Annotated in this window: 60 protein-coding genes and 2 pseudogenes (2 of these 62 cut by a window edge); 32 read left to right on the plus strand and 30 right to left on the minus strand. The window is 65.7% G+C overall.

What is annotated here, in order from left to right:
* On the plus strand, positions 1-667 hold the final stretch of the coding sequence (locus ACWEQQ_RS06350) for an FGGY family carbohydrate kinase (RefSeq protein ID WP_452347447.1). It extends 776 nt beyond the left edge of the window; the window shows 667 of its 1,443 coding nt (coding positions 777-1,443); its start codon lies off the left edge, out of view; the stop codon is at positions 665-667.
* A 41-nt stretch (positions 668-708) separates the two neighbouring features.
* Here the strand turns inward: ACWEQQ_RS06350 and ACWEQQ_RS06355 are convergent, their stop codons facing one another.
* Positions 709-1,455 (minus strand): thioesterase II family protein, encoded by a 747-nt coding sequence (locus ACWEQQ_RS06355; protein WP_452347448.1) that lies wholly within the window; start codon positions 1,453-1,455, stop codon positions 709-711.
* Positions 1,456-1,531: 76 nt separating this feature from the next.
* Entirely contained in the window at positions 1,532-2,209 is a 678-nt protein-coding gene (locus tag ACWEQQ_RS06360) for a TetR family transcriptional regulator (protein WP_452347449.1), read from the minus strand.
* 73 nt (positions 2,210-2,282) lie between these two features.
* Here ACWEQQ_RS06360 and ACWEQQ_RS06365 point away from each other — a divergent pair, with 73 nt between their 5' ends.
* From ACWEQQ_RS06365 to ACWEQQ_RS06375, 3 genes are all read left to right on the plus strand, one after another.
* Entirely contained in the window at positions 2,283-3,872 is a 1,590-nt protein-coding gene (locus ACWEQQ_RS06365) for a GMC oxidoreductase (protein ID WP_452347450.1), read from the plus strand.
* Positions 3,873-4,080: 208 nt separating this feature from the next.
* The gene (locus ACWEQQ_RS06370; protein ID WP_452347688.1) at positions 4,081-4,785 is read left to right on the plus strand and encodes a response regulator transcription factor; all 705 of its coding nucleotides are present in this window, start codon (positions 4,081-4,083) and stop codon (positions 4,783-4,785) included.
* A 61-nt stretch (positions 4,786-4,846) separates the two neighbouring features.
* Positions 4,847-6,403 (plus strand): sensor histidine kinase, encoded by a 1,557-nt coding sequence (locus tag ACWEQQ_RS06375; RefSeq protein ID WP_452347451.1) that lies wholly within the window; start codon positions 4,847-4,849, stop codon positions 6,401-6,403.
* Between the two features lie 34 nt (positions 6,404-6,437).
* Here the strand turns inward: ACWEQQ_RS06375 and ACWEQQ_RS06380 are convergent, their stop codons facing one another.
* Complete coding sequence (locus tag ACWEQQ_RS06380; protein ID WP_354843797.1) at positions 6,438-6,764, minus strand: hypothetical protein; 327 nt, start codon at positions 6,762-6,764, stop codon at positions 6,438-6,440.
* A 146-nt stretch (positions 6,765-6,910) separates the two neighbouring features.
* Between ACWEQQ_RS06380 and ACWEQQ_RS06385 the strand changes: the two genes are divergently transcribed.
* Positions 6,911-7,930 carry an asparagine synthase-related protein gene (locus ACWEQQ_RS06385; RefSeq protein WP_452347452.1) on the plus strand — a complete coding sequence of 340 codons (1,020 nt, stop codon included), beginning with the start codon at positions 6,911-6,913 and terminating at the stop codon, positions 7,928-7,930.
* Positions 7,931-8,151: 221 nt separating this feature from the next.
* Positions 8,152-9,423, plus strand: a complete 1,272-nt coding sequence (locus ACWEQQ_RS06390; protein WP_452347453.1) for a DUF418 domain-containing protein — start codon at positions 8,152-8,154, stop codon at positions 9,421-9,423.
* A 131-nt stretch (positions 9,424-9,554) separates the two neighbouring features.
* Here ACWEQQ_RS06390 and ACWEQQ_RS06395 read toward each other — a convergent pair whose 3' ends face one another.
* The 3 genes from ACWEQQ_RS06395 to ACWEQQ_RS06405 all read right to left on the minus strand — a co-directional run bounded on the left by ACWEQQ_RS06395 (position 9,555) and on the right by ACWEQQ_RS06405 (position 11,251).
* The gene (locus ACWEQQ_RS06395) at positions 9,555-10,040 is read right to left on the minus strand and encodes a hypothetical protein (RefSeq protein ID WP_452347454.1); all 486 of its coding nucleotides are present in this window, start codon (positions 10,038-10,040) and stop codon (positions 9,555-9,557) included.
* Positions 10,041-10,169: 129 nt separating this feature from the next.
* The gene (locus tag ACWEQQ_RS06400) at positions 10,170-10,376 is read right to left on the minus strand and encodes a DUF397 domain-containing protein (RefSeq protein ID WP_379428123.1); all 207 of its coding nucleotides are present in this window, start codon (positions 10,374-10,376) and stop codon (positions 10,170-10,172) included.
* Positions 10,373-11,251 (minus strand): helix-turn-helix domain-containing protein, encoded by an 879-nt coding sequence (locus ACWEQQ_RS06405; RefSeq protein ID WP_452347455.1) that lies wholly within the window; start codon positions 11,249-11,251, stop codon positions 10,373-10,375. The genes ACWEQQ_RS06400 and ACWEQQ_RS06405 overlap by 4 nt, the downstream gene beginning before the upstream one ends.
* A gap of 441 nt (positions 11,252-11,692) precedes the next feature.
* Here ACWEQQ_RS06405 and ACWEQQ_RS06410 point away from each other — a divergent pair, with 441 nt between their 5' ends.
* Positions 11,693-11,884, plus strand: a complete 192-nt coding sequence (locus ACWEQQ_RS06410; protein WP_452343799.1) for a hypothetical protein — start codon at positions 11,693-11,695, stop codon at positions 11,882-11,884.
* 542 nt (positions 11,885-12,426) lie between these two features.
* Positions 12,427-12,876, plus strand: a complete 450-nt coding sequence (locus tag ACWEQQ_RS06415; RefSeq protein WP_452347456.1) for a hypothetical protein — start codon at positions 12,427-12,429, stop codon at positions 12,874-12,876.
* Positions 12,877-13,128: 252 nt separating this feature from the next.
* Here the strand turns inward: ACWEQQ_RS06415 and ACWEQQ_RS06420 are convergent, their stop codons facing one another.
* The gene (locus ACWEQQ_RS06420) at positions 13,129-13,983 is read right to left on the minus strand and encodes an SDR family oxidoreductase (RefSeq protein WP_452347457.1); all 855 of its coding nucleotides are present in this window, start codon (positions 13,981-13,983) and stop codon (positions 13,129-13,131) included.
* Positions 13,984-14,063: 80 nt separating this feature from the next.
* On the opposite strand from ACWEQQ_RS06420, the gene ACWEQQ_RS06425 reads away from it, so the two are divergent.
* Positions 14,064-14,489, plus strand: coding sequence for a MarR family winged helix-turn-helix transcriptional regulator (locus ACWEQQ_RS06425; protein ID WP_452343802.1), 426 nt, complete (start codon positions 14,064-14,066; stop codon positions 14,487-14,489).
* 1,069 nt (positions 14,490-15,558) lie between these two features.
* Positions 15,559-16,215, plus strand: coding sequence for a hypothetical protein (locus ACWEQQ_RS06430; RefSeq protein WP_452343804.1), 657 nt, complete (start codon positions 15,559-15,561; stop codon positions 16,213-16,215).
* Between the two features lie 401 nt (positions 16,216-16,616).
* On the opposite strand, the gene ACWEQQ_RS06435 is transcribed toward ACWEQQ_RS06430, so the two are convergent.
* Both ACWEQQ_RS06435 and ACWEQQ_RS06440 read right to left on the minus strand, forming a co-directional pair.
* Positions 16,617-17,444: a YncE family protein gene (locus tag ACWEQQ_RS06435; RefSeq protein ID WP_452347458.1), complete on the minus strand. Its 828-nt coding sequence runs from the start codon at positions 17,442-17,444 to the stop codon at positions 16,617-16,619.
* 691 nt (positions 17,445-18,135) lie between these two features.
* The gene (locus tag ACWEQQ_RS06440; protein ID WP_452347459.1) at positions 18,136-18,552 is read right to left on the minus strand and encodes a hypothetical protein; all 417 of its coding nucleotides are present in this window, start codon (positions 18,550-18,552) and stop codon (positions 18,136-18,138) included.
* 394 nt (positions 18,553-18,946) lie between these two features.
* On the opposite strand from ACWEQQ_RS06440, the gene ACWEQQ_RS06445 reads away from it, so the two are divergent.
* Positions 18,947-19,615, plus strand: a complete 669-nt coding sequence (locus ACWEQQ_RS06445; protein ID WP_452347460.1) for a TY-Chap domain-containing protein — start codon at positions 18,947-18,949, stop codon at positions 19,613-19,615.
* Positions 19,616-19,988: 373 nt separating this feature from the next.
* Positions 19,989-20,324 (plus strand): VOC family protein, encoded by a 336-nt coding sequence (locus ACWEQQ_RS06450; RefSeq protein ID WP_452347461.1) that lies wholly within the window; start codon positions 19,989-19,991, stop codon positions 20,322-20,324.
* Between the two features lie 8 nt (positions 20,325-20,332).
* Here ACWEQQ_RS06450 and ACWEQQ_RS06455 read toward each other — a convergent pair whose 3' ends face one another.
* Together ACWEQQ_RS06455 and ACWEQQ_RS06460 are read right to left on the minus strand one after the other, a co-directional pair.
* Positions 20,333-20,491, minus strand: a complete 159-nt coding sequence (locus ACWEQQ_RS06455) for a hypothetical protein (protein ID WP_452347462.1) — start codon at positions 20,489-20,491, stop codon at positions 20,333-20,335.
* Between the two features lie 386 nt (positions 20,492-20,877).
* Positions 20,878-21,960 (minus strand): SDR family oxidoreductase, encoded by a 1,083-nt coding sequence (locus ACWEQQ_RS06460; RefSeq protein WP_452347463.1) that lies wholly within the window; start codon positions 21,958-21,960, stop codon positions 20,878-20,880.
* Here ACWEQQ_RS06460 and ACWEQQ_RS06465 point away from each other — a divergent pair.
* Together ACWEQQ_RS06465 and ACWEQQ_RS06470 are read left to right on the plus strand one after the other, a co-directional pair.
* Positions 21,863-22,180 (plus strand): winged helix-turn-helix transcriptional regulator, encoded by a 318-nt coding sequence (locus tag ACWEQQ_RS06465; protein ID WP_452347464.1) that lies wholly within the window; start codon positions 21,863-21,865, stop codon positions 22,178-22,180. The two genes, ACWEQQ_RS06460 and ACWEQQ_RS06465, sit on opposite strands and share 98 nt — an antisense overlap.
* 215 nt (positions 22,181-22,395) lie before the next feature.
* Positions 22,396-23,109, plus strand: coding sequence for a cutinase family protein (locus ACWEQQ_RS06470; protein WP_452347465.1), 714 nt, complete (start codon positions 22,396-22,398; stop codon positions 23,107-23,109).
* Between the two features lie 746 nt (positions 23,110-23,855).
* On the opposite strand, the gene ACWEQQ_RS06475 is transcribed toward ACWEQQ_RS06470, so the two are convergent.
* The 5 genes from ACWEQQ_RS06475 to ACWEQQ_RS06495 all read right to left on the minus strand — a co-directional run bounded on the left by ACWEQQ_RS06475 (position 23,856) and on the right by ACWEQQ_RS06495 (position 26,987).
* Positions 23,856-24,671: a class I SAM-dependent methyltransferase gene (locus ACWEQQ_RS06475; RefSeq protein ID WP_452347466.1), complete on the minus strand. Its 816-nt coding sequence runs from the start codon at positions 24,669-24,671 to the stop codon at positions 23,856-23,858.
* 595 nt (positions 24,672-25,266) lie between these two features.
* Positions 25,267-25,737, minus strand: a complete 471-nt coding sequence (locus tag ACWEQQ_RS06480) for a hypothetical protein (protein ID WP_452347467.1) — start codon at positions 25,735-25,737, stop codon at positions 25,267-25,269.
* Positions 25,738-25,865: 128 nt separating this feature from the next.
* Positions 25,866-26,012 carry a hypothetical protein gene (locus tag ACWEQQ_RS06485; RefSeq protein ID WP_452347468.1) on the minus strand — a complete coding sequence of 49 codons (147 nt, stop codon included), beginning with the start codon at positions 26,010-26,012 and terminating at the stop codon, positions 25,866-25,868.
* A gap of 159 nt (positions 26,013-26,171) precedes the next feature.
* The gene (locus tag ACWEQQ_RS06490) at positions 26,172-26,351 is read right to left on the minus strand and encodes a hypothetical protein (RefSeq protein ID WP_452347469.1); all 180 of its coding nucleotides are present in this window, start codon (positions 26,349-26,351) and stop codon (positions 26,172-26,174) included.
* A gap of 9 nt (positions 26,352-26,360) precedes the next feature.
* Positions 26,361-26,987 carry a LysE family translocator gene (locus tag ACWEQQ_RS06495; protein WP_452347470.1) on the minus strand — a complete coding sequence of 209 codons (627 nt, stop codon included), beginning with the start codon at positions 26,985-26,987 and terminating at the stop codon, positions 26,361-26,363.
* Positions 26,988-27,331: 344 nt separating this feature from the next.
* On the opposite strand from ACWEQQ_RS06495, the gene ACWEQQ_RS06500 reads away from it, so the two are divergent.
* Both ACWEQQ_RS06500 and ACWEQQ_RS06505 read left to right on the plus strand, forming a co-directional pair.
* Entirely contained in the window at positions 27,332-27,949 is a 618-nt protein-coding gene (locus ACWEQQ_RS06500) for a GNAT family N-acetyltransferase (protein WP_452347471.1), read from the plus strand.
* Between the two features lie 508 nt (positions 27,950-28,457).
* Positions 28,458-29,027: a TetR/AcrR family transcriptional regulator gene (locus tag ACWEQQ_RS06505; RefSeq protein WP_452347472.1), complete on the plus strand. Its 570-nt coding sequence runs from the start codon at positions 28,458-28,460 to the stop codon at positions 29,025-29,027.
* A 6-nt stretch (positions 29,028-29,033) separates the two neighbouring features.
* Here the strand turns inward: ACWEQQ_RS06505 and ACWEQQ_RS06510 are convergent, their stop codons facing one another.
* Positions 29,034-29,828, minus strand: a complete 795-nt coding sequence (locus ACWEQQ_RS06510; RefSeq protein ID WP_452347473.1) for an alpha/beta fold hydrolase — start codon at positions 29,826-29,828, stop codon at positions 29,034-29,036.
* 200 nt (positions 29,829-30,028) lie between these two features.
* On the opposite strand from ACWEQQ_RS06510, the pseudogene ACWEQQ_RS06515 reads away from it, so the two are divergent.
* A pseudogene (locus tag ACWEQQ_RS06515) lies at positions 30,029-30,151 on the plus strand (IS21 family transposase); the annotation flags it as partial.
* Positions 30,152-30,176: 25 nt separating this feature from the next.
* Here ACWEQQ_RS06515 and ACWEQQ_RS06520 read toward each other — a convergent pair.
* From ACWEQQ_RS06520 to ACWEQQ_RS06545, 6 genes are all read right to left on the minus strand, one after another.
* Positions 30,177-30,821, minus strand: coding sequence for a TetR/AcrR family transcriptional regulator (locus ACWEQQ_RS06520; RefSeq protein ID WP_452347474.1), 645 nt, complete (start codon positions 30,819-30,821; stop codon positions 30,177-30,179).
* 18 nt (positions 30,822-30,839) lie between these two features.
* Positions 30,840-31,271 (minus strand): hypothetical protein, encoded by a 432-nt coding sequence (locus ACWEQQ_RS06525; protein ID WP_452347475.1) that lies wholly within the window; start codon positions 31,269-31,271, stop codon positions 30,840-30,842.
* A gap of 122 nt (positions 31,272-31,393) precedes the next feature.
* Positions 31,394-31,630, minus strand: a complete 237-nt coding sequence (locus tag ACWEQQ_RS06530) for a sulfurtransferase TusA family protein (protein WP_452347476.1) — start codon at positions 31,628-31,630, stop codon at positions 31,394-31,396.
* A 49-nt stretch (positions 31,631-31,679) separates the two neighbouring features.
* Positions 31,680-32,939, minus strand: a complete 1,260-nt coding sequence (locus tag ACWEQQ_RS06535; RefSeq protein ID WP_452347477.1) for an MFS transporter — start codon at positions 32,937-32,939, stop codon at positions 31,680-31,682.
* 46 nt (positions 32,940-32,985) lie between these two features.
* Positions 32,986-33,294 (minus strand): PLP-dependent transferase, encoded by a 309-nt coding sequence (locus tag ACWEQQ_RS06540; protein ID WP_452347478.1) that lies wholly within the window; start codon positions 33,292-33,294, stop codon positions 32,986-32,988.
* A 60-nt stretch (positions 33,295-33,354) separates the two neighbouring features.
* Entirely contained in the window at positions 33,355-34,125 is a 771-nt protein-coding gene (locus ACWEQQ_RS06545) for an aspartate/glutamate racemase family protein (protein WP_452347479.1), read from the minus strand.
* Positions 34,126-34,221: 96 nt separating this feature from the next.
* Here ACWEQQ_RS06545 and ACWEQQ_RS06550 point away from each other — a divergent pair, with 96 nt between their 5' ends.
* From ACWEQQ_RS06550 to istB, 3 genes are all read left to right on the plus strand, one after another.
* Positions 34,222-35,127, plus strand: coding sequence for a LysR family transcriptional regulator (locus ACWEQQ_RS06550; protein WP_452347480.1), 906 nt, complete (start codon positions 34,222-34,224; stop codon positions 35,125-35,127).
* A 792-nt stretch (positions 35,128-35,919) separates the two neighbouring features.
* Positions 35,920-37,539, plus strand: coding sequence for an IS21 family transposase (gene istA, locus ACWEQQ_RS06555; RefSeq protein ID WP_452347481.1), 1,620 nt, complete (start codon positions 35,920-35,922; stop codon positions 37,537-37,539).
* Positions 37,536-38,330, plus strand: a complete 795-nt coding sequence (gene istB / locus ACWEQQ_RS06560) for an IS21-like element helper ATPase IstB (protein ID WP_452347482.1) — start codon at positions 37,536-37,538, stop codon at positions 38,328-38,330. Before istA ends, istB begins: the two co-directional genes overlap by 4 nt.
* Before the next feature lie 56 nt (positions 38,331-38,386).
* On the opposite strand, the gene ACWEQQ_RS06565 is transcribed toward istB, so the two are convergent.
* The 4 genes from ACWEQQ_RS06565 to ACWEQQ_RS06580 form a co-directional block, all read right to left on the minus strand.
* A complete protein-coding gene (locus tag ACWEQQ_RS06565) occupies positions 38,387-38,947 on the minus strand; it encodes a DUF4279 domain-containing protein (RefSeq protein ID WP_452347483.1) in 561 nt (186 codons plus the stop codon).
* A gap of 257 nt (positions 38,948-39,204) precedes the next feature.
* Entirely contained in the window at positions 39,205-39,447 is a 243-nt protein-coding gene (locus tag ACWEQQ_RS06570) for a nitroreductase/quinone reductase family protein (protein ID WP_452347484.1), read from the minus strand.
* Between the two features lie 1,168 nt (positions 39,448-40,615).
* Entirely contained in the window at positions 40,616-41,326 is a 711-nt protein-coding gene (locus ACWEQQ_RS06575; protein WP_452347485.1) for a hypothetical protein, read from the minus strand.
* Between the two features lie 410 nt (positions 41,327-41,736).
* On the minus strand, positions 41,737-42,300 hold the full coding sequence (locus ACWEQQ_RS06580) for a TetR/AcrR family transcriptional regulator (RefSeq protein WP_452347486.1): 564 nt from the start codon (positions 42,298-42,300) through the stop codon (positions 41,737-41,739).
* A gap of 50 nt (positions 42,301-42,350) precedes the next feature.
* Here ACWEQQ_RS06580 and ACWEQQ_RS06585 point away from each other — a divergent pair, with 50 nt between their 5' ends.
* Positions 42,351-43,004, plus strand: coding sequence for a hypothetical protein (locus ACWEQQ_RS06585; RefSeq protein WP_452347487.1), 654 nt, complete (start codon positions 42,351-42,353; stop codon positions 43,002-43,004).
* Positions 43,005-43,736: 732 nt separating this feature from the next.
* On the opposite strand, the pseudogene ACWEQQ_RS06590 reads toward ACWEQQ_RS06585, so the two are convergent.
* Positions 43,737-43,868, minus strand: a pseudogene (locus ACWEQQ_RS06590) (23S rRNA (adenine(2503)-C(2))-methyltransferase RlmN); the annotation flags it as partial.
* The gene (locus ACWEQQ_RS06595) at positions 43,862-44,905 is read right to left on the minus strand and encodes a hypothetical protein (RefSeq protein WP_452347488.1); all 1,044 of its coding nucleotides are present in this window, start codon (positions 44,903-44,905) and stop codon (positions 43,862-43,864) included. The pseudogene ACWEQQ_RS06590 and the gene ACWEQQ_RS06595, both read right to left, overlap by 7 nt.
* Before the next feature lie 459 nt (positions 44,906-45,364).
* On the opposite strand from ACWEQQ_RS06595, the gene ACWEQQ_RS06600 reads away from it, so the two are divergent.
* Together ACWEQQ_RS06600 and ACWEQQ_RS06605 are read left to right on the plus strand one after the other, a co-directional pair.
* On the plus strand, positions 45,365-46,312 hold the full coding sequence (locus tag ACWEQQ_RS06600; RefSeq protein ID WP_452347489.1) for a decaprenyl-phosphate phosphoribosyltransferase: 948 nt from the start codon (positions 45,365-45,367) through the stop codon (positions 46,310-46,312).
* A gap of 191 nt (positions 46,313-46,503) precedes the next feature.
* Entirely contained in the window at positions 46,504-48,036 is a 1,533-nt protein-coding gene (locus ACWEQQ_RS06605; protein ID WP_452347689.1) for an ISL3 family transposase, read from the plus strand.
* A gap of 131 nt (positions 48,037-48,167) precedes the next feature.
* On the opposite strand, the gene ACWEQQ_RS06610 is transcribed toward ACWEQQ_RS06605, so the two are convergent.
* Positions 48,168-48,755: a TetR/AcrR family transcriptional regulator gene (locus tag ACWEQQ_RS06610; protein ID WP_452347490.1), complete on the minus strand. Its 588-nt coding sequence runs from the start codon at positions 48,753-48,755 to the stop codon at positions 48,168-48,170.
* An 84-nt stretch (positions 48,756-48,839) separates the two neighbouring features.
* On the opposite strand from ACWEQQ_RS06610, the gene ACWEQQ_RS06615 reads away from it, so the two are divergent.
* The 9 genes from ACWEQQ_RS06615 to ACWEQQ_RS06655 all read left to right on the plus strand — a co-directional run.
* Positions 48,840-49,394, plus strand: coding sequence for a hypothetical protein (locus tag ACWEQQ_RS06615; protein ID WP_452347491.1), 555 nt, complete (start codon positions 48,840-48,842; stop codon positions 49,392-49,394).
* A 146-nt stretch (positions 49,395-49,540) separates the two neighbouring features.
* Positions 49,541-50,428, plus strand: a complete 888-nt coding sequence (locus ACWEQQ_RS06620; RefSeq protein WP_452347492.1) for an LLM class flavin-dependent oxidoreductase — start codon at positions 49,541-49,543, stop codon at positions 50,426-50,428.
* A gap of 33 nt (positions 50,429-50,461) precedes the next feature.
* Positions 50,462-51,517 (plus strand): NAD(P)H-dependent amine dehydrogenase family protein, encoded by a 1,056-nt coding sequence (locus ACWEQQ_RS06625; protein WP_452347493.1) that lies wholly within the window; start codon positions 50,462-50,464, stop codon positions 51,515-51,517.
* 151 nt (positions 51,518-51,668) lie between these two features.
* A complete protein-coding gene (locus ACWEQQ_RS06630; RefSeq protein WP_452347494.1) occupies positions 51,669-51,863 on the plus strand; it encodes a hypothetical protein in 195 nt (64 codons plus the stop codon).
* A gap of 114 nt (positions 51,864-51,977) precedes the next feature.
* Positions 51,978-52,373, plus strand: a complete 396-nt coding sequence (locus ACWEQQ_RS06635) for a hypothetical protein (protein ID WP_452347495.1) — start codon at positions 51,978-51,980, stop codon at positions 52,371-52,373.
* A 129-nt stretch (positions 52,374-52,502) separates the two neighbouring features.
* Positions 52,503-53,096 carry a hypothetical protein gene (locus ACWEQQ_RS06640; RefSeq protein WP_452347496.1) on the plus strand — a complete coding sequence of 198 codons (594 nt, stop codon included), beginning with the start codon at positions 52,503-52,505 and terminating at the stop codon, positions 53,094-53,096.
* 411 nt (positions 53,097-53,507) lie between these two features.
* The gene (locus ACWEQQ_RS06645) at positions 53,508-53,942 is read left to right on the plus strand and encodes a hypothetical protein (protein ID WP_452347497.1); all 435 of its coding nucleotides are present in this window, start codon (positions 53,508-53,510) and stop codon (positions 53,940-53,942) included.
* A 623-nt stretch (positions 53,943-54,565) separates the two neighbouring features.
* The gene (locus ACWEQQ_RS06650) at positions 54,566-54,943 is read left to right on the plus strand and encodes a PaaI family thioesterase (protein ID WP_452347498.1); all 378 of its coding nucleotides are present in this window, start codon (positions 54,566-54,568) and stop codon (positions 54,941-54,943) included.
* Positions 54,944-55,306: 363 nt separating this feature from the next.
* Positions 55,307-55,319: the 5' portion of a hypothetical protein gene (locus ACWEQQ_RS06655; protein WP_452347499.1), read on the plus strand. 299 nt of this gene lie beyond the right edge of the window; only the first 13 of its 312 coding nucleotides appear in the window; the start codon lies at positions 55,307-55,309; its stop codon lies beyond the right edge, outside the window.

The raw sequence follows: 55,319 nt of genomic DNA on the forward strand, positions 1-55,319 counted from the left end.
GCTCTCGCTGGGTACCTCGGGCGTGATCGCCGCCGTCACGACCACGCCGGTCCGGGACCCGTCCGGCACGGTGGCGGGCTTCGCCGACGCTACCGGTCGTTTTCTTCCACTGGTGTGCACGCTCAACGCCGCCAGGATCCTCGAGGCGACCGCCACCGTCCTCGGCGTGGATCTCGACGAGCTCTCGGCGTTGGCACTGGCGGCGGCACCCGGCGCGGGCGGGCTGGTGCAGGTGCCCTACTTGGAAGGCGAACGGACGCCGAATCTTCCCCATGCCACCGGCTCCTTGTACGGCATGACGATGGAGTCGATGACCCGGGAGAATATCGCCCGGGCGGCGGTGGAGTCGCTGTTGTGCCTGACCGCCGCTGCTGCCGACGTGTTCCGTCGTGGTTCGGTGCCGGTCGACCGGGTCACGCTGACCGGTGGCGGTGCACGCTCGGCAGCCGTGTGCGCCATCGCGCCGGCGGTGTTCGGGGTGCCCGTCGATGTTCCCGTTCCCGGTGAATACGTCGCGGCGGGAGCCGCTCGCCAAGCCGCGTGGGTGCTGTCGTCGGCCCCGCAGCCCCCTGTCTGGCCATTGGCCACAACCCGCACCTTTGCTGCAGACCCGTCGCCGGAATTGCTGGCCCGATACCGGGAGGCAGCAGCACGCTCACACCTGTGATCCGCTGTGTCGGCGCGTCACCCAGTGACGCGCACGTCAGTTCACGCTGCCGAGGTGTGCTCGCGGATCAGCTGCCCGACCGCTCGGGAATTCGCATCGACGAAGAAATGACCGCCCGGAAACGATTGTGCGGCAAAGCTTCCGGAGGTGTGTGCGCTCCACTCCTGGATGTCCGCGAAACTCGCATCGGGGTCGCGGTCGCCGACCAGTGCGACGATGGGGGACTTGACCATGGCGTCCGTCGTGCACGCGTAGGTCTCGATGGCCCGGTAGTCGTTCCTGACGATCGACAGGATCAATTCCCGAAAGTCGGGATCCTCGAGCAATACCGCGGGCGTACCGCCGATCTGAAGCAATTGTTCACACAGTTCTCGATCGCCCAGCAGATGCACGCGCCCGGTTTGCGTCGCCGACGGAGCACAGCGGCCGGAAGCGAACAGCACTGTCGCCGTTGCCCCGACCTCGTCCTCGAGCCGCCTGCACGCCTCGAAGGCCACGACGGATCCCATGCTGTGGCCGAACACGGAAAAATTCCCGGCATCCCGTACAGCTTCGATCACCTCGGGAAGCAGGCCGTCGACCAGCCCTGAAATATCGCCCACGAGCCGTTCGTGCCTTCTGTCCTGCCGTCCCGGATATTGAACGGCGACAACGTCGAACTCCGAACCGACGGACTCGGCCAATGGTCCGAAGGAGAGGGCGGATCCGCCGGCGTGGGGAAAGCAGACCAACTTGTGGGAGCCATTCCTCGGTGAAGGGGTCAGGTGACGCAGCCAGCTATTGCCCATCGGGTGGAGAGCCTTTCCTCGGATTCAACATCCGAACGGTACCGTGCAATGGGCTCGAGCCGGGTGCGGGGGAGCGTCAGGGCTGTTGTGGCGCAGGGGAATCCGTAGGGGCACGGCGGAACGGGGCGGCCACGTCGGGGCGCAGGGGGAGCACGGTGGCCGATTCGCGGCGACGGCGGGCCTCGGTGGCCTCGGGCTCGTTGTTGGCCGTCAAACGGTAGACGGCGCGTTCGAGGATCGGAAGGACTTCGGAGACCTGGAGGGTGCCGTCGGCGCATTGACCGAGCAGGGAGAAGGTCATGTTGGAGAGGACGACGGCGATGTCCTCGAGATAGCGGGGCTCGGCGCCGGCGAGCACGGCGGCGGCGATGGGGAGGACGGCGTCCAGGCCGTGATTGTCGAGGCGTTGGTTGGCCGGACCGATGCGGGCCCGATGGTAGGCCTCGAGCATGATCGGGTGGCGTTCCCAGGGATCGAAGACGTGGCGGATGACGCGGAGCAGGCCGTCGCGGATGGATTCGCCGGGGGGCGGGGATTCCATCGGGATGTAGGTGTTGTCCTCCATCCAGGCTTCGATGGCGGAGACGAGCAACTCGTCGCGCGTGGGGAAGAGCTTGTAGATGGTGGTGAGCGAGACGCGGGCGCGGCGCGCGACTTCGCGCAGCTGGACGGCGTCGTAGCCGTCGGATTCGAGCAGGGCGCGGACCTCGAGCAGGATCCGTGCCCGTAATGCCTCTTCCGTCTCCTTGGCCATGCAGTTACAGTAACGCCGTTACTTGAGTAACCGGGTTACTCGTCGAGTCCGCACGAACCTTCCAAGGTGTCCAATGCCAGATATCTCGCGTCGCTCCCTGCTGTCCGGGGCAGCCGCCACCGCTGCTCTGCTCGCGACCGCGCCGGTCGCCCGCGCCGGAATCGCCGCCCGGGTCCAGCGGGTGGAACTCACCCGTGAAGACCATCGGGTCATCGTCATCGGCTCGGGTTTCGGCGGCGGCGTCACCGCCCTGCGCCTGGCCGAAGCCGGCGTCCAGGTGCTGCTGCTCGAGCGCGGACTGCGCTGGCCCACCGGACCGAACGCGCAGACCTTCCCGCATGCCACCGCACCGGACAAGCGCATGCTGTGGCATCGCTCGAGTCCCGAATTGTTCGGCAAGCCGGTGGCTTTCGACAAGTACACCGGTCTCGTCGAGGCGGTGCCGGGGCAGAACATGACCGCCCTGTGCGCGGCGGGTCTGGGCGGTGGATCGCTTGTCTACCAGGGCATGTCGCTGCAGCCCACGGAGGCGGTCTTCAGCGCTCATTTTCCGGATGGACTCGACTGGGCATCCCTGAATTCCGTCTACTACCCCCGCGTCGCCCGCATGCTCGGTCTGGCCGTGGCCCCCGACGAACTGATCAACACGCCGAACTACACCGCCGCAAGGGTTTTCGCCGATCACGTCCGCCGCGCCGGTCTGCCGCTGTCGAAGATTCCCATGCCCATCGACTGGAACTTCGCACTCGCCGAACTCCGCGGCGAGATGGCCCCCTCCTACACCAATGGTGACGGGGCCATGGGCGTCAACAATGGCGGCAAGCACTCGGTCGACGTCACCTATATCGCCGCCGCCGAGGCCACCGGCCGCGTCACCGTCGAGACCCTGCACGAGGTCACCGACATCGAGCGCGCGCCGGACGGCCGCTGGGTCGTGCACGTGAACCGCACCGATACCGCGGGCACGGTGCTGGAGAACAAGATCCTCACCACCAATGCCCTGGTCATGGCCGCGGGCAGCCTCAATACCACCCGTCTGCTGGTGCGCGCGGGGGCCAGGGGCCAGATCCCCGACCTCCCTGACGATCTCGGCCGCGGGTGGGGCACCAATGCCGACCGCATCTACGTCTGGTCCGCTCCCACCGAGGAATTCGGCCCCGCCCAGGGCGGTCCGGTCGTCTACGGCAGCCTGAACTGGGATGACCCGGACAACGCGCACACCGTTATCCAGGCGTCCATTCCGCCGCTGTCGATGGACGCGCACAGCACCATGATGGTCGGCTACGGGCTCAGCACCGGCCGCGGCGAGTTCCGCTACGACTCGGCGACCGATGCCGCGACCCTGTTCTGGCCCGCCGACGGCGATGCCGCCATCCAGGACAACCACATCGGCCCCGCGGTGCAACGCATCGCCGGACCGTCGAGCGTGCTGCTCGACACCAATCTCGCATTCCCCTCCACCTGGCATCCGCTGGGCGGCGCGAGCATGGGCACGGTGTGCGACGTGGACGGCCGCGTCCACGGCCAGCCCGGCCTGTACGTCCTCGACGGCGCGCTCATGCCCGGCAACACCGCCGCCTGCAATCCGTCGATGACCATCGCGGCCCTGGCCGAACGCGCCCTGGACCACTTGGTGGCCACCGATGTGGGGCAAGCGATTTGACCTCGCCTACGGACGCGCCGTACCGACCTCGGCTCGATTTCCTGCGGTCCGCACGCAGATTGCCACCACGCTGACCCGGCGCGCACAGCCGGCGCACAGGTCTCACAGCTGACCCATAGCTTCGGTACAGCTTCGGCCCAGTGATCTCCCCGACGCTGTAACAATGTCAGTTCTGACCTCGGGAAACACCCCGATCGAGCGCTCCGCCATGCGTCGTGCCGACGGCAGTCCCGTCAGCGTGCTCGTGGTGGACGACGAACCGGCGCTGGCCGAATTGCTCGCCCTGGCCTTGCGTTACGAGGGCTGGACCGTCGGCACCGCCGGGGATGGGCGCACGGCCGTCGCCAGGGCGCGCGAACTGCGGCCCGATGTGGTCGTGCTCGATGTGATGCTGCCCGATATGACCGGTCTCGAGGTGCTCGACCGGCTGCGCCACCTGCTCCCGGATCTGCCGGTCCTGCTGCTGACCGCCAAGGATTCGGTCGAGGACCGGATCGCCGGCTTCACCGCGGGCGGCGACGACTACGTCACCAAGCCCTTCAGCATCGACGAGGTGGTGCTGCGGCTGCGGGCGCTGCTGCGGCGCGCGGGCATCGCGAGCGAGGACAGTGGCTCGCGGCTGGTGGTCGGCGATCTGACGCTCGACGAGGACAGCCACGAGGTCACCCGCGACGGCGTCGACATCGCGTTGACCTCAACGGAATTCGAGCTGCTACGGCTGTTCATGCGCAATCCCCGCCGGGTACTGAGCAAGGCGCAGATCCTGGACCGGGTCTGGAGCTACGACTTCGGCGGCCGCTCCAACATCGTCGAACTGTATGTCTCCTATCTGCGTAAGAAGATCGACAGCGGCCGCCCGCCGATGATCCACACACTGCGAGGTGCGGGCTATGTCCTCAAGCCGGCTCAGTGAGTCCACACAGGAGCTCGGCGAATCCGGGCTCGGTCCCTCCACGAAAGAGCGGGGTGAGTCCATGAATCGACGGGAAGAGCCCGTGAACGAGCTCCCCGCACCCTCTGGCCGGCCCGCCGAGCCGAGGCCCCGCCGCCGCTGGTCGCTGCGCAGGCGGCTGTTGGTCGGACAGGTGGTGCTGCTGGTGGCCGTGGTGGTGGGCATCGGCATCGCGACCGAGCTTGCGCTGCAACAGTTCCTGGTGCACCAGGTGGACGTCGACCTCACCGCGACGACAGAGCATGCCCTCGGCGACGTGGGCGGCGGTCCCAGCCTCGGCCCGCCGCCGGACCAGCACAATGCCCCCGGCCCGCCGCCCTCGACCGGCGAGTCGTCCGGTCCGGGGCCGGAATTCCTGAATCGCCGCAGCATCCAACCGGATACGGTCGGCGTGCTCGTGGACCGCGACCACTCGGTGAGCGCGGGCCGCGTCGGCAACGACGGCGTGCAGTCCGCCCTGTCGGAGTCGGCCCGCAAGCAGCTGGCCGCCGCCACTCCCGGTAAGCCCGTCTCGATGGATATCGAGGGCCAGGGCCACTATCGTGTGCTCGCCGAGACCACCTGGTCGGGCAAGACGGTGATCATCGGTCTGCCGCTGGACTCGGTCGACGCCACCCTCATGCGGGTGCTCCTGATCCTGCTGATCGCCACCGCCGTGGTCCTGGTGGTGGCGACCTCGGCGGGCATCTGGCTCATCCGGCGCGCCCTGACCCCTCTGGATCGGGTCGCCGCCACTGCCGCGCGGGTCGCGGACCTGCGGCTGGATCGCGGGGAAGTGACGCTGCCCGTGCGGGTTCCGGTCGCCGACGCCGACGCCGGTACCGAGGTCGGTCAGCTGGGCATGGCCATCAACCGCATGCTCGACCACATCGCGGGCGCGCTGGAGGCCCGGCACGCCAGCGAGACCCGGATCCGGCGGTTCCTGGCCGACGCCAGCCACGAACTGCGCACCCCGCTGTCCTCCATCCGCGGTTACGCGGAACTGGCGCTGCGGGAACGGGATACGCTGCCGCCGGTGGTCGCGCATGCCATGAGCCGTGTCGACTCCGAGTCGCGGCGCATGACCACCCTGGTGGAGGACATGCTGCTGCTGGCCCGCCTGGACGCCGGGCGCGGGATCGAGCACGCGCCGGTGGATCTGACCCGCCTCACCGTGGATGCGGTCAGCGACGCCCACATCGCCGGCCCGGATCTGCAGTGGGCGTTGGAATTACCGCCCGAGCCGATCGTGGTGACCGGCGACACGGCCCGCCTGCACCAGGTGCTGGCCAACCTGCTCGCCAATGCGCGCGTGCACACCGGACCCGGTACCCGGGTCACCACCGCCCTGGCCGAGGACGGCCGGGGCGGGGCGATCTGGCGGGTCACCGACGATGGACCGGGCATCCCCACGGAACTGCAGCCGGAGGTCTTCGAACGCTTCGCGCGCGGTGATTCGTCGCGCTCGCGACGCGCCGGCAGCACCGGGCTCGGCCTGTCCATCGTGGCGGCGGTGGTGAAGGCGCACGGCGGCGCCATCGACGTCGAAAGCCGTCCTGGCCGTACCGAATTCACCGTGCGCCTGCCCGCCGCGGGCTGAGCGCACGGTGGCGGTCAGCCCGCGGCGGTGACGGTCAGCCGAACGAGCCGGTCGGCGGCTGCGGCTGGGCCTGCGGCTCGGGCTGGGGCTGCGGCTGATCCGGGCCGCGATCCTGGTCGCCCGGCCGGTCGTGCCGATCCTGGTCGCCGGGACGGTCGTGGCGGTCCTGGTTGTCGCCGCCGCGATCGTGATTCCAATCCGGGTCGGCGATCTGGCTGACCACCGGAATCCCGGAGTCGGTGGTGGCGGCCGAGGCGGGGATGGCCAGCGCGGCCACCGGCACCGCGGCGAGGGCACCGGCCACGGCGATGCGGGCGGTCACGCGGCGCAGGCGGGACGGGGTCACAGACGAGGATTTCAACGCGCAGAACCTTTCTCGGAGGGACGGCGGGCCGAGCGGCCTGCCGTGACTCCTATCCAAAAGCCCCTATGTGGGCGGGCCATGGGTCCGACCTATGTGCCAGCTGGGAATCCGAGCCGGTGTCGCGCCCCAGTAGGCTGAGCCGCGTGGGACGACCGGACGCAGCACACACCGCCCCCGCCGCCCAGAGCGGCGCACCCAGGCAATTCGTCGCGGATCTGCGCGATATCGCCACCCCCGACCCGGATTCACGCCGTCTCACCGATCCCGGGCACGCCGCCGAACTGGTGGCGGCCGAGACCCGGGACCGGCTGCGCGCGGTATTCGAGGCCATGCCCGCCGACCCGGTCATCCTGCTGTCCGGCGGCGTCGACTCGATCTTCCTGGCCGCCACCGCCGTCGCCCTGGGCCGTCGCCCGCACGCTCTCACCGTGCTGACCGCCGACGGCACCGACCGCGCCAACGCCACGGCCGCCGCCACCGCCCTCGGCCTGCCGCACGACATCGTCGAACTGGACGGCCCCGCCGTGGCGGCATTGGCGCGGGAATCGCTGGAACGCCTGAAAGTGCCCGAGCTGTGGGAGGTTTCGTACGCCGTCCCGATGCTCGCCATCCAGCCGGTCCTGGACCGCCTCGGCATCACCGGCCCGATCCTGACCGGCAGCGGCGCGGACGCCATCTTCGCGGGCGGCAAAACCCTTGCGCACCCGATCGATTCACCCGAGGCTACCGCGGAACTCGATCGCATCACCCGCACGGAATCCGCTCACAACTTCACCGTCGATCGGCTCGTCCCGGACTTCTATCCCCGCATCCTGGGCGACCGCGCCGACCATATCGTGCACATCTTCCAGACCGTCCGCTTCTGGGAACTCGCCCAAACCCTCTCGCCCCCGGCACTGTTCGGCCTGCACAATGGAGCGCCCGCCGACAAGCTGTGCGTCCGCATCGCCTGCGAACGGCTGCTGCCCGAATCGGCCCGCTCCCTGGCGTGGGCCGAGAAGTCCGCCATCCAGCGGTCGGCAGGCATCATGGGTGCGCTGGCCGAGGCTGCCCGTGCGTACGCCGCCGACATCCCCGGCGCACGCACCTACTCCGATCCCGCCGCCGAACAATTCGACGCCGTGGCCACCCGCCTCTACCTCGCGCTGCTCCTGCGCGACTAGGTTCTGTCTCACTGCCGGAGCCATTGGCTGATCGACCCCATCGAGCTGGATGCCACCCTCGAGGCGTAGCTCGCGAGTTCCCGGCTAACCCTTCTGGTTAGCCGGGAACTAACTCTTTCGGCTATTTCTTCCGCGAATCGGGCATCGGGCTCGAATTTCTCGTATGTGCCGAATTAGCCTCGCTGTCGCTAACAGTCGAAATCCTGGAGGTGGGCAAGGTTATGGGATCGCCGGCATCGGTCACCGTGCCGCAAGAATCGGATGCTTCGAATTCGCTGCCGCGCGTCCTCGCGCTCGACGCGGCGCGGGGCATCGCGGTGCTGGGCATGTTCGCGGTGCATGTCGGGCCGCCGCGGGGCCAGCCGGGCGCGTCCTGGCTGACGGTCTTCGAGGGCCGGTCGGCCGCACTGTTCGCGGTATTGGCGGGCGTGTCGCTGGCGCTCATGTCCGGCGGGGCGCACCCTGCCACCGGGATCGCGGCCCGCCGCAGCCTGATTCGCATCGGCTCCCGAGCCGTGCTGGTCGCGCTGCTGGGTCTGGCGCTGGCGCAACTACATTCCGGCATCGGAATCTTGATCATCCTGACCTACTACGGCCTGTTCTTCCTGCTGGCCCTGCCCGCCCTGCGGCTGGAGGCCCGGGCGCTCGCGATACTCGCGGCGGTGTGGGCGATCGCCGGGCCGATCCTGTCCTTCGTCATCCGAAGCCACATGCACCAGAACGCTTCCGGCGGCGACCCCCTCTTCGAGATGTTCACCTCGTGGTCGGGTCTGCGGCAGGCGGGCCAGATGCTGATGCTCACCGGCGGGTACCCGGCGCTCACCTGGATGCCATTCCTCTTCGCCGGTATGGCCCTGGGCCGCTGGGGGATTCGCGCACTCCGGCCGCTGCCGGTGATCGGTGTCGGTGCACTGCTGGCCCTGCTCGGATACGGCGGTTCGTGGCTGGTACAGCACCTGTTGGGCGGACGTGCGCACCTGGTCGACCTGCTCACCGAGGGCATGAGACAGGCCGGGGTCACCGATTTCGATCCGGGTCAGATCATCGATATGACCGGTCTCGGCGCGGTGGCGACAACGAGCTGGTGGTGGCTGACCGTCGCCACCCCGCACAGCGGCACCCCATTCGAGGTGTTCGGCGCGACCGGTGCCGCCTGCCTGGTGATCGGTGTGCTGATGGCACTGGTCCCGCGTGCCGGTATCGCCTTGCGCCCCTTGATCGCCGCGGGCTCCTGCGCGTTGAGCCTCTACATCCTGCAGGTGGTGGCGGTCAGCGTCCTGGTGCCGATACCCGACGAGAACGCGACCGCACCGCCGGCCGGCATCCACGGCCCGGGCTGGGAACTACTGGCACTACTCGCCATCGGTTCCCTGGTGGTGGCGACTCTGTGGCGCAGCCGGTTCCGTCGCGGTCCGGCGGAACGGCTGCTCCACACCATCACTCAGGGCGTGACGAACGCTCTGGTCAGGCGTTCTTCCTCGCCCCATCCCTGAATATGCCAACGTGGGCAACAGCTTTCACCAAAGATGCTGATGGGGTGGCACCGCACCCGCGATGCCACCCCATCACCCACTTCGAGACACTTCCCAGCGGCGAGGCGGGCGACCGATCCGATTGTCCTGGTTCAGTCTCCGTACGCCTGCGACCCCGCGACGCGGAATTCGTGACTCATCCCCGAGCACACCACGTCGTTGCGGACCGAAACCGTGCACGTGGCCCCGGCGTAGTAGACCGACGTCGTGTACTGATCGACCCCCGGCACGATCGCGGGATTGCCGCCCTGCTGGGTGTGGCTGCCATTGGAACTCCACTGCGGGTGCGAGGGAAAGTAGGCCGTGTCGATGGCGACGGCCGGCACGTAGGGCACCGGGATCGTCATACCCGCGATCGTCATCGACATGATCGATGCCGGAGTCGGAAGATCGCACCCCACAACACCATTCGGCGTAATCGAACAGTTGTTTCCCGCCATGTTGAACCACGCCACCCCATTGGCGTCCACGTAGGGCGCCGGATCGACGAAATCGGCGTGGGCCACACCCGGAACGAAGCTTGCGAACAACCCGGCGACCATTGCGCCGCCGGTGACCACTGCTGACCTAACCTGCATCGCACATCTCCTTTGATGAGTGTTCAACGGATCAGTCGTATACGTGTCGAGGCTGGTGGGAGATCTTGTCACGCACGAAGAAGGGGAGCCCGGACACCACGCCCAGACTCCCACAGTCGTCATGGTCGGTCAGGACCGGTCGAACTTTCCGTCCTTCACGGCCGCGTTGAAGGCGTCCCAATCGCCCGGAGCGAAGACCAGAGCCGGGCCGGCTACGTCCTTCGAGTCCCGTACGCCCACGGTGCCCCCGTCCAGATGTGCAACCTCGACGCAGTCCTGGTTCGGGCCGCTTCGGCTGCTCTTGTACCAATCCGCCTTGGACAGGTCGGCGTTCACTCGCACTCCTTTGCAATGTTCAGTACCAGTTCCCTGGTGTCCTGCTCGCTTTTCGCTACCGTGCGGAGGGTTCTCACCGCCGCCTTGTAGAGGTCCAGCTCTCCAGGCTTGTCCAGGTACAGCGCGCCCGTGAAGCCCTCCACGTATACCAATGGTGGTTCCGTCAGGCGGGAGTCCGCGTACGCGGGGAACTCCATCAGTGTGAACGTACCAACGATCAGCGGCAATGGAGTTGCCACGCCGAGCGGCACCACCCGGATCGACACCGTAGGCAGCTTCGACACGCTCACGATGTGCCGAAGCTGCTCGGCCATGACGGCCGGACTGCCGACCGACCAGCGCAGGGCGGATTCACAGATGTACATGGCGACGCTGAAGTCGGCCGGGGGCTCGTTCAACCGCTGCTGGCGTTTCGCCGAAATCTCGATGCGCTGTTCGACTTCCGCTGTCGGCATACCTGGGTAGGCGGCCCAGATCACGGCGCGCCGATAGCTTGGTGTCTGGAGCAGTCCGGGCAGGAGATTCAGGTGGAGCGTGGTGAGCTTCCGGGCGGATTCCTCCATGCCCAGGAACAAATCGAAATACGATGGCACCGCGGACCCGTAGTCGTGCCACCACCCAGGACTCTTCGTTTCGGCAATCAGACCGATGAGGGCGGCAGTAGTGTCTTCGTCAGCGCCATAGAGGCGGCAGAGGGCGTGCACGTCTACTTCTCGGATCTTCGTGCCCGGTTGTCCCGTTTCGAGTCTCCAGAGTGTTTGGGGCGAAACATCTATCAGCCTGTACGCCTTCACCGCCGGGACGCCTGACTGCTCGCGCAGCTGCTTCAGTGTCCGCCCGATCAGGCGGCGTGGAACGGTGGAGCCAACAGCCATACGCTTAGCCTCTCTACCGGTCTCATGCAATTTTGGAATGATTCTCCCGCCAACTTTGGATGGCGGAAACCTTTTCAAGCACATTGCCCTCTGGAACGTTCCACGCAGTGACCGAACGGCGTAGACCAGTAGTTACCCCCTGCCGCCGGGAACCTGAACAGCGAGGCCGGTCAACAAGTTCCGATCGTGTGCCCTTCGAGAGCGGGTCGCACGTCCAGGTCGTACCGGCGGCCGGGGCCACCAAACATCAACGCCGACAACCGGAGCGCCAGCCATGTACGGCATACCCATCGAAAACCACGAGGCGATCAGCGCGATGTCGATCGGTTACGCGCGCGATGTCCTCCGAGTCCACGAGTCCTGCCCGATGTCCGTGTGCGGCAAGAAGCGTCAGGCCATCGCCGTGATCCGTGCGGGCGACCGGACGACAGGGAGCAGGTCATGACCATCATCTCGCACGACGCACCCGACTATCCGGTCATGAATCTGCAAGTGGCACAACATGGTCTGAAACAGCATCAGCACTGCGACGACAACTGTGACGCCCGCCGATACTTCACTGATCTGGTTCCGAATCTGGAGCGCGCAGACCGGGAGGTCAAGCCGCTCAGGGGCACCTGGAACATCTGGTGATCACCCGGTGTGGCCGGGAAGTTCTTCACACCGCAATACCATTCGCACCACCACGGCATCGCTCAACCCGGATTCCCGCGATTGCCTTCATCATCCCGCGCGGCAGGCCCCGTCGCGCCTCCGCACTCGATGGCGGCCCGATGAATTCGGACCGCCACGGGTGGTGAGCGTCGTCAGTGAGTCAGTCGATTCACCGGGGTTGCGGTAGCGTCGACGACTTCCTCGAGGCAATCAGCAGAATTGCCTATCGCCACGCCTCCGACTATTCCGAACCGCGGCCAATCTCTGCAGCGTCCGCCGCTCAATCGACTGGACGCAGCATGGCGCGATTCGTACGAGCGCTGTCAGGATGACGACCCTCTTACCCCGATACCGGTACCTTTGCTGTTCTCGTCGCAATGCCGGCCAAACATCTGGTCAGTCAAGCATGACCAGATACATCGAGGTCGGCGTTTCGATCGACACGGTGGTACACGACCGGGCATATGATCTGGGCGATACTTTTGCCGCGATATTGATGGGGTGGCCGAGGAGACGGAAGCATGCCCGCTTTGGTTGACCTTGCCGTGGGGATCGCGCCCATCGCTGGTGGATTGGCTCTCGGTGCAGCGGCGGGATATCTGAAGGGCCCGGACGTCCGCAAGACGATCAAGCAGGATATGGAACTGCTGGAACGCCTACCTCCGCAGGAGGTGGAGCGGCGAGCCGAACTCCAACGGACCATCGACAGTCGCATCGACGACCTGGTCGCGACCGTCAACCGATACCAGCTGCTACGCAGAGCGGCCGCCTCCTATCGCGGCAGCTTGCGCGACATCCTGCTGTTTATTTGCGCGATTCTGTTTACGGTGGTCTGGTGGAGCGTTGATCATCATAAGAGCAGCTGGCTACCGATGTTCGTTGTCCTCATTCTGATTTCAGTGTGGGCGGCCGCCTACGCGTTCAGCGGTCTGCGCAGATCCCTACTCAGTTACCGGCAGAGGAAGGACTGATCTACAAATCTCCCGCCTGGCCGCGACAGCTGTGCGCCGCCGGCGGGCGCATGACACTCGGCGCGTGATCCTCCGAGGATCCGCGCTGGCCGGTTCGGGCAGCGCGGTATGTGTCAGATGAGTGCGTTCAACAGAGGTCTGTTCGAAACGGGTGACCAGCGCGAGGAAGGTGCGTAGGTGTGGGCGGCGCGATGAATTGATGATTCGCTCGCCCGCATCCGGGTACGACGTGCCTGGTTGTGGCCGGGTGGTTCACCCGATCCAAGCGCCGGTCACGTCCTGCACTTTCACGCCGTCGAGGTCGGCGAGTTTGACGGCGACGAAGTTTCGGGCGGTGTCGGAGGTCTGGACTCGGAACGGGAGGTCGGTGGAGTCGAGTGCTTCGACGATGGCCTGGGCGGCGGACTCGGCGGATTGGGCGTTGGCGAAGGCGCCCTCGGTGCGCTTGCGGTAGGCGGCCAGCGCTGAAGCGTACGGTCCGGCCGCGTTCGTGGCCAGCATCTCGCGTCCGCCGACGTTGGCGACGAATTCGCTTGCGACGGCACCGGGTTCGATGACGCTGACCGCGACCCCGGTCTGCGCGGCTACCGGGGCCAACGCTTCCATGAAGCCCTCGACGGCGAACTTCGCGGCGCAGTATGCCTCGTTGAACGGCTGTCCGATGACCCCGCCGACGCTGCTGACGGTGAGTACTCGTCCGTGTGTGGCGCGCAGTTGCGGGAGCGCGGCGCGGGTGACTTCGAGGACGCCGAAGAAGTTGACCTCCATGACGGCGCGGATCTCGCCGATGTCCTCCAGTTCGAGGGTGCCCAGGTGGCCGGCGCCCGCGTTGTTGATCAGTGCGTCGAGGTGGCCGTGGTCGTCGACGACGCCGGAGACGCAGCGGTGGACGGAGTCCGGATCGGTGACGTCGAGCTGTCGGACCTCGATGTGGTCGGCGACGCCGTTGTCCCGGGCGAGCTCGACGAGTGCGGTCGAGCGGCCGGTGTCGCGCATGGTGGCGATGACTTGCCAGCCGGAGCGGGCGGCGTGGATGGCCGTGTGCAGTCCGATGCCGGTCGAGGTGCCGGTGATCAGGACGGTTTTCCGGTCGATGGACGGGCTCATGGGGTTCCTCCTGGCTATTGGTTATGAACCATAATCATAATACATCATAATTATGATGAGGTATCGCTATAGTGGAGGGCATGTCGAGCGAGCAGGAGCAGCGGGAACTGACGGCCGAGGTGGTAGGGCTGTTCGCGGCAATCAATCGCCGCTACGCCACCGAGGCGGAGGCAGCGGCCGGCGCCCATGGGTTGACGCCCATGCAGGCCAAAGCGCTGCTGGCAGCACAGGAGCCGGTCGTGACCCGGCGGATCGCCGAACACCTCCACGCCGAGCCGTCGAATGTCACCGCCCTCGTCGACAAATTGCAGACCCGCGGCTTGATCGAGCGCCAGGAGAATCCGAACGACCGACGAGTGCGTCTGGTCGCGGCAACCGATCAGGGCAGACGCGTCGCCGAGGACCTACAAGCCCGCATGCCCTTCGCCAGCCAACCACTGGCCCGGCTGACCACCGAGCAACAACACCAACTCCGCACCCTGCTCACCATCCTGCTCACAGACTGACCGACAACCGATCACCAGCCCTCGAAATACGCGACATTCGTCGTGAGCACGCACCGCTGACGATCGTGACGCACTCTGCCCGTTGACTTTCCGCAGGTGTCGGCCGCTCCGAACCACGCGGGTCGCGGCATTTCCGGATGGTTGGCGTAGACCGGTTCCCGGTCTAGGTTCGGCTCATGGGCACCGTGGTCGAGTCTGCGCCGTACGTGAGAGATTGCATCAAGTGCGGATCGCCGGCCGAGGCTACCGGCGTCGAAGCCCTGACGGGTGGCAAACATAGGTGGGATCTGCCCGGGACATGCCAAATGTGCGAAACCGAATGGTACGAGTGCGGTTTCGAACCGCCGCCAGCGAGTGTTCGAGCGGCGATCCTGGCGGCCAACGGCCCCGGCATTCTCGAACTCCGCACCGGGAGCGCCACGCCGGCATCGGTAATGCGCGCCCTTCGCCAAGTCCCGACCGCTGTCGCTATCTCAAGCGCGGTCCATTGCCGACGAACTCCTGCGCGCCGGGCTTCGAGGAACTCTCGTGGAAATAGAACTCTTGGCGCGCTCCCTGCGCACCTCCGGTGCGTCGTCAGCATTCGGAGATGGTCAATTCCCGCTGTCCACCCAGTGTTTCGTGGGTAGCGGCACGGTGACAGGCGGAAGCTCGGTCACGGGCCCGGGAGGTGCCGGATGGTCACTGGACCAGAAGGCAATCAAGCCACCGCCGAGCAGCGCCACCGCAGCTACCGCGCCCGCAGTGACCCGCGCCCACCACAGCCGGTGCCTGCGCGGTGTTCTCATGCCGCCGTCTCCTCACCATCCCCGTATGTCAGCTGGATCGTGGTCGAGGCCAACCTGTTACACAGCCGCAGCGGCTCCCGGCCGCTTCAGTCAGCGCAGCCAGCGCCGAGCGAGTGCGTTCCGCCCAGCTTGACTAGGCTCGGCAAGTGCGGTCATCGGATGATCTGAAGCAGCGCTGGTTGGCTGAGGCAAGGAACGTATTCACCCGGCCTGAGACTTGGGCCAGTACTGGTAACGAGATGGAGTCGGTGGCCCGTGAGCTACTGCGAAATCTCTGCTACTTGGACGAACGTGACGATGAATACGAACAAGTCCGAGAGGTGTTGCGTAGCTTCGGAAAACGTGGAGTAGCCGGCCCGTTCGCGGCGATCTTCGGTGTGAAGGACAGTCACACGGCGGAGGTGGCCTCGGTGTATGCCGAGCAATACCACCGTTTGGGTTACCTTCCCACCGACCGCTTGCTCACTGCCGACGAATGGTTGCCGTTGCAAAATGTGCGGGAGTGGGTGGCCGATCGCGACATCCGCTGCAGTGAGGTAGAGGCCGCTTTCGGCTCACCGAGCTTGCGTGTAGGCAAGCGGGTACTGTGCTACGCCTCGGCCGACGGCGGCCGATGGGTGTTTTTCGATTGCTGGGACGAACGTGTCCTGCGGTATGTGCCCGGGAAGGGCCGTTTCGAGGGTGGTTTCGATCCTGATCCATTGGTGCGCGACATCCGTACTCCGGCAGCCGATTTCGATGGAGGCCTGGTATTGACGGTGTACGGCAAAGTGCTGCGCTGGGGGCCGGGCTGGTGGATTCATCACCCGAGCAGTACGCAATCAGAGGAACAAGCTGCAATCGCCTGCCAGCTCAGAAGACTCGAAGCCGCCGATCCCTCCCAGCGTCACAACTATCGGGCCGATTCCCAGGCGTCGCCGATGCATCCTTCTTCATAGGCCCACCACTCATCTCGCTCGCCCTGCTGCAGCAGCTGTTTCGCACCGGGGATATCAGCAATCGGCGGCACGTTGAGAGCGACGATGCCGAATTGCTGCGGCCGGTTCGGTCAGCGCGGGAAGCGGCAGTAGCGGATGTGTGATCGACCTGTGGGACTCGTGCGCTTTTAGGGCACAGCGACGCCGGTTCGCCAGTACCGACCCTCGGCTGCTCCGATCGCGACGACAGGCCAGGGCGTTCTGTTGGTGTGTTTCGGCTTGCGCCCCTGGGATTTCGGCATCCGAATCGACCCCCATCGAATTTCAGCGTCCGTTGACCGCCTTGAAACACTCAGTGGAGCCCACGGTGTGCACCCGCCTCGAACCGGACGGTTCGAGGCGGGTGCGATCGATCGGTATGGTCAGACGGGGGTGAGTACTTCGACGGTGTGGGCGGTTTCGCCGTGAGTTACGTAGATCTCGTGGGTTGTGGGGTCTACGGCTATACCGCCTGTCCAGCCGGGGGAATGGCCGGAGGTGCGGGAAGCGGTGAGGGTGTGGGTTCTTGTGTCGATCATGGTGATGCTGCCGAAGGCGCCGGAGGTGAGGTAGGCGGTGTGGAGGAATGGGTCGATCGCTACCGCGTAGGACGGTTCGAGTTGGAGTGAGATGTGGGTTGCTGCATGGGTTGCGGTATCGATCAGCATGACCGAGGTACCGGTGAAGTCGGTGATGTAGACGGTGTGGGTTTCGGAGTCGATTGCGGCGCCGTGTGGTTCCGCGGTGGCGGGGATTGTAGCGCTCACCTCGAGAGCATCGGGGTCGATGATCGACAGGCTGCCCGCTGCGGCTGCCCATACCTGATGGCTCGCCGGATCGATCGCCAGCGCCGCGGGGTGCGCGCCGACCGGGATGACGGCCACGATGTCCCGGCTGTTGGTGTCGATCGCCACGACCGTCGCGTAGTAATCGTTGGCGACATAGGCGAGGTGTCGGTCGGAATCGATGGCCAGGGCGCTGGAATCCGTATGTTCACCGACGGAGATGCGCGCGGTCACCGAATCGGTGGCCGGATCGATGACTACCAATTTTCCGCGCGTGCCGACGCTCAGCAAATATACGAGATGCGTCGCGGGATCGACGACGAGTGGCTGTGTCTCGCGGACGAACACATCGTCCACGGTGATCGTGGCGACGGTCGCCCGCGTCCGGGTGTCGAGCACCGAGACGGTGACTGGAACGGACGGCATGGCAGGGTTCTGGTCGACGACGTAGGCTCGGTGCAGTCCCGGATCGACGGCGACGCCGCGCGGCCCGCTACCCACTTCTACGGCCCCGTAACTCCGGTAAGCTCCCACCCCGAGATCGTCGAAGTCCCGGTTGGTCGCCGGATCCTTTGTCGTGGTGGGAGCTGGGGGCGAGAAGTGGGTAGCGGGAGCCGGGGATGCGCAGCCGCCGATCGTCAGCACGACGGCCGCGGTGAGGCCGAACGCCCCGAAAAGCCTTGATGGACACCGAAAACGACCCGGTCGAAACACGCACTTCCCCCGTTGATCTTGCAATCTTCTCTGCAACCGTAGTTCACGGTCTGTTTCGGGGCGTGCCCACCGTCGCCATCCGGATCCCGGGCAGTTCGAGTGGCGGATGTCCAGAAGTCGACCTTGTCGTTTTTGACCACTGCGAGACATTCTGTACCGCAACATGTCTCGCCGATCAGGACACGTCAGATCTGGTCACGGGAGGAGGTCGATGCCGCTACGCGTGGCCGGTTCGGCCAGCGCGGTATGCGGCATGAGGGTGCGTTCGACCAGCCTCGAATCAGGACGGCCGACTGGTCTTCGGCTGCCTGCGCAGCTCGAGCCGAACAGCGCGGGAACACACGGGCGGAGGTCGAGAATCGATCGATTCTCAACCTCCGCTCGTACCCCTGACCAGGGACGCTCAGTCGATCTGGAGGTTCAGCGTGTACGAGGCGTCGTGCTCGGGCGAGGTAATGGTCAGGTAATAGGCGCCCGTGGCCGGGAGGTAAAGCTGGGTTCCGGTGGTGTCGATGGCCAACTGCTGGCCATCGGGTGCGGTGAGCGTGTAGACAGCGGTTCCCGAGGCGGAGGTGTAGTGCGAGATGATGTCGGTGCTCAGCTGCTGACCGGCGCGGGCGTCGAAGTACCAGGTGTCGGAGTATCCGCGGTTGATATAGCCGTCCACGGCGCCGTGGTCGGCGCCGAGCGCGAACTTGATCTCGGCATTGACCCCGCTGGCACTGGCGGCACCCACGCCTGCCAAGGGGATGAAGAGCGCCGCCGCGATCGCAATCATGGCGACGGCCGCTTTACGGGTGGCCGTGGCAAAGGCAGTCATGAGGTCCCCCAATTCGATGTATCGGACAGCGCCACGCCACGTCGGCGTCCGCTCGTTCGGCCGGATGTTCTTCCATCCGGCACTACCGTGTCTTTCGCGTCCGAGGCGAAAACCGTTGCGCCCCTATTCTCATGGGCACGCAGGCCACCGAACTCCAAACCTCACCCGCACTGGTGCACAAGACTTCTCGCGCCAGCCCCTTCGAACCGCCCGGGTCGCGGCATTACAGTGTGTTGGCTCAGCATGGCACTGGCCCAACAGCTTCCAGGTCATGACCGTAGGATCCGAGCGTGCACGCTGATCTCGACGGAGCAGTCCATCTCGCCTGTCTAGTCGCAGATTTCGACTGGACCTGGGCGATGGAAGACGTCCAGCGCTTCAGCGATGCGGCGGGGTGGGCCGTAGTCGGGCAGCGACCCCGGGAGCGTGGAGCCGACCTCTGAACGGGGCTCGACCTTCAAGACACCTACGCACGGGCCATCTACGGTCGAGTATTTCTCGAGCGCGAAGGCTTCCCCGACCAGTTGGTCACGGAGATACTCGTCCCTGTAACCGACTGGATGAAAGACACGACGCCGGAACGGCACCGGTCATTGACACAGCGGACGAGGACCTGGAGGCCCTGCCGGACCGACCGCGAAGCTGGCCGCAGTTCTCATCAGCCCTGGCCTTGACCTTGAACCGGCTTCGCTCGGATGAACAGCTGGTCTTGACCATGGGGCAAGAGGGGATCGCGCAATTCGAGATGGACTGGTTCGAGATCGGCTGTTTCGTGCGAGCAGGCATGAGCGGTGGTGCGGTCCAACCCATCCCGCACGCCGATCGGGCAGTGATGACCGCGAACAACTGGCACGCTGGGCTCGGACCCAACGAGGGTTGGTGGGAACGCACCATGCGATGGCCGGCCCGATACGAAGAATTCGAGGCTGCCGCCGACACCGTCAGCCATGCCCTTCGGGACATCATCGGCATCGGTTCTCCCACCGATCTGCAGGTGACCGGATGGAACAACGCCTCGGACTACTCCTATCCAGATATCACGGCGTTCGGCGTCCGCAGGTAAGTGATGGCGGTGGCTGGGCGATCTCCCCCAGTCACTCGGTCATCGGCTACTTAAGAGCGGGCACTGCTGGCGGCCGTACGGCGCTCTGCCCGTTGATCTTCCGATGCCCCGCTCTCGCCGGTTCGGTCAGCGCGGTATGCGGCAGTAGCGGACGTTCCTTACATGCTTTATGAACTGATGTGCCTGTAGTTCCTCGGACAGTCCAGCAACGGCCGGACTATGTTGTCGGGTTCATCGAATGTGTACTCGTCGAGAACTTCTCCGTCGATCACGATGTATGGCTGGTCCCCTTCCAGGGCCGCGTAGATAGCGTCCAGGGCAGCGCGGAACCAGGCGAGAACCTCTGGTTTGTTGAGGCATCCATGGAATCGGAGTGCAGGGGCCGATCGAGGGCCACGGGGTGGAACGCATCATCTGCCTCGATGACGTCCGCCACGAAGTCGCCATGCCACGAATCGCGGATCGCCCCGACAAGATCGGACTGGCGAAGTTCCACACGCCCAAGACCGTCACTCCCGACCCGAAACCCGCCCCGACGAACACCCTGGGCATCCGCCGCGTCATGTTCGTCGTCGACGATATCGATGACGTCCTCGCCCTCCTGCGCGCTCACGGCGCCGAACTGGAGCAATATGAACAGATCTTCCGCCTCTGCTACGTCTGCAGTCCCGAGGACATCATCGTTGGCCTGGCCGAGGAAATCGCTTGACGGCCCGATCAGCGAATCCAGCTCCACACCCAGGTGTGCGCAGTGGTGGCAGCGCCATCTTCGCGGTTGAGCTGTTGTGGCTGTTGGCTTTTGGCGGCGGATGCAGCCCGCCACGTCAATGCCACAAGTGCGGCAGCAATCACTACGAGCACAACGCCGGTGATCATTTCGTCTCCCCCCAGGGCAACCGGTCCGGCTGCCACATTCGCGGAACCGCGCCCGCGATCCCCTTGCAATGATCACTCTCGATCGGCTCCGCCGCAACCATCTCCAGCACCGGGAGTGCTTGCACCGCAGTGATTCTCACAACTGTAGCTTCGCCGCCGACTCGGCGTTCGACCGCAGCAATGCATGCTCGTTGCTGGATCGCCCTGCTGACTCCGCGCCAGCCGGTCAGCTCAACGCGGGTGCGGCATGACCGGACATCAGGCCTGCATCGAGTGGATGTACTCATCGGCAGTTCAGTGCGGTCGCCGGCGGTGGCCGTGGACGCATCGAACCGCTCGGGTCGCGGCAATTGAGGATGTTCGATCGCTCAGCGGTGTTCGGTGGCTCAACGGAAGTCCGCGGCGTGGTCGGTTGCCCATTGCGCGAAAGACCGTGCAGGGCTACCGAGGATATTCGTGATGGGGGTACTGGCCGACGGCAGTGCCTCGGCTGCGGTCTTCCATCCGTCGAGAATGGCGTCCGCGACGAAAGGCGGAACGGTCCTGACGAGTTCCGCGTGTGTTTGCTCCACGGAGGATTCCTCGATCTGGATGTCTCGACCGAGGGCCTCACCGATGTGCTGCACTTGGCGACGCAGGGTGAGCGTTTCGGGCCCTGTGACGACATAGGCGCGGCCGCGATGAATTGGGTCGAGCAGGGCGGCCACTGCGAGTGCAGCCACGTCCTTTTCGTGGACAGGTGCGGTCTGCGCGTCTGGATATGGCAGCCGGACGGCATCCATTTCGCGGATGGGCCGCTGCCACGACCACAGTGTGTTGGTGGCGAACATCCCGGGTTGAATGAACGCCCAAGCCAGATTCGATGCCTCGAGCGCGGATTCGACCCGCGCGTGCACCCATGCGGTGGGGTTGGAGGCGGGGTCGAGGTCCCTGGCGGCGATCGAAGAGAGCAGGACGACGTGTTGTACGCCAGCGGATTCGGCGGCTGCCACGAAGCCGTCGATCCCAGTTGGGTTGGCGTAGAGGAATACTCTGCGAGCGCCGTCGAGCGCGGCTTGCAAGGTTTCGGGGCGGTCCAGGTCGGCAGCGACCACGTCGGCTGCGTGCGGGAGCGATGCCCTGCGAGGGTCGCGGCTGGTCAAACGAACCGGTGCGCCAGCGGAATTCAATCCTGCCGCGACATGGCGGCCGATGTTGCCGTTGGCCCCGAAAACGACTGTCAACATGGCCGGAAGAGTAGGTCCGCAAACTCGCGCTGAGTAGGTACCTACCTGTAGGTAAGCTGCCGATATGGAGGTACGGTCACAGGTCCCCGGTGCTGCTAGATCAGAGTCTGGTGACGTATCTAACATCGAATGCTCGGCGCGCGAGGTGGTCGACGTCACCAGTCGATGGGGAGGCCACATTCTGAATGCTCTGCAGGACGGGCCATTACGGTTCTCGCAGCTACACGCCGCGATTGACCGCATCAGCGACAAGATGCTGTCGCAAACGCTGCGGATCCAGATTCGTGACGGACTCGTACTCCGTACCGTGGAATCCACCACCACGCCGCCGCAGGTGAGCTACGAACTCACAGAACTCGGGTACAGCCTCACGGAGTCGTTACGCCCTTTCCTGGCGTGGGTTCGCCTCCACGCCACGGACGTGACCGCTGCGCGACAGGCATACGACCGACGCAACATGTGACCAGCTAGCCGCCGGGCGTGAGCTGTCGACGTTCGCCACGGCAACTCCCGTTCACTCGCTCATCGGCATGAGCGTGCACTCGAGTTCTCTAGAGCCAGCCGGACGCCGCGGCCGGAGCGGCGGATCTCGCCGGTCAGCGGGTGACGGTCGGGCCGTTTTCTCAACTGGCGGGCGGTAGCTGGCGCTGTGGCCGCTGGCCCCAATACATTGGGCACATGCGTGAACGATCTCGAATCCTGCTGTGCGCGACCGCGACCGTCGCCGCGGCACTCGCGTTGCCGGTTCTCCCGATCGCGTCCGCTGAGCCCTCTCCCAGTACCAGCGGCTGCGCGGAGGTCCGCGTCGTCACCGTGCGCGGCACGCTGGAACCGCAGACCGGCAGCCTGCTGCTGACCCCGCCGGCCAGGCGGATCGCCCAGGAATCCGGCCGCAGCACCACTGTGACCGAACTCGAGTATCCCGCCTCGCCGGCCCCGGACAGCCCCGGGCGTGGAGTGGAGAACCTGACGGCACTGTTGAACGAGGCCGCGGCCGAATGCCCGAATCAGCAGCTCGTCCTCCTCGGCTACTCACAGGGCAGCCGCGTCATCGGCAACACGCTTCGCACGCGAACCGGGTTGACCGACCAGGCCGCCGCGCAGATCGACGCGATCGCCCTGTTCGGCAGTCCGCTGTTCAACGGCGCCGACCCGTTCGACCGGGGCAATTACGATCCTGCCTTGTCGGGCTTCGCCGCGCTGCCCGTCGGCGCCCTCGGCGAATTCACCGGCCGTGTGCGCTCATACTGCGATGCCGCCGACCGCGTCTGCCAGGGCGGCGATCCGGCCGCCGGGTTCGGAAATGCCTTGAGTCCTGGGCATTTCGCATACTTCGTCAACGACTACCGGGACCAGGCGGCGGCATTCGTCCGCGAGCAGCTCGACTCGTAACGTCCCCTTCTGCGGCCCGGCCCGGCGGCTGCCGAGGGCCGTCCATGGGTCGTGAGTATGTGGTGGGTGGATGCCGCATCGGTCATGGGGTCGTCCTCTGCGTCGGGCACGAGCACGGTACTGCAACCAGACTCTGACTGCTGTGGATGTCCAGCCGAACCACGAAACGTACTCAACTCGGCAATAGCGTGCACTGCCGGCGGTTTGTCAGCCGCCCGGGATGCCTGCGGCCCGTTGATCTTCCGAGGTGCCGCGCTGGCCGGTTCGGTCAGCGCGCCATGCGGCAGATCAGTGCGTTCAGTCCTGCTGATCGACCGCCGCTGAGGGCCCGGTCGGCAGAAGTCCGCCTCTGCCCTCGGTGCCGGCCAGGTGAAGAATCATGCCGACCCCTCGCTGATGTACACCGTCGCGAAGTCGATCTGATGGCACCAACCGACCTCGAGTGTATGCGTCAGTGCGTCAGGAAGGTCCGCACGCTGTTGAGCACATAGGCCGGATTCTCCTCCAGGACCCAGTGATTGGCGCCGGGCACCACATCGGTGGTGACATCCGCTGGCATGCCAACGACAAGCGCCTGCCACCGATACCAGCGCCGGATCCTGCCGACCGGATCTGAAACCCGGATCCCTTGATGCACGGCATTCGGCAGTAGCGGACGTTCCTTCGCTGTGGGGCGAGCTCTCCGTCGACGGCCTGCGCTGGCCGGTTCAGTCAGCGCGGTATGCGGAAATAGTGGACGGCCCGTCTCACAGATCGGGTATGTCGTCTCGGCGGGCCCATGCACGGACTGTGGGTGGGGCGTAGAGCCATCGCTGTTCGTCTTGCAGCTCGGCCTGCGCAGCGGCAATCACCTCGGGGCGGACACCAAGAGTGACCAAGGTGTTGTGGGCCTGCTCCCAGGTCAGGTTCCACATGCGCGCCATCGGTGAGCCTCCGCGAAACATCGGGATATCCGCCTCGGCATGAACATCAACGAGCCCGAGTGCCTCCAACATCGCAGGAAGGTTCCGTGCCCACGATTGACTCGCACCCGCGATTTCGGTCGAGCGTGCGAAGGCGCGCCAGACTTCGCCGAACGCACCTGGCATTTCATCGAGTACACCGAGCCCATCGCCCTCCTCGAGCATGAGAACGCCGCCGGGCGCCAACGCTCGGGCCAGTCGCTCCAAAACGATGTCTCTGTCGGCAATGTGCAGCAGTACGAATCGAGTGTGGACGAAATCGAATGCGCGTTCAGGGATGTCGTCGGCGACAAGGTCGAGCTGGGCGACTTCGCCGCCGCGGCCGGGTAGGTCGGTGAGGTGACGAGGGTCGGCATCGACCGCGAGCACTCGGCCGCCGGGCAGTGCGGCACTACACAGCCATCGTGCAAAGGACCCGCCGCCCGCTCCGGCTTCCAGACACCGCCATCCTGCACGCACACCCAGCCGTCGCGCGAGCGCGATACTTGCTGAGTCATAGGCCGCGCCGAGCAGGGCAAGGCGTTCGTCAGCGAAATCCCATTCATTCGGCAGCGAGTAGTACGGGTCACCCGGCGAGGAAATCGGTGAAGACCAGCTCATGCCCAGACGCTAAGCCCGGCGTCATGAGCCGAGGGTTGTTTACCCGCCTTCTCCAGCGTCAAGTGATCGAATCCACACTGCTAGAACAACTTCGAACGAGGGACTTCGGAACTTCCGCACATCGGCATGTGCGGACACAGGAACGGCCCGAGTTGTCTCGGGCCGTTGATCTTCCACAGGACCACGCTGGCCGGTTCGAACCGCTCGCCACGCGGCATGACGGCGCGTTCGGGAGCTGCCTGGCGGCCGGCCTATGGCGGCGGACTGGTCTGTTGCTCCATTCTCGAGTGGTTTCAAGCAGTTTCCTGACTCAGAGGCACCGAAAGTGGAGCGAAAGGCCAGATCCGACCTCCGTCACATGGTCGCTGGTTCGATCCAGCTGGAACCACAAGAAGCGGCCGGTCATCGCAGGTGTTGCGATGACCGGCCGTTTTCGTGTCATTTGCGTGCACACTGGAGTCGATGAAGAAGATCGACCTCGCCGATAGGCCAAAAACCATTGCTGCGTAACGGCGTTCGATTCACTTTGTGTGCCTGGGGGCCGTCGACCACTGCACTCCGTACCGTCCACTGACCGACTGTCCCAACTGGTCGGTCAGAGTTGCGTGTGCCCGGAGCCGGTGAGGATGATCAGCGGCATCATCAGAGCGCCGAGAATATCGTTTCCGGTGCACTGGGCCGAGGCGCTGGAGCTGCCGGTCGGCTGGCTGCCGCAGTTCTGCACCGTCATGGACTTGGTCGACGAGCCCTGCGTGGCGGTGAGGCTATAGACGCCTTCGGGAAGCTTCGAGCGATAGACGTACTGGATGATCCCGGTGCCGGTCGTGGATCCGGCTTGCGGGGTGAAGGTGCCGACGTTCTGCCCGTCCAAGGTGACCGTGACCGGTGCCAGGGCGTCCGCGCCGCTGGTGGTCACCAAGATCGTGCAGGTATTGCCTGCCCCTTCACATCCGCCGATGCCGGTGTCGACCTGTGTCAGATTCACATTGTCGACCGTGGCCGACGCCGATGCCGCCGCGACGACCGGTATCGCCAGCATGGCCACCGTGACGGCGGCCCAACTCATTTGCCTCATCTGTACTTTCCCGTTGGAGTAGTCGTTGCCGGCACCTGAGTGCCGCTCCGACGGTAACCGCGTAGCGAGGCCCCGCGCATACAAATTGAAAAGCCCATACTTCAATATGTCCCTGCGCTTCACATGCGCGTCATAGCGGCTTCTTCATGCGCCGCGAGCGCCTGGACGCCGGGAGCGGCCTCCACAGAGTCGGCCCTGGGCGTGGCGCCCTCGAAGAAGCCGGTGGTCCCGTCGGTGGCGTAGCGCTGGGCGGCGGTGACGTTCACCGGCTGCGGCGCGCCGCAGACCAGTTCGCCGACCAGATACCGAAGAAGACGAATTGTCGAGGGAGCGACGGTGCGTTCGGCTCGGCCTCGGATCGGCGCGGCCGGTTGACCTTCGCCCGCCCGTTCGGTCAGTGCGGTCAGCGGCAGATGATTGCGTTGTCAGCCGTGGCAATAGACCCGCACAAGCACTGTGTCTTCGGGCAGCGCCGCCAGGTAGTTCTCGTTGTCGCCTGGGGGTATCGGGCAGTCGGGCTCGTCTTCGTAGGACGTGTGTTCGTCCCAGTCCTTGTGCCAGCAGTCGCCGCTCTCCTCGACCCACCAACCGTCGAGAGTGAGCACAACAGAGCGTCACCGGTGACTGGTGGCCAACTTCAGGCCGAACCCAACCAATATGGCTCCCGTGACGGTGTCCATCGCACGTCGTACGGTTTCTCGGTTCAACCAAGTCTTCGCGGCGCCTGCCGCGCTGATGATGACAGTGAACCACAACATGCCCTCGACATTGTGTACCACCGCAAGAGCACAGCCCATCAGCAGATGCGGTACTCCGTCCGGCAAGAACTGCGGCAGCATGGCGGCATAGAACACGCCGACCTTCGGATTGAGCAGATTCGTGCCCAGCCCGCGCACCCAGGCACCGAACGTGCTCCGCGATGAATCGTCCACTGCGGCTTCGGGTGTCGAGGGATGTCGAAGCCCATCGCGAACCATGGCGATACCCATCCACACCAGATAGATCGCGCCCGCAGTCCGCAGCACTGTGTAGGCCAGCTCCGAGGCTGTGAGCAGGACCGAGACCCCTACAGCTGCGGCCGCGCCCCATACCAGCGTGCCGCACCCGATCCCGACAGCAGAGGCGAACGCGTAGCGGCGACCACGACTCACGGCAGCCCGCAGCACGAGCGCTGTATCCAAACCAGGAACGAGGGTGAGCAAGCCGGCGACCACAGCGAAGGACAGCAATGAGTGCAACACCGGTACAGCGTATTTGGCCACCAAACTGGAATTCGGTGCAGATTTCACTCGCTCGTCGGCACGATCGCGCACTGCCGGCGGCCGGTCGCTCGCCCGAGATGACCCCCACCCGTTGATCTTTCGAGATGCCACGTTGGCCGGTTCGGTCAGCGCGGTATGCGGCAGAATAGTGCGTTCGCCTGGACCTCGGATGCGTTCCTTGGGCGAACGCGGCAGCGGCTGGGTATCGTCAGAGGTCGTAAGCGGAGATCGCACTTGATTGCGGTGTGTATCAATGATTTTGAGATTTGCGCGGATGGTCGGCGCAGCAATCGATGGGGGGTTAGCGTGTCGAGACTGCGGGTATGGCCGTGGTGATCCGGGCTGCCGACACCGGCGAGGTCGATTCCGTGGCAGGCGTGCTGGCGGCGGCGTTCGACGACGACCCCTATGTTGGATGGCTGCTTCCGGACTCTGAGTCGCGGGTGGCGCGGGCCACGACGATGTTCACCGCGCTGGCCCGGCACCACCTGCTGCACGGTCATGTCGATGTCGCTGTGGACGCCGCCGGCACCGTGCAGGGTGCGACCCTGTGGGCGCCACCGGGCCGTTGGCGGCACACCATTCGTGCTCAAATGGGCATGTTGCCCGGCCTGTTACGGGCATTCGGGCCGCGTATCCCGCGGCTGGGGCTGGCCGATTTCCAGAAACAGCGCGTACACCCGAGCGAGCCGCACTGGTACCTACAGGCGATCGGAACATCTCCGGGTGCGCGTGGAATGGGTTATGGCCGTGAGCTACTGCAGTCCCGACTCGGCCCCTGTGACCACGAAAGCGCTTCTGCCTATCTGGAAACCAGCAATCCGGGAAATCTCGCCTACTACGAGCGCTTCGGGTTTGCGGTTCGCGATCAGACGACGATGTACTTCGGCGGTCCACGAGTGTGGTTGATGTGGCGGCCACCGCAGCAGAACGCTCGCTGAGTCGCAAGAAGGCACACTCATCGGCAGTAGCGGACGTTCTGCGCCGCAACAGGTTCCGACCGCCGGCGCCCCGCGATGGCCGGATCGGTCAGCGCGGTATGCGGCAGTACAGGACGTTTGCATCGCGCTGGTGTACATGGGGTTCGCTTCTACGCTTCGACCGTGACGTCCGCGCTGCACTCCGCGGCGGACTGGCCTTGGGTGTGTGGACGTGGGAACGTCCTCCTGATGCGCTTGTCGGGCATACTCGTTCGTCCGGGGTATGCGCCGAGACCTCGACGCAGTCACCGCCGGATTTACCCTGCCCTGGAACAGCGGCCCGGTCGAAGGACACGTCAACTTTTAAGACCATCAAACGCCAGATGTTCGGCAGAGCCAAACCGGACCTCAGCAGGCCAACCATTACCAGCCACGAGCTTCCCAGGATGTACCTTGGTACTTCGTTCGCGACCGCGAGTGCGGGCGAGGCCTGAGGTTAGGGTTGGAACTGTGGTCGACGTAGGTGTCCATGGCCGGTGACACACCGCGTACGCGATTGCTGCGTGCCGGGGAAGAACTGCTGTATAGCAGGGACAGGATCGCCGACCTGTCCCTTCGTGGCCTTGCCGCTGAGCTTGGCACCAGCCATCGCATGCTGATCCATCATTTCGGTTCCCGCGACGGATTTCTGGCCGCGCTGCTGACCGAGATGCGCCGTCAGGATCAGGAGGCGCTGCGCGAGCTGAACATCGCTGGTACTTACCGCAAAGCAGTGCAGCTGCTGGAGGAGTTGTATCTCGATCCGGCTCGACGTCGACGGATGGCAGCGTTGTTCTACGTCTTGGGCCTCGCGGTCCAAGACCCGCAGCCCTACCGCGAATTTCTTGATTCGCTGGACGATTGGATCACGCTGTTCACCAGGCTCGGCGAACGCGATGGCCTGGAACCTGAAAAGTCCCGTGCTATCGCGCGGGCCTTGGTATGGACCGCCCGAGGCTTGGTTGTGACCGGCCTGAACACCGGCGATCTCCCCGGCGCGCTCGCCGAATTCCACTTAGTGGCCCGTCATCTCGTGCCGGAGCGGTTGTTGGAGAAGTGATGTCGGCTAGCAGGCGGAACTCTGCGGCGATCGGGTATCGAGTGTTTCGGCGATGAGTCGTGCGGTTTCCTTGGGGATTTCCATGAAGGAGAAGTGTCCGCCGGGGAGTCGTCGGTCGATCTCGCAGCGGGTGGCGAGTGATTCGCCGTCGGCCGGGTCGTACATGCCTTCGGCCGGCAGGATGGTGATTGGTACCGTCGTGCGCTCGATCGCCGCGTCGCGGTCCCACTCCAGCAACGAGTTCAGCGCGGCCCGGCCCACCCGGGGTGGGACTGCCCGCATGTCGGCCGTGATCCGTGTCCGCAGGTCCTGGTCGTAGGGCTCGACGAACGAGGCGTCGATGATCGTCCGGGTCACCGAACTGTAAAGCCACCTCAAGCCAAGCCGGTACAACAACAGAACCCACTTGCGTTGTCTCGGATAAACGCCCCGATGCACCAACGCATCCAGGGCGATCACCCTGGTGATCCGATCCGGAAGCAGGCCGGCAGCTTCGACGCAGATCGGTGCTCCCATCGAATGGCCGACCAAGCTCACCGACCCTTTGGCAGTCGCGGCGATGGCAGCGACCTCGCTTGCGTATCGCGCGATGTCGTAAGGACCGCCAGTAGCGGCTGACCCGCCGTGTCCGGGAAGATCGATCGAAATCAAACTGTAACGAGAAGCCAACTCAGCCATCACCTCGTCCCAGTGCGCACGATGACACGTCCAACCGTGGACGAAAACAATGGTGCCCTCACCGCTGCCCGCCGTGCTGTACGCAACGGGACCCAACGGAGTTTGAAACGATTCGGTATTCACGATCGCATCCTGTAGACCAACACCGCCCAGGTCGGCGGCAGAGTGTGCGGCGGAATTGTTCTTTCACGTGTCTTTGATGGCTGCGCCAGGTGGATTAGGTTGATAGTCAATGTACCATTGGTACACCGAGCGATGAAACCGTGGGTGCGAGCACGCGCCCGCCTTCCAGCTCACCTCGTCCCCGAGAAGGCAAGGAACTCTCTCGGCGCGCGCTGGGCTGCGCACCGACCGACCGGATCGTCGCGGACCGCCAGGCGATGCTCACCCTGCCGTCGGTCGCGCCGGAGACCGGATGGAGGCGTTCGGCGCGGCTGCCGCGCGATTGCCTTCACGTTCGGAGCGGCACGGCTACGCGCCCGCCTTTGTCCCGGCCCCCTGTTCGGGTGTCTGGCGGTGTTCGAGGCCGGCGACCAGCGCCTGCAGGCCGACGTCGAACCACCGCTGGTAGTAGTCAAGCGAGGCGGAGTCCTGCGTTGCCCCGTTGCGGCTGTCCTCGGTGCCCCCTCCTGCTCCCACCTGTGCCAGGGCGTGGCCTAGCGTATAGACGCCGACGGACTGGATGCGGATCAGCGCCTCGTCCTGGGCGACGCCGGCGGCGGTGAAGCGCTCGAGCAGCACGGCCAGGACCGGGACGGCCGTGCCGGGGTCCACCGGGCGTGTGGCCAGCAGGGGCACCGCGTTCGGATGCTCCAGCAGCATGCGGCGGTAGGCGACCGCGAAGGCGGTCAGCGCCTCGGGCCAGGCCGGCCCGGCGTCCAGATCTGCCAGCGCGGTGGCGAACAGGTGGTTGACCACTGTGGACAGGATGGCGTCACGGCCCGGGAGGTGACGGTACAGCGACATTGCTGCCACCCCCAGGTGCGCGCCGATCCGGCGCATCGTCAGCGCCTCCAGGCCATCGCGGTCGAGCACCTCGATCGCCGCGGCGGTGATCTGGTCCACACTGATTTGTGCGGGTCGGCCTCCCCGGCGGGGTCGTGACGCCTGATTCATGCCCTCAGCGTGACAGATTCACCTGGTCAGGGTGACTGCCAGGGTGCTGACCGTCATCGCCAGGGTGAGGACGCCGACCGCCATGTGCTGGACGTCGGGCACCACTGCATGCCCCTGGACGGGCAGGACCTTCAGCGTGCGGGCGTAGTCCCGGGTGTAGGACTCCCGTTGCGCCGCCGTGCTGATCCCGAAGTAGGGGAGCCACCAGCTCGCCACGTGACCGGCCAGGACCAGCAGACACAGCACCAGGGCCGCGATCTGCGAAGCCTGGTTGTCCAGGGCAATGCCACCGGCGATGAGCAGCGGGATCGGGTAGTTGACGGCTGCGTCGCCGAGCCTCTCGCGGCGGTTGTCGGCTCTCAGGTCGTTGAGCGGGAACATCGGCACCCACTCGGTGAGGGCCAGCCAGGTCAGCCAGACCAGCGGCACGATGACGGCGATCGTATACACGGAGCATCCCCTTGTGGGTCGAAGGTGTTCATGTATGAGTACAGCGTAAGCTTACGTTGTACTCATATTACAGGCAAAGATCGCGCAGCCCCCAAAACCGAGGCCGGGGAGGCCGCGCTCGACTACCGCAGGCGCCAGGGTGCGTCGGGCCGGGTGGATCGGGCGCCGGCTGCCAGGGTGAGGGCGTAGACGGGGCGTTCGGCGGGGTCGGCGACGGGGCCGAGGTAGTGGTGGCCGGTCATGTGGCACCAGGCGGGCAGGTCGAGCGGGGCCGCGGGGTCGGTGGCGATGACGTGCACCCGGGTGCTGGGGTGGCATCGGCGATCGCGTTGCGGAGCTTGATGAGCAGGGTCACGCACAGCAGGCCGGTTCCGTCGACGGTGATGTCGGGCGCGGGGTTGGTGAGGGTCATCGGCGGTAGGCGGTGGCGGCGACGGCGGGGATGAGGGCGAGGGCGAGCAGGCCGCCGGTCAGCGCGAGGGCGAGGTAGCTGGTGGCGGCGACCATGAGGCCGGAGGTGAGGCCGCCGGTGGCGCCGGCGATGGCGATGGAGACGTCGACCAGGCCCTGGGTCTTGGCGCGGGTGGCGAGCGGCACGCTGTCCGTGGTGATCGCGGTGCCGGAGACGAGGCCGAAGTTCCAGCCGAGTCCGAGCAGGGCCAGGGCGAAGGCGAGGAGCGCGACGGAGTCGCCGGGGGCGGTGGCGGCGAGCACGCCTGCGGCGAGGAGGGTGACGCCGGAGGCGGCTGCGACCTTCATGCGGCCGTAGCGGTCGACGAGCCAGCCGGTCAGGGGCGAGGGGAGGTACATCGCGCCGATGTGGATGGCGATGACCAGACCGGAGGCGGCGGTGCCGTGGCCCATGTCGTGCATGTGGACCGGGGTCATCGTCATGATCGCGACCATGACGAGCTGGGTGAGGATCATGACGACGGCGCCGAGGACGAGGCTGCGGCGGCCGTCGCGGGTCTGGTCGGGGCTGTGGGTGTCGTCGGTGGCGTGGGCGGGTTCGGCGGCGGCGATGGTGCGGGCCAAGAGCAGGGGGTCGGGGCGCAGTCGCAGGGCGAGGACGAGGGCGGCGAGCGCGTAGGCGGCACCCGACAGGAGGAAGGGGCCGGCGAGGGTGGAGATGCCGAGGGCGTGGGCGAGGTTGCCAGTGGGGGCGGCGAGGTTGGGGCCTGCCACGCCGCCCAGGGTGGTGGCGACCAGGACGGTGGAGACCGCTCGGGCACGTCGGGCGGGGTCGGCGAGGTCGGCTCCGGCATAGCGGGCCTGGAGGTTGGTGGCGGTGCCGGCGCCGTAGATGAACAGGGCAATGAACAGCAGGGCGGGGTTGTTGAGGGCGGTGGCGGTGATAACGCCGGCGCTGCCGATGGCGCCGGTGAGGTAGCCAGCGGCGAGTCCCGGGCGGCGTCCGCGGGCCTGGGAGATGCGGCCGACGGCGACGGCGGCGAGGGCGGATCCGGCGGTGAACAGGGCGCTGGGCAGGCCAGCGAGGCTGGTGGAGCCGAGCATCTGCTGGGCGAGGAGGGCGCCGACGGTGACTCCGGCGGAGAGCCCGGCGCCGCTGAGGATCTGGGAGGCGACCAGGACGCGCAGGATACAGTGCTGGGCCTGGGCGGTGCCGGGTATGGCGGCCGTCGTGCTGCCAGTGGCGGTGTTGGTCATGTCCGGGGGCTCTCCGTGGGCGGTGGAGTGGCGGGGCAGGCTGAAGTCAGCGCGGCGAGCAGGGGCGCGGTGCGCGCCCGTGGTTCGTGGGGTGCAGGCTCCGGCCCTGGCCCATCGGGTCCGGGCCGGAGGTGCGCGGCGGGTCAGTCGGCTTGGAGGGCCTGGGCGAGGTCGGCAATGAGGTCGGCGGGTCTTCGAGGCCGACGGGTAGGCGGATCATGCTGTCGGCGATGCCGCGGCGGGCGCGTTCGTCGGGGTCCAGGCCGTGGTAGGTGGTGGTGATGGGCTGGGTGACTAGGGACTCGACGCCGCCGAGGCTGGGGGCGATGGCAGTCAGCGTCAGGCGGTCGACCACGGCGGCGGTCTGGGCAGCGTCGGTGTCCGACCAAGCCGTCCTGGTCGACCGGAAGCACCGTCATCCGGGTGCCGAGCAGGCGCCTCCTCCCGCCGCCGCCGGCCGGGCAGGGGCCGACGTGCCGCCGGGCACCGCGTCCGGTGCGGCCAGGGCCAGTTCGACGGCGTGTTCGACGTGCAGGCGGGTGGTGTCGAAGAGGTGCACCTGGGTGTCGGCCGGGCCGATCAGCAGCGGGATCTCGGTGCACCCGAGGACCACGCCGTCGGCACCCCGTTCGGCGAGGTCCCCGATGATCCGCCGGAACTCCTGCCGCGAGGAGTCCCGGACCACCCCCCGGGTCAGTTCGCGGTAGATGACGTCGTGGACGAGCGCACGGTCCGGTGCCTCCGGGACGAGGACCTCGATCCCGTGCGCCGCCATCCGGGCCCGATAGAACCCGCCCTCCATCGTGAAGCGCGTGCCCAGCAGGCCGACGGTACGGCTGCCGGCCGCCAGGATCCGCTGCGCCGTGACGTCTACGATGTCCACGAACGGGATCCGGATCGCGGCGGCGATGTCGTCCGCCATGCGGTGCATCGTGTTGGTGCAGAGCACCACGAGCTCCGCCCCGGCCCGCTCCAGTCCCACGGCAGCCTCGGCGAGCCGCTCGGCCGCGCCCTGCCAGTCGTCTGCCCGCTGCATCGCCTCGATCTCGGCGAAGTCCACGGTGACCATGACGCTCGGTGCGCAGTGGTGCCCGCCCAGCCGCTCGCGGGTGAGGCCATTGAGGAGCCGGTAGTACTCCGCCGAGGACTCCCAGCTCATCCCGCCGATCAATCCGATGGTCCGCACGTTTCCTCCTGAGGTCGGTCCGCCCAGCGTGCTCCGCGCCCAGCACTCCTGGTAGCCCCGTCCTCCTTGCCCGACCCCCAAGGGATACTTGGAGCTGTGGACACGCACCGCCTGCTGATCTTCCGCGAGGTCGCCCGGACCGCCTCAATCGCGGCGGCGGCCCGGAAGCTCGGCTGGACCCAGCCCGCCGTCAGCCAGCACCTGCGCCAGCTCGAACGGCAGGCGGGCCTTCCCCTGGTGATCCGCCACTCCCGCGGCATCAGGCTCACCGAGGCCGGCACGGCGCTGCTGCGGCACGCCGACGCCATCGCCACCCGTCTGCACGCGGCCGAGGAGGACATGGCCGCGCTCGCCGAGCTCAGCGCCGGCACCGTCCGCCTGACGGCCTTCCCGTCCGCCTGCGCCATCCTGGTGCCGTCTGCCATGACGGACCTGGCCCGCCGCCACCCGGGTCTCGAGATCCGCCTGGCCGAGTGTGAACCTCCCGAGGCCGCCCGGCTGGTGGCCAGCGGAGAAGCCGATCTCGCCGTGCTCTTCTCGCACGACGACCGGCCGCCGGACCACGGCCCCGACCTCCGGCTGATCCCGCTCGCCGACGATCCGGTGCGTCTGGTCGTCCCCGCCGGCCACCCCGCAGCGACCGCCGCCGATCCGTTGGCCCGCCTGGCGTCGACCCCGTGGATCGCCGGCTGCCCGAGCTGCGCCGCCCACCTCACCCGCACCTGCGCGGCAGCCGGCTTCACCCCCGACATCCGGCACAGCACCGACGACTACGTGGTCGTCCAGAACCTGGTGGCCCGCGACCTGGGCGTCGCCCTGCTGCCGCAGCTCGCCCTCGACGCCTACCGCCACCCCGACGTGCACGTGCTCCCGCTCGGGATCACCGACCGGGCCCTGCACCTGCTGTGCCACCGCGAAGCACTACGGATCCCCGCCGTCACCCAGGCCGTCCGAGCCCTCCAACAGACAGCGACCGCACGTCGGCCGCAGGCGCGCCGGTGATCTGACGCAGAGCCGGGAGGGGGAATCTCGGCCTGGTCGCTGGCACCGCCATCATCACCGACACGGTGCCGCTGGCCACGCGCGCCAAAACCCAAGGCGCTGTGGACGTCTCCATCGTCATCGCCATCGCCGGAGCCACCGGCGGCATGGGCTCCGGACTCATCGTCGCCGCCACCAGCTACCCGACCCTGCGACCAGGAGCAGTGTGCAGAGGCGGGGGCGGAGTCGGTCGATCACCTCGCGAAGGCGGGACGCCCCCGATGACACCGCCGCCATAACGTCCGAAGCCGGTCGCCTCCTGGAATTCACCGACCCAGCTGCGACCCGGTCGGTGGTCTTCAACCACCCGATCTAGCGGCTGTTCTCCGGCATTTCGGGCCTGATCGTGCAAGTCCACCTCGGCCTGTAATCGGCATGAGCGGATATCTCTGGGCCGCCGTCGATCTCGCCGCCGGCGGTACCGCGCTGGCCGGTTCGGTCAGCGCGGTATGCGACATGAGCGTGCATCCGAGTTGCTGGTAGCGATCTCGGATGCCCTGCTCTGTTGCGCTGTCAGACGGATTCGACCCGAAAGACTGCGATCCGATCCGCTGCGGCCGCAACTGACTCCGCGGTGGTTCTGAGCGCCAATGTGGGCAGCGGCTGAGCGCGAATCTCGACACCACTCGCCCGAGCGCGTTGTCCGTGAGCGCGAAATCTGACAGCACCGCGGGGGTTGCGGTGTGAGGATGTCCGTGCTTTGCCGCTGAGGTCGTTGCTTCAGCGGGTCGTGCTCGGATGAGGGAGTCGCCTATGGCGATTGTGTCGCGGGCGGAGTTGATCGCCGCGATACGTCGGGACGCGCGGGCTGGCATGTCCAACAGGGCGATTCAACGCAAGTACGGGGTCGGGTATCGGGCGGTCGCGCAGGCACTGGTGTCGCCGTGGCCGGTCGAACGCAAAGAGTATTCGGCGCGGGGTTCGAAGCTCGAGCCGTTGGAGCCGGTCATCGACGAGATCTTGCGGGCGGATCTGGATGCGCCACGCAAGCAACGCCATTCGGCGATCCGGATCTTCCAGCGGTTGATCGATGAATACGACATGGTCGATGTCTCGTACTCGGTGGTCCAACGCTATGTCGCGGATCGTCGTCCGCAGATTGTGGCCGAGTCCGGGCGCTCGCCTCCGAAGATCTTCATCCCGCAAACTCATCACCCGGGTGAGGAAGCCGAGGTTGACTTCGGCGACATCACCATCTGCCTGCGCGGCGAGCTGGTGACCGCCTATCTGTTCTGTTTCCGGATGTCGTTCTCGGGCAAGGCAATTCATCGAGTGTCGCTCTCGGCTGGGCAGGAGGCGTTCTTCGAAGGGCATCTGCATGCGGCGCGGATGCTCGGTGGCGTCCCGACGGGCAAGGTTCGCTACGACAATCTGCGCGCCGCGGTCGGGCAGGTCCTCGGGTTCACCCGCGGTCGGGTCGAGGCCGAACGCTGGACGGTGTTCCGGTCGTATCTGGGCCTGGAACCGTTCTACTGCCGACCAGGAATCGAAGGCGCACACGAGAAGGGCGGGGTCGAAGGGCAAGTCGGCTGGTTTCGTCGAAACCATCTGGTCCCGGTCCCGGAGGTCGACTCGATCGCCGAGCTTAACGCGATGATCGACGCCTACGACATCGCCGATGACGATCGGCGGATCGGGGCACGCCCGCGCACGATCGGGGAGATGTTCGCGATCGAGAAGCCTCTGCTGGCGCCGTTGCCCGACGAGTCGTTCGAGACCGGCCGCTGGTTCACCCCACGCGTCGATCGTTACGCGCAGATCTGTGTTCGCACCAACAAGTATTCGGTTCCGGTCCGCTACATCGACCGCCAGGTCCGGGTCCTGCTGCATGCCTCGGAGTTGGTCGTCTACGACGGCAAGACCGAGATCGCCCGCCATGAACGGCTGCTCGCGAAATGCGGGGCACGCCTGGAGCTCGACCACTATCTGGAAGGGCTGCTGCGCAAACCCGGGGCGCTACCCGGCGCGACCGCGCTCGAACAGGCCCGCGCCGCCGGGAAATTCACGCCCATCCACGAGGCATGGTGGGCCGCGGCCCGCAAAGCCCACGGCGACCAGCACGGCACTCGCGCGCTGATCGAAGTGCTTCTGCTGCAACGACACATGCCCCACGACCTGCTCGTCGACGCACTGGCCGCCGCGCTGCAATCGGGTGCGCTCACCGCGGACGCGGTCGCGCTCGAAGCACGCAAGATCAGCGAATCCCAGCCGACCCCGGAACCGATCGTCGATCTGGACGAGCCGGTCGATCCGGTCCCGTCACTGACTGCTCGCCGGCTCGCACACCTACCGCCGGACAACCGACCACTACCCTCGGTCGCCCACTACGACCAGCTGCTTCGCCTCCCCAGAACCCAGAAAGGCATTTCATGACCGGCAACTCCGCGATCGGACGACGAGGCGGTCTCACCGAGCAGGCCGCTGACGCAGCGATCGATCAAGCCTGCCGAGTGCTGCGACTGCCCACCATCCGCTCCCAGTTCGGCGAGATCGCCGACACCGCCGCCAAAGCACAGATGTCCTACCGGGCATTTCTGGCCGAACTGTTGATGGGCGAATGCGACGACCGCGCCCGCCGACGCAGCGAGCGCCGCATCCGTGCTGCGGGGTTCCCGCGCGACAAATCACTGCGCGCCTTCGACTTCGATGCCAACCCCAACATCGATCCGGCCGCCATCAACACCCTCGCCAACTGCGACTGGATCCGAAAAGGGCTGCCGCTCTGCCTCATCGGAGACTCCGGCACCGGCAAATCGCATCTGCTCATCGCATTGGGCACCGAGGCCGCCATGCAGGGCTTCCGGGTCAAGTACACCCTCGCGACCAAACTGGTCAACGAGCTCGTCGAAGCCGCCGACGAAAAGATGCTGGCCAAAACCATCGCCTGCTACGGCCGCGTCGACCTTCTCTGCATCGATGAACTCGGCTACATGGAACTCGACCGGCGCGGGGCCGAGTTGCTGTTCCAGGTTCTCACCGAACGCGAGGAAAAGAACTCCGTCGCCATCGCCTCCAACGACAGCTACTCCGGATGGACGAAAACCTTCACCGACCCACGCCTCTGCGCCGCGATCGTCGACCGACTCACCTTCGGCGGCAACATCATCGAAACCGGCACCGACTCCTACCGACTCGCCCACACCCGCACCACCAAGAAGCCCTGACTGGCAATGCAGCATCGGTGAATTCGATTGCCCGACCATGCTATCGACGGCGAGCTTCAGGCCGGGGAGTCATGATCCTCGTCATCGCCGAGGTCGTATTCATCGACGTCGAGTTCGGCTCGCGTCGCTGAGAGGAACTCGACCACCGACATCGACAGATGCCACCCCAACGGACGAGGCCAGTGCTGCGCCTGCTCCCATGACGTCCCACCAGGCGCGGCCTGGACCCCGTCCGGGTCATGGAAATACCGCACGACCTGCATCACAGCAGCGATGCCGGTCTCCGAGCACAACGAGATCAACCTGGAGCGAACGGGTTTCAACCGATCGATCAGATGCTGAATCTGCTCGTCGACGCTCTCATCGCTGCGCCGGACGAGCTTCCACGAATGACACCGCGGGAGCACATGTTCGGATGATCGGCTCGCCTTCACGAGCACCTCGTCGGCCTCCATCCCGAGCCGCCTGGTGATCTCCGCAGCCGACAGCGAGTCACTCTTGAGCGCGAAATAGCAGTACTGACGGGTCTTCACGACGCCCGATCCCACCACACCCGAGCCCGAAGCTCCACCGGATTCCTGGACACGCTCCCGACACGACCGCCCCGAGCGACACACCGGTCCAGGCGGTGTTCATTTTCGCGCTCAAAACCTCTGCTCGCTGCCCACCCGTGATGCCCCTATTCACGCTCAACCGACGTCAGAATTCACGCCCATAGCCACCGCGGCGGCTTCCGCCGCGAGACCGCTCCTGACGAACAGCTGTGCCACTCGCGCTGGACTGTTCGCGACATGCTCACGAAGCAGCGGCCGGCGCTCCTCCACAGGCAGTTCCACCAGGCGAACCGTAGCGGCACGTCGTCCCCGGCTCAGCGTCACGGTCTGGGCGCGTTGCGCGCGTTGGCCACCCAGGCCGCCTGCGGGTAGGCCTGAATGATGTAGCGCTGTCCGTCGATGGGCACGACGGCGATCGGCGCGGTGCGCGGCTGTCCGCTCTTGCGTCCCGGCGCGGTGAGCAGATGCATCGGCCCGAAGGCGATCCCTGCCCTCTGTAGCGCCACGATGACTTTGTTGAACCGTTTGACCTTGTGTTTGAGATCGGCTGCTGCCTGGTCCACGTCGCCTGTCCTCCCCGCCCAGTCCTGAATCCTGGGCCTACTCCATGGCTGGATTCGCGCCAGCCGAAGTTGTTGTCGGAAAGCAACTTACGGACATTACCGACCTCCGAAATGCCCCCAACTCGGCACAAGCGGACGTTCTGCCGGCGTCGGATCCGCACGGCCAGTTGATCTTTCGATGCCCCGCGCTGACCGGTTCGGTCAGCGCGGTATGCGGCAGAACAGTGCGTTCCGTCGAAAGAAGAACGGTTTCTGGCACGCCGCAGAGATCGGGTCCGAGCGGGAGATCGTCCGCCATTCCTGAGGAGTTCGGCTAGCTCATCAGGGGATTCCCCGCGTCGCCGTATGACCCGGTCGGGACGGAACAGCCGCCTTGCGGGGTGGTGTTCCAGCCCCCGCCGAGGAGTGTGCACAGGACCATGCGTGTTCCCACATACGCCAGAGCGGCAGAACCGGTGGTCAGCGTATCGATAAGCGGGGGCCTCGTCACGCAATCCATGGCGTTGCAGGTTTGCTGTGGCTGGGTGAGCCAAGCTGAGCCCGTCCCCGAGCCGCTCGAGCCCGTCTCCGCTGCCGCGGTGGCAGTGCTGCCGGCGAGACAGACCATCGCAACGGTGACAGCACCGCCGATCACGGCCGCCGCTCGACGGAGGGCAGTGTTTCGAAGTGATGTAGACACAGGCACTCTTTCACTGGTTGGCACTTACGTGGTCGCTGGGACGACGCGCGGGTTCGACACGGCCACCCGACAAATCATAAGCACGCCCATTTCACAAAACTTCCGGATCGCGAAAGGATCGTGCCCCAACCCTTCCGGGCTGGGCATGGCCCCGCATCACGCCAACACTGGACCCTTCCCCAGCCGTAGCCCGCCGTCCAGCACCTACCCGAGGAGGGGTACCGGATAGACGGTAGACCGGTTTGGAATTTCGAGCGGATGGGCGGCTGGTCGTCGCGATTGCGATCGCCGAGCGCGTGGGATCCCAAGGGCCGCCGACCGTCTGGAATCGGCGTGCGGCAGTGGCTGTAATGCACTCAACTCGGCAGTAGCGGACGTTCTGCACCGCAACAGGTTCCGGCCGGCGGCGCCCCGCGCTGGCCGGTTCGGTCAGCGCGGTATGCGGCAATAGCGGATGGTTTGTACAGCAATGGTTCCCGCACGCTGTGGCTAGTTGGATCTCTCGACGGCATAAGCGGGGAACCGTTCCCGCATCGCGGCATCGAACGCGGACGCATCCTCGAGGGAGTCCCACCGGTGGATCTGGTCCCGCTGCAGATACCACCGCATCAACGACGCCGCCTCCGACGCCCGGCCGTCCAGCACGCACAGCACGACAGTTCCGCGCAGCAGCGTCGGATCCGGATTCGTTTCCCACGGCGCGATTGTCGGTTCGTGTGCCGTTTGCAGTAGAGCAGGGAACGTGGATCGTTTGGCGAACCATTCACGCACCGGACCACGGATGTACTCCATGTACCGAGCAACCGAAACATCCAGCTCAGCGTCGAACTCGATCGACATCACCGGCGGCTTCGGTGAAGCATCCAACAGATCGAAGCGTCCGCGATTGATATCGCCGTAGCTCAGTCCGTCCCCGGGCATGTCACGCATGACCTCCCCTACGGCCGGTGATCCGATCCGCGCGGTCCCTTCGAGACGAAGGCCGCCATCACGGTGACGCTCGATGTGGGCATCGACAGTCGAGGTCATCCTGGGGATGGACTCGCTAGTCGGACCGAAGTAGAACTCCGTCCACAGAAGTCTCCCGGTAGCGGGCCACCTCTCCGGCGGCGCGCAGACGGTGAAGCCTTCGGCACCCATGGCCTTTGTCAGCCGGGTGATGATCTGCTTCGTCCATTGAGCCTGGTTACGCGCACCCACCGCTACTCGCCTTCCCGATAGCGCCCTCACGTCAACATGCCAAGTCCTACCCGCTGGCACCGACAGACCGCGCTGAAACAGAACGCTGCGCCAATCAGGCGGGTTTCGGTAGCAGATGTTCTGTGCCGCAGCGAGTCTGACCAAACGATCGTCGCCACATGGCCGGCGCCCGTCATTTGCATGGCCTGCCCATCGCAGGACCCATTTCGCACGGAACTTGGCATTACGGTGCGTTCGGCCGGCGCCGGATGCGAACGGCCAGTTGATCTTCCGCCGCACCACACGGGCCGCTTCGGTCAGCGCGACATGCGGCAGAATAGGTCGTTCTATTGGGGCCGCCGAGGCCTCGGATGTTCTTGCGCATTCCACCGAGACCGGATGCCGGGTGGGTCGGGCATTCGCAGGCTGGCCTATTCGGGTGGCCAGATGGCGCTCAGCACGCGGCCTGGCCAGTCGTCGGGAATACCGGCCAGGGTGACATAGCTGCCGTAGAACGAGCCGATGAGCATGCCGGTGAGGACGTCGAGATCGGTGGACGCGGGAAAATCGCCCGCTGCCAGGGCTTTTCGCAGCAGGGCGCGGCGCGGCTCGACTATGCGGGTCTTGAACGATTCCAGCAGTTCGGGGTGGCGGCCTTCCTCGGCGAGTAGTGAGCCGAGAATGGCCATGGCAGGACCGGCCCGCAGGTTGTCGTGGAAGTTCTCCAGGATCGCCAGGGCGTGGGCGCGCGGGGTCGCGGCGGCGGCGGGTGGCTCCACGACCCGCAGTGAACCGATCACCGCCGCAACCAATTCCGCCTTGTTTCGGTAGCGGCGGCGCAGGCTGGGGGTGGTGGTGCCCGCGGCGGCCGCGACCGATTCCAGCGACATGCGGGCGTAGCCGAGTTCGCCGAGCGAGTGGGCGGCGGCCGCCAAGATCGCTTGGTCCAGGGCCGGGTTCCTCGGTCGTCCGGCCTTCGGTTGCGGGGTGCTCATTACATTGCGATAGTACATCGGAACGTAATTGATCGATGGAAGGACCCATCATGACGGAGTCGTTGCCGGTGAGCGCGGTGATCCGCGTCGGACGCGCCACCTTCGACCCGAGCCTGTTCACGGACTTCAGCGCGCTGGTCACCAAGCAGGCGGACTACCTGGTCCCGGCCATCAAAGAATTGCCGGGCCTCATCTCCTGGTTCACCGGCGTCTCGCCTGAGGGTTCGATGGTGCAGATCAGCATCTGGGACACCGAGGCGCACGCCAAGCAGATGGACGACCTGAAGTTGATGGCCGTTGTGGCCCGCGGCGAAATGGAGGCGATCGGAGGCCATTTCGAACGCCCGATCATCAACTACCCCATCAACTGGACCATCGCCGGATCGGTGCCGGCCGCCGCGGTCATCCATGTCGCCCGCGGCAGCTTCGACGCCGAACGGTTCGCCGAGGTCGAGACCCTGGCCATCAAGCAGGCCGAGTACCTGGTCCCGGCCATCGAACAACTGCCGGGACTCCTGCACTGGTATACGGCCGTGTCGCCGGAGGGCGCGATCGCCAATATCAGCGTCTGGGACTCCAATGACCATGCGGTGCAGATGTATTCGCTGCACGAAATGGTCACCGTCGCCCGTGGTGAATTCCAGCAGCTCGACGCCCTGACCTTCCACCCGATCGTCGACTACCCGATCAACTGGACGATCTGAGGGATCCGGTCCATACCCAAATTTGCGACGTGACAGCGATTCTCGAGAATGAGCGCTTGGACAACGTCACGCTCGCGAGGAACGTCCGGAACGCTGTGTAATCGGCAGTGGCGGACGTTCAGCTGGCGTCGGATCGGCATCAGTTGACCTTCCGATGCCCCGCGCTGGCCGGTTCGGTCAGCGCGGTATGCGGCAGGAGCGGATATTCAGATGGGGGCCGCAGTCAATTCAACGGGGAGCTGGCGTGGCTGGTCGATGTCCGCCAGCTCAGCAGTGGTCGAATGGGGTGTCCTGGAACCAGCCGCAGCTTCTTCCCTGATGGCGGCTACTGTCTGTCGGGGCGGTGTAGTGCCGAGAAGGGCCCTCCTGGACGGCCTCCTGACCGTGGGCGCCTGCTTGGGTGTCACGCGACAAGTGGCAATGCGCGCCAGCAACGGTGACACACCCAATACACCGGATAAGTAGCCCGTTTACTCACCTGGACTCGTTGACCCAAGCGCATCCGTCCGTCAACGTCGCATTGACGACTAACCGACAAATATCGATTTCCGCCGGTGGAATGCGTGTGCGTAGTGGTCGTGCCCCCCTCTGGACACACTGAAGCGTGAATCCCTTTGCAACGCAAATGGATTCATGCTATTGGATTCCAAAGCCGTATTGGACCCCCACCTCGATTCGATCGGCGGGCACGTAGTCCGTTCAAGGATGAGGACGAGTCAGCCTTCAGACCTGGAGTCTCCTGCCGAGCCTGTCCGCTCGCCAGCCCTGGTCGTCGACGGCGCGGATCAACGCATATTCGATGGAGGCTCGGCGACCGGACTCGTCGGCGTAATAGTGTGCGGCGGAGAGGGCTTCGGTCACCTGGTCGGTGCGGTGGTCACCCAGTTGGATCGGTAGGCGGCCCAGTCCGCGGGTGTGGCGGTGTAGTCGACGAAGAGGGCTACGCCGAAAGCGGGCCGGGTGGGATCGGTGCGGCCCAAGCCCAGCCGGATCGCTCGGATTGCCGCGTCAACGGTTTCCGCTGAGCTGTGGTGGGCGATGTTCTCCGTCTGATAGGCCGGTAGGCCCATCAGTAAGTCGACGGATGGGGGCGTGACCTGTAAGGCAAGTGTGGTCTGTTCGGCGACGTAGCCGCCGTACATGAAACGGTAGGGCATGGCCGTGTCGTAGGACATCACGGCGATTTGATCCACCCGATGTGCCGCCGCGGCGAAATACGCTTGCGACCACCACTTTTCATGCCCGGCGACGGCGAGGTAGGGGGCGTGCAATCCAGGTAGCGGGTCGATTTGGGGAGCGGCGATCGACAGCAGGGCGTGACGGCCCGTGGTGAGGGCGTGGGCTTGGTCCAGCAGGGGCAGGAAATCGGCGGTGCCCGAGCGGATCGGCTCGAAATCGTAATGCACGCCGTCGAATCCGAGATCCAGTAGCTGTCCGGTCGACGCGAGGATGTTTCCCCGCACGTCGGGGGCGTCGAGGTGCAATTCGTCCGGGTACTCCGGGGCGACGAAGTTTCCCAACCAGGCCTGCACCCGGGCGTTGGGAATTTCGCGGTGGACGGCGTCGACGAACCATGACGCGTTGGGATGCCGGTCGTCGGGAAGGCTTCCATCGGAGTCGAGCGGACCGGAGAAGACGTAGAGATCCTTGATGCCGGTGTCGGCCAACTGCGCCTTCAACGCGGCGACGTCGCCTTCGTCCTTGCGACCATCGATCCACTCGTGCCCCAGCCAGAGCGCGTCCCGACCCCTGGTGTGCGCCGTCGGCGTCCCCGCATACTCCAGCCGCAGCGCGACCACCATTCCGCCGACCACGGCGGTGACGAGCCCCAGCACCGTCAGCCCGGGAATCCACGTCCGTCGCCACCACAGCGACCACCGCATCCGCCCCCCATTCGTCACCGAACGCCCAGCCTATGGCACGGCGAATGGCTTCGCCCGTCGAGCCGATCAACTTTCAGTTGCCGTCGAACATGATTCGGTGACTCGCGCGGGCGGTGTTCGACACGATCAGCCTGATCGGGCCGCCCGCTGATATCGCCCACGCCTAGCCCTCAATTCGGCAATAGCGGACGTTCTGCGGCGCACCGGGTTCCGGCCGTCGGCGCCCCACGCTGGCCGGTTCGGTCAGCGCGGTATGCGGCATGAGGGGACGTTGGGTCAGCCAGGCCGCCGGCCTCGCTGTCGATCCAACGAATTGTCCGCTCCTGTCAAAAGCTTGACCCCAAGACATACAGGTGAGTGTTTGGGAGTATGTCGTGGGCGGTGTCGCGGGTCGACACAATCGCGGAGCCGTCGAAGCGCAGTGCTCGCCGCGCGGAAAGAGATTCCTCCGCCGCCACAGGAAGCAGTCAGGTTGATATGAGCGAAGAGCCGACCACCATCGAACTCGACGAGGCCGTCTTCACCGGACCGCCCACGACCCTGACCAGCGGCCTGGTCAAAGCCCTGCGGCCACGTCAGTGGGTGAAGAACGTTCTGGTGCTGGCCGCACCGCTGGCCGCGGGCACGATTCCGGGTACCGACACCTTTGCCATCTCCGATCTCACCCGCGATCTGCACATCGGTATCGCGTTCGTGGTGTTCTGCCTGGCAGCGTCGGGCATCTACCTGGTCAACGACTCGCTCGACGTGGAAGCCGACCGAGCGCATCCGACCAAACGCTTCCGCCCGATCGCCGCCGGCGTGGTTCCGATGCGTCTGGCCTACGCGCTGTCGGTGGTGCTGCTGACCGCCTCGATCCTGATCTCGTTCGTGGCGACATGGCAGCTGGCCGTGGTGATGGCTGTTTACGTCGGCATCCAGCTGGCCTACTGCTTCGGTCTCAAGCATCAAGCGGTCCTCGACGTCTGCATCGTGTCATCGGGCTTCCTGTTGCGCGCGGTTGCCGGTGGCGCGGCGGCGAGTATTCATCTGTCGCAATGGTTCTTGCTGATCGCGGCCTTCGGTTCGCTGTTCATGGCCGCGGGCAAGCGCTATGCCGAGTTGAAAATCGCGCTGGACACCGGCGCCAAGATTCGTAAGTCGTTGCAGTACTACACGCCCACCTACCTACGTTTCGTCTGGACCTTGTCGGGCACCGCAGTCGTGGTCTTCTACGGGCTGTGGGCGTTCGAGCCCGACCACAAGGACAACCCGTGGTTCGCAATCTCGATGATTCCCTTCACAATCTGCATCCTGCGTTACGCAGTCGACGTCGATGGAGCCGGAGCCGGTGAACCCGAAGAGATCGTGCTGGGCGACCGCACTCTGCAGTCATTGGCCCTGGCGTGTGCCGCAGCAATCGGTGTGGCCGTCTACCTCACCTGAGCAGACATATGAGGCACGTGCCGCGTCATGAGCAGACCTCATGGCACTGGCTCGACACACCGACGACCTGTAATCGGCATGAGCGGATGTCTCTGGGCCGCCGTCGATCTCGCTGCCGGCGGTACCGGGACTGTAAAAACAACGGCTCTGGCTCACTTCCGGTGGTGACGGAGGGTCTCTGACGGCACGATATTGCGGTGTGCGAGGTGAATGTGCCTGCTGCCGTGCTGTTTTCGGGTTTGGATCCACTGTTGGTGGAGGATGTCATTGATGAGGGCGGCCAGATTCTGGTGCAGGCGCGGACACCGGGTGGTCCGGCGGCCTGTCCGGGCTGCGGGGTGCGGTCCGCCCGGGTGCACGGGTATCACCAGCGGATCGTGGCCGATGTGCCCTTGGACGGTCGGGCTGTGGTGGTGCAGGTGCGGGCGCGGCGGCTGGTGTGCTCAACGCTGGGCTGCCGAAACACTTTCCGCGAGCAGGTGCCTGGGGTTTTGGAGCGCTATCAGCGTCGAACCGCGCGCCTGACCGTTCAGGTCCGGTCGGTGGTGCGGGAATTGGCCGGCCGTGCAAGCATCCGATTGCTCGCGGCGCTGCCGGTTCGATTGTCGCGTCACACCGCGATCCGGATTCTGTTGCGGATCCCGCTGCCGCGACGGTCGACGCCGAAAGCGTTGGGCGTGGACGACTTCGCATTGCGCCGCGGCCAGCACTACGCCAGCGTCCTGATCGACGCCGCCACCCATCAACGCATCGACGTGCTCCCCGATCGCAAGTCCGATTCGCTCCGCGCTTGGCTCTGCGAGCATCCCGGCGTCGAGGTCATCGTCCGCGACGGTTCCACCGCCTATGCCGAAGGCGCCCGCCGCGCCCTGCCCGGCGTGATGCAGGCGTCGGACCGCTGGCATCTCTGGAACGGACTGGGCCGGGTGGTCGAGAAGGCGGTCGTCGCCCACAGCACCTGCTGGGCCAAAGCCGGGCCCAAACGCCAGCAATTAACGCGAGAGACAACAACTTTGCAGCGCTGGCACGATATTCACGCGCTGCTCGACCAAGGCGTCGGGCTGCTGGACTGCTCGCGGCGGCTGGGTCTGGCGCTCAATACCGTCAAACGCTATGCCCGAGTCCCGCAACCGGATCGGCTGCGCCGCCCGCCGCAATATCGTGCCTGCTTGGTCGACCCTTACCGAGATCACCTGAGAACCCGCCGCGCCGACGAACCTGGCGTTCCCGTGGCGCACCTGTTCGAGGAACTGAAAGCCCTCGGCTACACCGGCAGCCTGAACCTGCTGCACAAATACCTCAACCAGGGACGCCATCCCAGTGATCGGATCCTGCCCTCTCCGCGGCGGCTGACCAGCCCGATCATGACCCGCCCGGCCGATCTGCCCGATCAGCATCGCGCCCACCTCAACGAACTATTGACTGCCTGCCCGGAACTGACTGCACTCGCTGCGCTCGTGCACGAGTTCGCGCAGATCATGGCCAACCGGCGCGGCGCCGAGATCGACTGCTGGATCAAGCAGGTCCGCGCCGCCGGCCTCATCGAGCTGGAACCATTCCTCACCGGTGTCGACCAGGACCACGACGCCGTCGTCGCCGGTCTGACCCTGCCCTACAGCAGCGGCCCGATCGAAGGTGTCAACACGAAAACCAAACTGATCAAACGGCAAATGTATGGCCGAGCAGGATTCGACCTCCTCCGAAACCGAATCCTGCTGGCCTGACCCCGCTGGCTTAACCACCACCGGAAGTGGGCCAGAGCCGTTATCTGGACAGACCCGCGGTACCCCGCTGGCCGGTTCGGTCAGCGCGGTATGCCGCAGAATAGTGCGTTTGCTGCGCTGCTGGCTCGGTGTTATGGGATGAGCGTGTTGACAATGGCTTGAAGCCGCGTGTCCCTGTCGTGAGGCAGGGCTTGTGGTCCGGCGAGCTGCTCGGTCCATGCTTGCAATTGTGCTGCGCCGCAGAACATCAGGGCCAAGGCCCAGGTGTCGGCGTCGGGGGAAAGCGCGCCAGTGGACTGCCAGGTCGTCAAGTACGTGGCCATCGCTTCCACGGCCAGTTGAGGTCCGGTGTCCTGGGCGGTGTTCGTCGCCCGGTAAGCGTCGAAAAGGCTGATATCGGAGACGGCCCCGGCAACGAGCGGGAGCGAAGCCGCGTAGTAGTCGATCGCTTTGTCCCCGACCGTCATCAGCGTGGCGCGTAAGTCCTCGCAGTGAGAGGTCGATGGGGTGAGGGCGGCGCGCCAGGCGGCCAGTTCGGGCAGTTCCCTCGACAGCAGAGCGGTGAGCAGGCCGAGTTTGCCGCCGAAGTTCTTCGTGATCGAACCCTCCGCAGCGTCTGCGGCTACGGCGATCTCGCGCGTGGTGAGGCGGGCGATGCCCTTCTCGCGCAGCAGACGAGCGGCGGCATCGAGGATCCGCTGTCGGGCGGGTGGTGCCATCGGTGATCTCCCTCGGTCGGCGGCCCATCCATTGACAAGTGAGGTGAGCGCGCACCATAGTAACGCCATCGCAGAATGACGTGAGTGCGCACCGCACTTTGCGCTGAAACCCAGGAGATGCACGTGGACATCAACACTGCCGACACCCTCATCAACATCGGACTCACCGGAGCCGAGCGGTTCGCCATCGGTGTCATTGCCGCAGGCGGGCTGATCATGGTCGCCGGAGTTCGGCCACTGCTGCTGGCCGCCCAGTCACCGGGCACCGCCCCGAGCATCGCCCTGGCCGTCGAGAAGATCTCGGTCGGGGCGTGGAACCGCTACAACCGAGCTTCACTGATCGCCAGCATCGTTCTCGCCGTGATCGAGGTCGCGCGACTCGCGGCCGGCACCGGAACGATGGCCGCGGTCTACCTGGTCGGCGCACTGGCCATGGCAGCGATCCTCACTATCAAGCTGCGCGTCGACGCCGCGCTCGCAGCCCGCGCAGCCAGTGGCGCTAACAGCGCTCGCGGTACCTCCGCAGACGGGACGCAGGCCAATACCGACCTTGACCGGACCCATGCACTCGTCGAACGACTCTCGGTCCCCTTGCTTCTCATCGCGGTTCTGCTCGCCCTGCTCCCAGTCCTGCGCTGATCCGAGATGATCCCGGCGACCGACACGCGATATTCGGCATGAGCGCGCACTGCTGATGTCGAGCCGCGCTGAATCTGTTGACCGCCATCGCTTCTCGAAATCGAAATCGCCTGACCGGGGTCGGGTGGTTCTGAGAGGGTCGCCGTATGAAGATCGGTGTTGCGCTTCCGCAGATGGCTCCCGGGTACGGACCGGGTACGACGGTCGACTGGGCTCGGCGAATCGACGCGGGTCCGTTTTCGAGTGTCTCGGTGGGCGAGCGGGTGACGTTTTCGAACCCGGAGATGGTTGCGACGCTGGGTGCTTGCGCGGCGGTGACGGAGCGGGTGCGGGTTCTGGCGAACCTCTGGGTGCTGCCACAGCACCCGGTGGCGATGGTCGCACAGCAGATCGGGACTCTCGACCAGCTCGCGAACGGACGTCTCGAGATGGCCGTGGGCGTCGGCGGTCGCGAGCACGACTACCGCGCTCTCGGCGCTGATTTCAAGGGACGGCACCAGCAGCTCGACGACAAGGTGGCCGAGTTGAAGTCACTGCTCGCCGGTGAGCCGCCGTTCGAGGGCGCGGACCCGGTCGGGCCGGCGTGCGTGCAGCCGGGCGGGCCGATCATTCTCGCCGGCGCGATGGGGCCGAAGGCGATGCGTCGGGCGGCGCGGTGGGCGGATGGCATCTCCGGCTTCAGTATTCGAGGCGATGCGGAGGAGATCGCCAAGGTGGGCGAGCTCGCCGACCGGTGCTGGGCCGAGGCCGGTCGTGCGACGACCCCGCGCAAGGTCAGTGGCTGCTTCACCGCTCTGGGCGTTGCCGATGCCTCGGAGGCGTTGCACGCATTCACCGCTCGCTACCTCGGCTTCCTCGGACCCAGGCTGGCCGAGATGATCGCCGCCTCGACGCGGGCGTCGAGTCCCGAGGTGCTCGCCGACATTCTCGACGGCGCGGAGCGGGCCGGGTGCGACGAGTTCATTCTGGTCCCGGCCGTCACCGACCTGAAATTCCTCGAGGTGGCGGCCGAGGTGGTGACCGCACGGCCTTGACGCTCGAGGAATGGAACCTGTTCTATTCCATGCATGACGCTGCGAGTGATCCAGTGGGCCACCGGTGGGCTTGGCCAGGCCGCGATCGGCCAGATCCGGCTGCACCCGGATCTCGAGCTCGTCGGGTGCTGGGTGCATTCGGAGGCCAAGGTTGGCCGGGACGCCGGTGAGCTCGCCGGGATAGGCCCGATCGGTGTCACCGCCACCAACAGCATCGACGAGATCCTCGCGATGGACGCCGACTGCGTCCTCTACTCGCCGCTGATGCCGAATCCTAAAGAGGTGGCGGCGATTCTGCGTTCGGGCAAGAACGTCGTCACGCCGCTGGGCTGGTTCTGGCCGACCGCGGAGGAGAAGGAGAGGATGACGGCCCCGGCCCGCGAAGGCGGCGTGACGCTGCACGGGACCGGGATCGACCCGGGCGGTGCCACCGAGCAGCAGCCGCTGTTCTTCACGGGCCTGTCCAGCGCAATCACGTTCGTCCGCGGTGAGGAGTACTCCGACATCCGCACCTACAACGCCCCCGACGTCGTACGCCACCTCATGGGTTTCGGTCAGTCGCCCGAGCAGGCGATGAACGGTCCGATGCTGGCGTTGCTGGACAACGGGTTCGACCAGTCGGTGCGGATGTGCCTGGACGCGCTCGGCTTCGCCGACGCCGAGATCCGCAGCAGCCGCGAGGTGGCGGTCGCGACCGCGCCGATCGACTCGCCGATCGGCGTGATCCAGCCCGGCCAGGTCGCCGGCCAGCGCTTCGCCTGGGAGGCATTCATCGGCGACACCAAGGTCGTCAGGGTCGCGGTCAACTGGCTGATGGGCGATGAGAACCTCGACCCGCCTTGGAAATACGGCGACGGCGGCGTCCGGTTCGAGGTCGAGGTGAAGGGCGATCCCGACTGTCTCGTGACGATCCACGGATGGCACCCGACCAGCGTGGCGGCCGGCCTGCAGCGCAACCCCGGCATCGTCGTGACCGCGGCGCACTGCGTGAACTCGATCCCCTACGTCTGTGCTGCCGAACCCGGCCTGCTGACCTTCGTCGACATGCCCGTCGTCACCGGTCGGGCGCACCCGGACCTGGCGCGCTGATCGCACCGGGCATCTCGCGCCGACTGGATCTCGCTGTGCCCGTTGATCTTCTGATGCCCGGCGCCTGAGGTCCGCTGTCAACGCTGAGACGGATCGAAAGCGTGTTCTATCATCAGTTCCGGCGCCTGATGAGCGAAAAGGAGTGGTCGAATTGGCTGATGAACAGCTGGACCCCGCAGCGGACGAAGACGCGTACGACGTCAATTTGGAGGAACCCGTCATCGACTCCGCTGTGCCGACCACTTGGCAGGAATTCGCCGAGGACGCCCGGACAGGGCAGTCGGCCATGATCATAGAGGGGTTCGGGAGTGTCACTCTCCCGGGGGCGGCCCGCTTCGCCGGGTAGACATTGTCACTCGTCTTGGATCGTCACGCCGCCCGCATCGAGCGGACGAGGGATAACGGTGTTGGTCAGAGTCGATACGGCTCCAGCCGCACGCCACACGAAGGACCTCGAAGCATGAGCATGACGCAGACATTGATCGCTCTCGGGGGAATCACTGTCGCAACACTTCTCACCGCATGCGAGTCCGCCGACGACAGTCGCGCTCAGATCCCCACGTACGTATGCAATGAGGCCATCGTCGTGCAGCCGCTGGGTTACAAGGATGGGGACACCGTCGTCATCACCGGCCGCGGCGACTGCCAACCCGCAGAAGGCACTGCCGGACAGGACAATACGATGAGAGGTCCCTGGCAGATCACCCAACGCAGCCCGACACCGATCACTTACAACTGCGGAAAGCAACCTCCAGCGCCCCTTGGCCTCGACGGCAAGCCCATCGAGTTCCTCACCATCTCCGGCAACATCGCGAATGCTCCCGCCTACGTCAACGGCTACGACTGCATCCCGTAAGCGATCACACTCCGACCGGTTCGGTCAGTACGATCAGCGGCATTACACGTCGTTTGCTGCTGGCCTGAAGTGTGTGCCGCAGGGGCGGTCTGGCGTCGGTAGTGCGCGTTCCATGACAGGGTGGGCCGCGTGACCGACGAGTTCGCCGCCGTGACGAAGATTCATATCCACGAAGACGAGTGGGGCATGCGCTGCCTTCACCCTCTGGCGGCCGCCACCGAAGTGGCGGGCGACTTGCGTGCGAGCGAGGTCGCGAGCGGTGCCAACCGCGCGCCGGACGGCATCGGCTGGACCGATGTGCACGAGATCGCGGCGCCCGAGCACGACTACGCGGAGGCAGGGCTGACGTTCGCACAGGTCGATGCGGTACTGGCACCGATCATGCCGCGGGTCCGGCGGTTCGTCGCGACGGCGTCGGCAGGGTTCGACGAGAGTAGACGGGACCCGATGGGCATCTACGAGGATGACGCCTACTGCTACGGCGTGGACGCGTCCTGTTTCATCAAGTTGAACGGCGATGAGCCTCTGGTCGAGAGTATTTGGTTTCGGGCCGACACCAAAGACCCCGCGCGTCTGGAACTGCTCCGGCGGGCGATCATTGCCGTTGACCTACTCGCTCCGTCGGTCATCGCTGACTACTGGCTCGACTGCACCGGCCCCGTCGCGGACGGTGAATTCCTCCACCGGTACATGCGGATGCTCGCGCAGGAAGCCGAGGACTAGGCCGGCCGCGATGGCCTCGCCGGACTGCTGGCCATGCCCACCACGCAGTGAGCGCATCCTGAATTCGGCAGTAGCGGACGTTCTGCGCCGCACCAGGTTCCGGCCGCCACTGCGAGTGCGACAACACCGCCATCTACCGCTGCGAGTCGCACCGACTTCAATCTGACGCATCCCGGCCCGGTCACGGTTGTGGTGCTGGGGGGTGTACCCCAAAACGGCAGCCCCACTTGGAGTCCGGCCAGCCTGGTGTCTGCCCCGAAAAGTGGGGGCCATCCGATATGTCCGAAACATCGGTGTGTCACATGTTGGCCGGGCTAGCGTTCAGCGACCGGAAAACGCCGGGCAGATCATGATCGGGGAGCGAGTATGACAGGGCAAGCGGGGCGTCGAATCGGTTGGTTTGCAACAACAATGGCGCTGGCGGCGACGGCGGCAACCATTGCTGCGCCGACTGGTTCGACGAGCCCGAGCAGCGAACCGCACGGCGTGTACGTGTACAGCGACGGCTGGACGGTTCCGGCGCACATTTATGTCGGCGTGCGCTACACCGTCTGGGCCTCGGCCATTTATACACCAGCCCGGGTGAACTTCTACGACAATTCCGCATGCCTCGGCAGCAGCCTCGCCTCCATCTACAACGACCCGGTGCAGGAAGGTAACGCGACGGTGTCCTGGGTGCCGACCAGCGCGGGAACACACGTGCTGTCCACCAAACAGGGCAGCTACGAGGGAAGTTCGGGTACCCTGCAGGTCGAACCCGCGCCCGCCGGAACCACCCCTGTCGCTCAACCGAAACTGGACGGCTGCGGAGGCGGCGGCAGCTTCGACCCCACCAACTACTTCTAGCGGCAGTGCAGTTTCTAGCCCATAGTTGTGCGTCTCATGAGATCGGTGCCATCGACAGTCAGGCGTTGCGGTAGGACGACGCACGCCCGACTTACCCGGTGGGGTTCCCTTCGCAGATCAGCGTCATGCCGCAGCTGTTGCTCCCACTGGCGGCAACGCCGGCGGCACCCGGACCCGGGTAGCGCCGGGTCCGTCGGCGAGGGCGTACCGGTGACATCGGTACGCCATATCCGTTGTTTTCCGCGCGAGTTCTACTGGAACCCGAAGACCGGCATTACTGCTGCAAGTCACACTTTTCGGCGCACGTCGGAGTGTGGTGCGGGGTGCCAAAACGACAACCCCAGATGCATTCAGAGGGGTTGCGCTGGCCGGTTCGGTCAGCGCGGTATGCGGCAATGTAGTGCGTTCGGTTGACTCCCATGAGTGGGAAGCGATTGACAGTGATATGCCCAACGAACTGATGACTTTTATTGGGCAGCGCGGGATTCCGGCTAGGGTGAAGGCTCGAGGCGAGCGTCTCGAAGATCAATATCGGGGGATCCATGATCAGCGATAAGAGCATCCAAGAACGCCATTTCCCGACCACCACCTGTTTCGGATGCGGACCGGCCAACCCCTCTGGCATGCGTATTCGCAGCTATCGGGCAGACGACGACACTGTGGTGGGATCGTTCACCCCGGGACCGGACCACGGCAACGGACTCGGCTTGGTCCACGGCGGGGTCATCTCCACTGTGCTGGACTGCCATTCGGGTGCGGTCGTGTTCCAAGCCACCATCGATCGCGGGTGGTTCAGCGAACACAGCATGGTGGCCCCGTTCGTTACCGCCGGGTTCGACGTCAGCTTCCTGCGCCCCACTCCGCTGGGCCCCAGCCTCGATCTTTGGGCGCAAATCGAACAGCTGACCGAGCAGCAAGCCATCGCCAATGCTGAACTGCGCTTCGATGGTAAGACGAGAGTCTCGATGCGCTCCACCTGGAAACGGCTCAACCCTCGCTGAGAATCATCCGCGCGTTCTTTCACTACATTGATCACCCGCCATCACCGCACCGGACAGTCCGAGTGCAATGCTCCCGCTCCACCAGCAGGACGGCAGGTTCTCAAAGGTGATCGTCCACGTTTCGGGATCCAACCAGGTGGAGGGTCGGCCTCTGCAGGCATGGGCACGTGCGAGGGCACGGCACACTGCCTTCGGCATTATGGCGCGTTCGGCCGACCTCGGATAGTCACGGCCACTTGCTCTTTCGATTCCCCGCGCTGCCCAGTTCGGTCAGCGCGGCATGCGCCATGAGTGGATGCGTGCCGTTCTGATCGCAGGGAGCAGGCCGAGATCTCTTGTACGCCTATGGCGTACCGTTCGGGTATGACGGAGGTTC

Source organism: Nocardia sp. NPDC004123 (assembly GCF_053603795.1).

Bases quoted from the DNA above. Each gene is read 5' to 3' on its own strand.
- ACWEQQ_RS06395 (WP_452347454.1), bottom strand. From the start codon at position 10,040: ATGCAGGTTAGGTCAGCAGTGGTCACCGGCGGCGCAATGGTCGCCGGG.
- ACWEQQ_RS06435 (WP_452347458.1), bottom strand. From the start codon at position 17,444: ATGCCGTCCGTTCCAGTCACCGTCTCGGTGCTCGACACCCGGACGCGG.
- ACWEQQ_RS06390 (WP_452347453.1), top strand. From the start codon at position 8,152: ATGGGATCGCCGGCATCGGTCACCGTGCCGCAAGAATCGGATGCTTCG.
- ACWEQQ_RS06625 (WP_452347493.1), top strand. From the start codon at position 50,462: ATGACGCTGCGAGTGATCCAGTGGGCCACCGGTGGGCTTGGCCAGGCC.
- ACWEQQ_RS06425 (WP_452343802.1), top strand. From the start codon at position 14,064: ATGTCGAGCGAGCAGGAGCAGCGGGAACTGACGGCCGAGGTGGTAGGG.
- ACWEQQ_RS06645 (WP_452347497.1), top strand. From the start codon at position 53,508: ATGGCGCTGGCGGCGACGGCGGCAACCATTGCTGCGCCGACTGGTTCG.
- ACWEQQ_RS06420 (WP_452347457.1), bottom strand. From the start codon at position 13,983: ATGAGCCCGTCCATCGACCGGAAAACCGTCCTGATCACCGGCACCTCG.
- ACWEQQ_RS06360 (WP_452347449.1), bottom strand. From the start codon at position 2,209: ATGGCCAAGGAGACGGAAGAGGCATTACGGGCACGGATCCTGCTCGAG.
- ACWEQQ_RS06475 (WP_452347466.1), bottom strand. From the start codon at position 24,671: ATGAGCTGGTCTTCACCGATTTCCTCGCCGGGTGACCCGTACTACTCG.
- ACWEQQ_RS06370 (WP_452347688.1), top strand. From the start codon at position 4,081: ATGCGTCGTGCCGACGGCAGTCCCGTCAGCGTGCTCGTGGTGGACGAC.
- ACWEQQ_RS06635 (WP_452347495.1), top strand. From the start codon at position 51,978: ATGAGCATGACGCAGACATTGATCGCTCTCGGGGGAATCACTGTCGCA.
- ACWEQQ_RS06480 (WP_452347467.1), bottom strand. From the start codon at position 25,737: ATGAGTTGGGCCGCCGTCACGGTGGCCATGCTGGCGATACCGGTCGTC.
- ACWEQQ_RS06650 (WP_452347498.1), top strand. From the start codon at position 54,566: ATGCGTATTCGCAGCTATCGGGCAGACGACGACACTGTGGTGGGATCG.
- ACWEQQ_RS06355 (WP_452347448.1), bottom strand. From the start codon at position 1,455: ATGGGCAATAGCTGGCTGCGTCACCTGACCCCTTCACCGAGGAATGGC.
- ACWEQQ_RS06500 (WP_452347471.1), top strand. From the start codon at position 27,332: ATGGCCGTGGTGATCCGGGCTGCCGACACCGGCGAGGTCGATTCCGTG.
- ACWEQQ_RS06375 (WP_452347451.1), top strand. From the start codon at position 4,847: ATGAATCGACGGGAAGAGCCCGTGAACGAGCTCCCCGCACCCTCTGGC.
- ACWEQQ_RS06505 (WP_452347472.1), top strand. From the start codon at position 28,458: ATGGCCGGTGACACACCGCGTACGCGATTGCTGCGTGCCGGGGAAGAA.
- ACWEQQ_RS06470 (WP_452347465.1), top strand. From the start codon at position 22,396: ATGCGTGAACGATCTCGAATCCTGCTGTGCGCGACCGCGACCGTCGCC.
- ACWEQQ_RS06405 (WP_452347455.1), bottom strand. From the start codon at position 11,251: ATGGCTGTTGGCTCCACCGTTCCACGCCGCCTGATCGGGCGGACACTG.
- ACWEQQ_RS06535 (WP_452347477.1), bottom strand. From the start codon at position 32,939: ATGACCAACACCGCCACTGGCAGCACGACGGCCGCCATACCCGGCACC.
- ACWEQQ_RS06455 (WP_452347462.1), bottom strand. From the start codon at position 20,491: ATGATCACCGGCGTTGTGCTCGTAGTGATTGCTGCCGCACTTGTGGCA.
- ACWEQQ_RS06520 (WP_452347474.1), bottom strand. From the start codon at position 30,821: ATGAATCAGGCGTCACGACCCCGCCGGGGAGGCCGACCCGCACAAATC.
- ACWEQQ_RS06600 (WP_452347489.1), top strand. From the start codon at position 45,365: ATGAGCGAAGAGCCGACCACCATCGAACTCGACGAGGCCGTCTTCACC.
- ACWEQQ_RS06415 (WP_452347456.1), top strand. From the start codon at position 12,427: ATGCCCGCTTTGGTTGACCTTGCCGTGGGGATCGCGCCCATCGCTGGT.
- ACWEQQ_RS06365 (WP_452347450.1), top strand. From the start codon at position 2,283: ATGCCAGATATCTCGCGTCGCTCCCTGCTGTCCGGGGCAGCCGCCACC.
- ACWEQQ_RS06580 (WP_452347486.1), bottom strand. From the start codon at position 42,300: ATGAGCACCCCGCAACCGAAGGCCGGACGACCGAGGAACCCGGCCCTG.
- ACWEQQ_RS06460 (WP_452347463.1), bottom strand. From the start codon at position 21,960: ATGCGGTCAATCGCGGCGTGTAGCTGCGAGAACCGTAATGGCCCGTCC.
- ACWEQQ_RS06440 (WP_452347459.1), bottom strand. From the start codon at position 18,552: ATGACTGCCTTTGCCACGGCCACCCGTAAAGCGGCCGTCGCCATGATT.
- ACWEQQ_RS06620 (WP_452347492.1), top strand. From the start codon at position 49,541: ATGAAGATCGGTGTTGCGCTTCCGCAGATGGCTCCCGGGTACGGACCG.
- ACWEQQ_RS06610 (WP_452347490.1), bottom strand. From the start codon at position 48,755: ATGGCACCACCCGCCCGACAGCGGATCCTCGATGCCGCCGCTCGTCTG.
- ACWEQQ_RS06410 (WP_452343799.1), top strand. From the start codon at position 11,693: ATGACCATCATCTCGCACGACGCACCCGACTATCCGGTCATGAATCTG.
- ACWEQQ_RS06585 (WP_452347487.1), top strand. From the start codon at position 42,351: ATGACGGAGTCGTTGCCGGTGAGCGCGGTGATCCGCGTCGGACGCGCC.
- istA (WP_452347481.1), top strand. From the start codon at position 35,920: ATGGCGATTGTGTCGCGGGCGGAGTTGATCGCCGCGATACGTCGGGAC.
- istB (WP_452347482.1), top strand. From the start codon at position 37,536: ATGACCGGCAACTCCGCGATCGGACGACGAGGCGGTCTCACCGAGCAG.